The sequence below is a fragment of the Flavobacterium sp. GNP010 genome (assembly GCF_056428945.1).
Genome location: NZ_JBWJVK010000027.1, coordinates 1 through 46,271 on the forward strand (window position 1 = coordinate 1; position 46,271 = coordinate 46,271).

42 protein-coding genes and 1 pseudogene are annotated in these 46,271 nt (G+C 33.6%); 23 read left to right on the forward strand and 20 right to left on the reverse strand.

Annotated elements, in window-relative coordinates; all coding sequences use genetic code 11:
- The first annotated feature begins 265 nt into the window (after positions 1-265).
- The 5 genes from murQ (at position 266) to AC061C_RS11745 (ending at position 3,481) form a co-directional block, all read left to right on the forward strand.
- Positions 266-1,081 (forward strand): N-acetylmuramic acid 6-phosphate etherase, encoded by an 816-nt coding sequence (murQ, locus tag AC061C_RS11725; protein WP_478291326.1) that lies wholly within the window; start codon positions 266-268, stop codon positions 1,079-1,081.
- 275 nt (positions 1,082-1,356) lie between these two features.
- Positions 1,357-1,578, forward strand: coding sequence for a DUF6095 family protein (locus AC061C_RS11730; RefSeq protein ID WP_309756781.1), 222 nt, complete (start codon positions 1,357-1,359; stop codon positions 1,576-1,578).
- On the forward strand, positions 1,578-2,150 hold the full coding sequence (locus AC061C_RS11735; RefSeq protein ID WP_478291327.1) for a pentapeptide repeat-containing protein: 573 nt from the start codon (positions 1,578-1,580) through the stop codon (positions 2,148-2,150). Before AC061C_RS11730 ends, AC061C_RS11735 begins: the two co-directional genes overlap by 1 nt.
- Before the next feature lie 151 nt (positions 2,151-2,301).
- On the forward strand, positions 2,302-2,676 hold the full coding sequence (locus AC061C_RS11740) for a DNA topoisomerase IV (RefSeq protein WP_309756784.1): 375 nt from the start codon (positions 2,302-2,304) through the stop codon (positions 2,674-2,676).
- Positions 2,677-2,701: 25 nt separating this feature from the next.
- A complete protein-coding gene (locus AC061C_RS11745; protein WP_417943421.1) occupies positions 2,702-3,481 on the forward strand; it encodes a TerC family protein in 780 nt (259 codons plus the stop codon).
- A 48-nt stretch (positions 3,482-3,529) separates the two neighbouring features.
- On the opposite strand, the gene AC061C_RS11750 is transcribed toward AC061C_RS11745, so the two are convergent.
- The 8 genes from AC061C_RS11750 to ychF form a co-directional block, all read right to left on the reverse strand.
- Complete coding sequence (locus AC061C_RS11750) at positions 3,530-6,223, reverse strand: DNA gyrase/topoisomerase IV subunit A (RefSeq protein WP_478291328.1); 2,694 nt, start codon at positions 6,221-6,223, stop codon at positions 3,530-3,532.
- A 25-nt stretch (positions 6,224-6,248) separates the two neighbouring features.
- Entirely contained in the window at positions 6,249-7,907 is a 1,659-nt protein-coding gene (locus tag AC061C_RS11755) for a DUF262 domain-containing protein (RefSeq protein ID WP_478291329.1), read from the reverse strand.
- A gap of 8 nt (positions 7,908-7,915) precedes the next feature.
- A complete protein-coding gene (locus tag AC061C_RS11760; RefSeq protein ID WP_478291330.1) occupies positions 7,916-8,920 on the reverse strand; it encodes a hypothetical protein in 1,005 nt (334 codons plus the stop codon).
- On the reverse strand, positions 8,904-10,118 hold the full coding sequence (locus AC061C_RS11765) for an AAA family ATPase (protein ID WP_478291331.1): 1,215 nt from the start codon (positions 10,116-10,118) through the stop codon (positions 8,904-8,906). Before AC061C_RS11765 ends, AC061C_RS11760 begins: the two co-directional genes overlap by 17 nt.
- Before the next feature lie 92 nt (positions 10,119-10,210).
- Positions 10,211-10,612: a DUF1016 N-terminal domain-containing protein gene (locus tag AC061C_RS11770; RefSeq protein WP_478291332.1), complete on the reverse strand. Its 402-nt coding sequence runs from the start codon at positions 10,610-10,612 to the stop codon at positions 10,211-10,213.
- A 247-nt stretch (positions 10,613-10,859) separates the two neighbouring features.
- Positions 10,860-12,722 (reverse strand): DNA topoisomerase IV subunit B, encoded by a 1,863-nt coding sequence (locus AC061C_RS11775; protein ID WP_478291333.1) that lies wholly within the window; start codon positions 12,720-12,722, stop codon positions 10,860-10,862.
- Between the two features lie 174 nt (positions 12,723-12,896).
- Positions 12,897-13,418, reverse strand: coding sequence for an NADPH-dependent FMN reductase (locus AC061C_RS11780; RefSeq protein WP_478291334.1), 522 nt, complete (start codon positions 13,416-13,418; stop codon positions 12,897-12,899).
- 596 nt (positions 13,419-14,014) lie between these two features.
- Positions 14,015-15,109, reverse strand: a complete 1,095-nt coding sequence (gene ychF / locus AC061C_RS11785) for a redox-regulated ATPase YchF (RefSeq protein WP_309755885.1) — start codon at positions 15,107-15,109, stop codon at positions 14,015-14,017.
- 293 nt (positions 15,110-15,402) lie between these two features.
- Here ychF and AC061C_RS11790 point away from each other — a divergent pair, with 293 nt between their 5' ends.
- The 3 genes from AC061C_RS11790 to AC061C_RS11800 all read left to right on the forward strand — a co-directional run bounded on the left by AC061C_RS11790 (position 15,403) and on the right by AC061C_RS11800 (position 19,752).
- Positions 15,403-18,264 (forward strand): TonB-dependent receptor, encoded by a 2,862-nt coding sequence (locus AC061C_RS11790; RefSeq protein WP_478291335.1) that lies wholly within the window; start codon positions 15,403-15,405, stop codon positions 18,262-18,264.
- 94 nt (positions 18,265-18,358) lie between these two features.
- Entirely contained in the window at positions 18,359-19,099 is a 741-nt protein-coding gene (locus AC061C_RS11795; RefSeq protein WP_478291336.1) for a class I SAM-dependent DNA methyltransferase, read from the forward strand.
- A gap of 116 nt (positions 19,100-19,215) precedes the next feature.
- Positions 19,216-19,752 (forward strand): hypothetical protein, encoded by a 537-nt coding sequence (locus AC061C_RS11800; RefSeq protein ID WP_478291337.1) that lies wholly within the window; start codon positions 19,216-19,218, stop codon positions 19,750-19,752.
- Positions 19,753-19,834: 82 nt separating this feature from the next.
- On the opposite strand, the gene AC061C_RS11805 is transcribed toward AC061C_RS11800, so the two are convergent.
- A complete protein-coding gene (locus AC061C_RS11805) occupies positions 19,835-20,185 on the reverse strand; it encodes a 4Fe-4S dicluster domain-containing protein (protein WP_121925579.1) in 351 nt (116 codons plus the stop codon).
- Between the two features lie 135 nt (positions 20,186-20,320).
- Here AC061C_RS11805 and AC061C_RS11810 point away from each other — a divergent pair, with 135 nt between their 5' ends.
- From AC061C_RS11810 to AC061C_RS11835, 6 genes are all read left to right on the forward strand, one after another.
- Positions 20,321-21,379 (forward strand): acyl-CoA reductase, encoded by a 1,059-nt coding sequence (locus tag AC061C_RS11810; protein WP_478291338.1) that lies wholly within the window; start codon positions 20,321-20,323, stop codon positions 21,377-21,379.
- A gap of 92 nt (positions 21,380-21,471) precedes the next feature.
- A complete protein-coding gene (serC, locus tag AC061C_RS11815) occupies positions 21,472-22,542 on the forward strand; it encodes a 3-phosphoserine/phosphohydroxythreonine transaminase (protein WP_478291339.1) in 1,071 nt (356 codons plus the stop codon).
- Between the two features lie 187 nt (positions 22,543-22,729).
- Positions 22,730-23,680: a D-2-hydroxyacid dehydrogenase gene (locus tag AC061C_RS11820; protein ID WP_478291340.1), complete on the forward strand. Its 951-nt coding sequence runs from the start codon at positions 22,730-22,732 to the stop codon at positions 23,678-23,680.
- A gap of 94 nt (positions 23,681-23,774) precedes the next feature.
- Positions 23,775-24,338: a hypothetical protein gene (locus AC061C_RS11825; protein ID WP_478291341.1), complete on the forward strand. Its 564-nt coding sequence runs from the start codon at positions 23,775-23,777 to the stop codon at positions 24,336-24,338.
- Between the two features lie 108 nt (positions 24,339-24,446).
- A complete protein-coding gene (locus tag AC061C_RS11830; protein ID WP_478291342.1) occupies positions 24,447-24,884 on the forward strand; it encodes a DUF6146 family protein in 438 nt (145 codons plus the stop codon).
- A gap of 32 nt (positions 24,885-24,916) precedes the next feature.
- Complete coding sequence (locus AC061C_RS11835) at positions 24,917-25,219, forward strand: DUF6787 family protein (protein ID WP_478291343.1); 303 nt, start codon at positions 24,917-24,919, stop codon at positions 25,217-25,219.
- A 12-nt stretch (positions 25,220-25,231) separates the two neighbouring features.
- Here AC061C_RS11835 and AC061C_RS11840 read toward each other — a convergent pair whose 3' ends face one another.
- Together AC061C_RS11840 and msrA are read right to left on the reverse strand one after the other, a co-directional pair.
- Positions 25,232-25,531, reverse strand: coding sequence for a hypothetical protein (locus tag AC061C_RS11840; RefSeq protein WP_309755903.1), 300 nt, complete (start codon positions 25,529-25,531; stop codon positions 25,232-25,234).
- 46 nt (positions 25,532-25,577) lie between these two features.
- The gene (msrA, locus tag AC061C_RS11845; RefSeq protein ID WP_478291355.1) at positions 25,578-26,126 is read right to left on the reverse strand and encodes a peptide-methionine (S)-S-oxide reductase MsrA; all 549 of its coding nucleotides are present in this window, start codon (positions 26,124-26,126) and stop codon (positions 25,578-25,580) included.
- A gap of 244 nt (positions 26,127-26,370) precedes the next feature.
- On the opposite strand from msrA, the gene AC061C_RS11850 reads away from it, so the two are divergent.
- The 3 genes from AC061C_RS11850 (at position 26,371) to AC061C_RS11860 (ending at position 29,489) form a co-directional block, all read left to right on the forward strand.
- Positions 26,371-27,033: an ABC transporter ATP-binding protein gene (locus AC061C_RS11850; protein ID WP_478291344.1), complete on the forward strand. Its 663-nt coding sequence runs from the start codon at positions 26,371-26,373 to the stop codon at positions 27,031-27,033.
- A 137-nt stretch (positions 27,034-27,170) separates the two neighbouring features.
- Positions 27,171-27,935 carry a TIGR02757 family protein gene (locus AC061C_RS11855; protein ID WP_478291345.1) on the forward strand — a complete coding sequence of 255 codons (765 nt, stop codon included), beginning with the start codon at positions 27,171-27,173 and terminating at the stop codon, positions 27,933-27,935.
- Positions 27,936-28,136: 201 nt separating this feature from the next.
- Positions 28,137-29,489: a DEAD/DEAH box helicase gene (locus tag AC061C_RS11860; RefSeq protein WP_417943437.1), complete on the forward strand. Its 1,353-nt coding sequence runs from the start codon at positions 28,137-28,139 to the stop codon at positions 29,487-29,489.
- Positions 29,490-29,573: 84 nt separating this feature from the next.
- On the opposite strand, the gene AC061C_RS11865 is transcribed toward AC061C_RS11860, so the two are convergent.
- Positions 29,574-30,686, reverse strand: a complete 1,113-nt coding sequence (locus AC061C_RS11865; protein WP_417977348.1) for a lactonase family protein — start codon at positions 30,684-30,686, stop codon at positions 29,574-29,576.
- Between the two features lie 181 nt (positions 30,687-30,867).
- On the opposite strand from AC061C_RS11865, the gene AC061C_RS11870 reads away from it, so the two are divergent.
- The 4 genes from AC061C_RS11870 (at position 30,868) to AC061C_RS11885 (ending at position 35,209) form a co-directional block, all read left to right on the forward strand.
- Positions 30,868-32,796 (forward strand): BatA domain-containing protein, encoded by a 1,929-nt coding sequence (locus AC061C_RS11870; RefSeq protein ID WP_478291346.1) that lies wholly within the window; start codon positions 30,868-30,870, stop codon positions 32,794-32,796.
- Between the two features lie 30 nt (positions 32,797-32,826).
- Positions 32,827-34,080 carry a dihydroorotase gene (locus tag AC061C_RS11875; RefSeq protein WP_478291347.1) on the forward strand — a complete coding sequence of 418 codons (1,254 nt, stop codon included), beginning with the start codon at positions 32,827-32,829 and terminating at the stop codon, positions 34,078-34,080.
- Positions 34,081-34,083: 3 nt separating this feature from the next.
- The gene (locus AC061C_RS11880) at positions 34,084-34,422 is read left to right on the forward strand and encodes a hypothetical protein (protein ID WP_417943441.1); all 339 of its coding nucleotides are present in this window, start codon (positions 34,084-34,086) and stop codon (positions 34,420-34,422) included.
- Between the two features lie 139 nt (positions 34,423-34,561).
- Positions 34,562-35,209, forward strand: coding sequence for an alpha/beta hydrolase (locus AC061C_RS11885; protein ID WP_478291348.1), 648 nt, complete (start codon positions 34,562-34,564; stop codon positions 35,207-35,209).
- A 58-nt stretch (positions 35,210-35,267) separates the two neighbouring features.
- On the opposite strand, the gene AC061C_RS11890 is transcribed toward AC061C_RS11885, so the two are convergent.
- Positions 35,268-35,768 (reverse strand): hypothetical protein, encoded by a 501-nt coding sequence (locus AC061C_RS11890; RefSeq protein WP_417943443.1) that lies wholly within the window; start codon positions 35,766-35,768, stop codon positions 35,268-35,270.
- 11 nt (positions 35,769-35,779) lie between these two features.
- Positions 35,780-36,544 (reverse strand): MBL fold metallo-hydrolase, encoded by a 765-nt coding sequence (locus AC061C_RS11895; RefSeq protein WP_417977353.1) that lies wholly within the window; start codon positions 36,542-36,544, stop codon positions 35,780-35,782.
- Positions 36,545-36,638: 94 nt separating this feature from the next.
- On the opposite strand from AC061C_RS11895, the gene AC061C_RS11900 reads away from it, so the two are divergent.
- Positions 36,639-38,099: a TonB-dependent receptor gene (locus tag AC061C_RS11900; RefSeq protein WP_417943445.1), complete on the forward strand. Its 1,461-nt coding sequence runs from the start codon at positions 36,639-36,641 to the stop codon at positions 38,097-38,099.
- A gap of 394 nt (positions 38,100-38,493) precedes the next feature.
- Here the strand turns inward: AC061C_RS11900 and bcp are convergent, their stop codons facing one another.
- Positions 38,494-38,946, reverse strand: a complete 453-nt coding sequence (gene bcp, locus AC061C_RS11905) for a thioredoxin-dependent thiol peroxidase (protein ID WP_478291349.1) — start codon at positions 38,944-38,946, stop codon at positions 38,494-38,496.
- A gap of 237 nt (positions 38,947-39,183) precedes the next feature.
- Between bcp and AC061C_RS11910 the strand changes: the two genes are divergently transcribed.
- Positions 39,184-39,846, forward strand: coding sequence for an endonuclease III domain-containing protein (locus AC061C_RS11910; RefSeq protein WP_478291350.1), 663 nt, complete (start codon positions 39,184-39,186; stop codon positions 39,844-39,846).
- 225 nt (positions 39,847-40,071) lie between these two features.
- Here the strand turns inward: AC061C_RS11910 and AC061C_RS11915 are convergent, their stop codons facing one another.
- The 5 genes and pseudogenes from AC061C_RS11915 to AC061C_RS11935 form a co-directional block, all read right to left on the reverse strand.
- Entirely contained in the window at positions 40,072-40,656 is a 585-nt protein-coding gene (locus AC061C_RS11915) for an RNA polymerase sigma factor (RefSeq protein ID WP_478291351.1), read from the reverse strand.
- Positions 40,657-40,987: 331 nt separating this feature from the next.
- Entirely contained in the window at positions 40,988-41,743 is a 756-nt protein-coding gene (locus AC061C_RS11920) for a glycoside hydrolase family 16 protein (protein WP_478291352.1), read from the reverse strand.
- A 6-nt stretch (positions 41,744-41,749) separates the two neighbouring features.
- The gene (bglX, locus tag AC061C_RS11925) at positions 41,750-44,044 is read right to left on the reverse strand and encodes a beta-glucosidase BglX (RefSeq protein ID WP_478291353.1); all 2,295 of its coding nucleotides are present in this window, start codon (positions 44,042-44,044) and stop codon (positions 41,750-41,752) included.
- A gap of 72 nt (positions 44,045-44,116) precedes the next feature.
- A complete protein-coding gene (locus AC061C_RS11930) occupies positions 44,117-45,748 on the reverse strand; it encodes a glycoside hydrolase family 16 protein (protein WP_478291354.1) in 1,632 nt (543 codons plus the stop codon).
- Between the two features lie 86 nt (positions 45,749-45,834).
- Positions 45,835-46,271, reverse strand: a pseudogene (locus AC061C_RS11935) (Ig-like domain-containing protein); the annotation flags it as partial.

Sequence of the window (46,271 nt, forward strand, 5' to 3'; positions counted from 1 at the left end):
AAAATACGGGATTCTAAGGCTCTTTTTATTTTAGACTTTCGGATAGCAGTGATTTAACTTATAATATTTAAACAAATATAGTATTTTAGTTCACGTGACAACAATTTGAAATCCATTCGCTGAATTAGAAATTAAAACTGGAAAAATTACTCCAACTTTATGAAACTAAAGAAACCTGAAACTTCTAAAACCTGAAACTAAAAATAGAAAATTTAGAGATTGTGATAAAAAAGGTTAATTTTGGAGTTGTCCAATTATACTAAAAATGACCTTCACAAAAACCACCGAACAATCTTCAAAATACGAACATTTAGAAAAAATGTCGGTTCAAGAATTGTTGTCTAATATCAATCAGGAAGACAAAACCGTTCCGCTTGCTGTAGAAAAAGCGTTGCCACAAATAGAAATTTTAGTGACTGAAATCGTTGCTAAAATGAAACTAGGTGGTCGATTATTCTACATTGGAGCTGGAACTTCGGGCCGTATTGGAATCCTTGATGCTTCGGAATGTCCGCCTACGTTTGGCGTTCCTTTTGATTTAGTAATCGGGATTATTGCCGGTGGCGATACCGCTGTTCGCAAAGCAGTAGAAAATGCAGAAGACAACCCCACACAAGCCTGGATTGACTTGAAAGCTTTCGATATAAATGAAAATGACGTAGTTATTGGCATTGCAGCCTCAGGAACTACGCCTTATGTTATTGGTGGCTTGCAAGCTTGTAACGAAAATAACATTACTACGGGAAGCATTTCTTGTAATGCTGGAAGTCCGCTTTCTAAAACTTCAAAATTTCCTATAGAAGTAATTGTAGGACCAGAATTTGTAACTGGTAGTTCCCGCATGAAAGCAGGAACGGCGCAAAAGCTAGTCCTCAACATGATTAGCACTGCCACAATGATTCAACTAGGAAAAGTAAAAGGCAACAAAATGGTCGACATGCAACTCAGCAACAGCAAACTGGTAGATCGTGGGGTAAAAATGATAATGGAAGAAATTCAAGTGTCTTATGATGAAGCTAGTGAACTGTTACAAAAATACGGCAGCGTAAGAAAAGCTGTTGATTTTTACCAGTCTAAATAATGGTATTCCTTTTTTATTTTGGATTGGCATTGCTACCTATTCTATGGATCTTTTCACTCTATTTATTACGAAAATGGAAGTACATCAAGATCTTTTTATTATTAAATATTTTTTTAATAGCAGTATATTTCTTTTTGATTTTTCATTCTATTTTATACTTTTTTAAAACGGATCCTTTAGGACTAAAAACCATTTTTTTATTCTTATATTTAATGATTTTTCAAACATTGATGAATTTTATTTTCTCACTTTATTATCAATACAAACATAAATAAATGGCCACGAATAAAGAACTATTATCAAAAGGAATAAAATATCTTGCAGGCGCTTTACCCCTATTATTTTTGGGACCAGCGGTAATTTATAATGCCTTTATGAATAAAGAAAACAACTGGCATTACCTCGTTTTGGCAATTGGTATTCTTGCCTGTGGTGCTGCCATGTATTTGATGTATGCCGGTTTAAAATTTATTATGAAAAGTTTATTTAACGACTGATGGAAGATCTCATTCACATTCAAAAAACATTTGATAAAGTCATCTGGGTTGGAAAAAGAATTAACAATCGCGAATTTGAAGATTGTATATTTAAGAATTGCGATTTCTCGAGCAGTAATTTTTCGAACAATACTTTTATGGACTGCGAGTTTATCGATTGCAATTTATCCATGACTGATTTAACGGGAACTAGCCTAAAAACCGTTATTTTCAAAAACTGTAAATTACTTGGCATCCATTTCAATACGTGTACTGATTTCTTGTTTGCAGTACATTTTGAACAATGTGTTTTAGATTTCGCTTCGTTTGCGGATAAAAAAATACAGAAAACAAAGTTCAATTCCTGTTCTTTGAAAGAGGTTACTTTTAGCGGTGCTAATCTTACGAATTCAGTGTTTCAAGATTGTAATTTAGATAACGCAATTTTCAATGAAACGCAATTGGCAGGAGTTGATTTTACATCAGCTTACAATTATAAAATTGATCCGGAATTTAATCCGATGAAAAAAGCGAAGTTTTCGACAGCAGGAATTATTGGTCTTTTAGACAAGTATGATATTAAAATAGTCTAATCCTAGAAACAAATAAACAATATCTTAATGTATAAAAAAGCAATTTCAATACCAAATATAAATTAGCCCTGATAGCAGTGGAAATCCTTTTTTGAGGCTTTTTAGCCGAGGAAAAGATTGCAACGAATAGCAGGAAATAGCTCCAAAAAAAATGAAAAAAATAATTTTACTTCCCGCACTACTGCTCTTACTATCGTGTTACGATGCAGAACGCAACTGTAAGGACTTTAAAACCGGAAAATTCAAGTTTGATTACGAGGTCGAAGGTGTCAAAAAAACTACTCTTTTTGAGCGCAACGACAGCATCGAAATTGAAACTTTTGAAGGAAAGACAGATACTGCATCCATACGATGGGTAAATGATTGTGAATATGTTTTGCTTAAATTACACCCAAAAAATAGGGCGGAAGAAAAAGCTATTGGAATGAAAATCTTGACAACTACAAAAAATTCCTATACCTTTGAGTTTGGAATGGTTGGCTCTGATGCAAAACAAAGAGGCACCGTTACCAAAATAACCGATTAAATTGTATCACCTATAACGCTCTAACATGGAAGTATTTTTAAATCCTGATGCTTGGATAGCCCTTTTAACATTGACATTTCTTGAAATCGTACTGGGAATAGACAACATCATTTTCATATCAATTGCAACAGGAAAATTACCTGTAGAGCAACGAAAAAGAGCAACTAAAATAGGAATGTTCCTAGCTATGTTTATGAGAATAGCGCTTTTGTTTGGTATTAATTTATTGATACAAATGAAAGAGCCTTGGTTTCATATTGATTTGAGTTGGTTTTCTGCTGGAATAACAGGACAAAGTCTCATTTTATTAAGTGGTGGATTGTTCTTAATTTATAAGAGCACCAATGAGATTAGGGAAAAAGTAGATGAAAAAGGACACGAAGAAAAAGAATTAGGAAAAGCGGCAACAAAATCGTTCCAAAATGTAATTTTTCAAATTATCTTGATTGATTTGGTTTTTTCTTTCGATAGTATTTTGACAGCCGTTGGAATGACAAATGGAGTTGAAGGAGCTCTTTATATTATGATCACTGCTGTAGTTATTTCGGTATTAATCATGATGCAGTTTGCAGTACCAGTTGGAAATTTCGTCAACAAACATCCTTCTATTCAAATTCTGGGTTTATCTTTTTTGATATTAATAGGTATGATGTTGCTAACAGAAAGCGCTCATTTATCGAATGCTTTAATCTTTGGAAGCCACGTAACTCCTGTTCCAAAAGGTTATTTGTATTTTGCTATTAGCTTCTCCTTACTAGTAGAAGTGCTGAATATGAAAATGACAAAAAATAAAAAAGTAAAGTAATCAACTTTAAAATTCATAAAAAAGCTTCCGCATTTGGAAGCTTTTTTTTTATTCTAAAGTTAACGTTATTTGACCATCATCGTCTAACTGAATCGATGAATCATCTGCATTTGTCTCTCCTCTCACCTCTAAATCCTCTGGAATAACTTCTACAGGAATATCATAAGGCAAAGGCTCTAGTAGGTTTACTTGTTTTAACTTATCGGTTGTCAGTTGATTTCCCATAGCTTTGAATCCTTTTACTGCAATAAACGATTCTATATCTACCGTCATACTCTCTTTTTGAACTCCTTTTATTTTTGGGAAAATCAGTTCTGCGACAGGACGGTAATCTGTGGAAACGATTTCTAATTGTGAATTTGGATGTTCTGTGATAAAACTCTCCTCTTTATTTTCGGTTTCCACCAAAAAACGTTTGATATAATACCGCTCTTTTTCGCCATCATAATAAATGGCTGAAATTGGTTTTTTAGGAATCCATTTTTCTAAAATCACCATATCTTCGTCAAAATGTGTCGATAATTCGGGTGTAATTGCTTTTAATTTTCCAGTTTGCGAAATAATTAAAATTTTGTCACTTGGTCTAAATTCTCCAAGTAATTCGCCTCGCCCATCAACGTTTAATCGTTGAACAGTCTCGTCAAACCAAACTTTTCTTGGTAATAAAGTAGAAATCCCCTTCTCCTTCAGTTCTATTTTTTTGATGGGATATTTGGTTACTAAATTCCCCTTAGAAGCACGTCCTTTTATAGCCAAATTAGCAAAATCAATATCGAATTTTAGTTTTTTAACAGTTCCTACTTGGCGCAGTAAAATAGTAATTACTTCTGCTTCACCATTTGGATTACACGAAAAATATACGACTTGAGAACCTGCAGTTTCATTAGTTAAATCGTATGCTTTATCTCTGGTAACTCCTGAAACATTGAATCGTTTGATGTAAGAAGGCCCAGATTTTCCATCACGATAAATCATGTTGTAAATAGTGCGCTTATCGCTTTTATCAAAAATAGCAATGTGAATAATATCTTTACCCACGAATGTTTTCGCATCTACTTTGGTAATCATCATTTTTCCATCACGAAGAAAAACAATTACATCATCAATATCAGAACAATCCGTAACGTATTCGTCTTTTTTCAAGCTGGTTCCCACGAAACCTTCCTCTTTATTGACGTATAATTTAGTATTCCTTAAAACGACTTTCGTAGCTTCGATATCATCAAAAATTCGTAGCTCCGTTTGGCGTTCGCGTCCTTTTCCGTACTTCTCTTTTAATTTGGTAAAATAGGCAATCGCAAAATCAATCAGATGTTCTAGATTGTGTTTTACTTGCTCTATATCCCCTTCCAACGCTTCGATTTTATCCTGTGCTTTGTTACTGTCGAATTTGGAAATACGCATAATTCGAATGTCCAACAAACGCAGAATGTCTTCTTCGGTAACAGCGCGTTTTAAATGTTTTGTATGTGGTCTCAAACCATCATCAACGGCTTTAATTACCGTTTCTTTAGTCGTCATTTCTTCAATGTCACGATAGATTTTATTTTCTATAAAAATACGTTCCAAAGAAAGAAAATGCCATTGTTCCTCTAGTTCACTCAATTGAATTTCGAGTTCACTTTTCAACAATTCAACGGTTCTGTTCGTAGATATTTTCAACATTTCAGAAACCCCAATAAATAACGGTTTGTTGTCTTCAATCACACAACCCAATGGCGCTACCGAAGTTTCACAAGCCGTAAAAGCAAACAAGGCATCGATAGTCTTATCTGGAGACACACCGGGAAAAAGGTGAATTAATATCTCTACTTCAGCCGCCGTATTATCTTCAATTTTCTTGATTTTGATTTTACCTTTTTCATTCGCTTTCAAAATACTATCAATCAAAGTTGTCGTATTTGTAGAAAACGGAATTTGAGTAATCACCAAGGTGTTTTTATCGAGTTGACCAACTTTGGCACGTACGCGAATACGTCCGCCACGCAATCCATCATTGTAATTCGACACATCAGCAATACCTTGTGTCATAAAATCCGGATACAATGTAAAAGGTTTTCCCTTTAATATTTTTATCGAAGAGTCGATTAATTCATTGAAATTATGAGGCAATACTTTCGTGGAAAGACCTACCGCAATCCCTTCAGCTCCTTGTGCTAAAAGCAACGGAAACTTCACCGGAAGATTGTTCGGTTCCGCTCTTCGTCCATCATACGAAACGCCCCAATCGGTAATTTTTGGACTGTAAATAACTTCCAAAGCAAATTTAGACAAACGCGCTTCAATGTAACGAGAAGCTGCAGCACCATCTCCTGTTAGGATATTACCCCAGTTTCCTTGACAGTCAATCAGCAATTCTTTTTGACCAATTTGCACCATGGCATCACCAATACTCTGATCTCCGTGAGGATGATACTGCATGGTGTGCCCAACTACATTGGCCACTTTATTATAACGGCCGTCATCTAATTCTTTCAAAGAGTGCATGATACGACGTTGCACCGGTTTAAAACCGTCTTCAATCGCCGGAACGGCGCGCTCCAAAATTACATACGAAGCATAATCCAGAAACCAGTCCTTGTACATTCCCGTAACTTTGGTAATAGTATCGTTTCCGTCTTCTTGATTATCGTAAAAATGTTGGCTTCCAGAGGAAATTACATCGTCAAAACCCTCCTCAGCACTTGTAATCTCATCGTCTTGACCTTCTGGTACTATGTTATCGTCTTCTTCGTCTTTCATTTATTTTTATACTGTAAATCTTAGTTTAAAAATTAATTGGTTCGTTATAAAAAATGTCTAAACTATCTACAAACCTTTTTTCAGCTTTAACAATCTCTTCTCTTCTTAAATCAAGAATTGATTTTTCTGATTCATAGGTGCCATCATATAAACTAACCATTTCAATAGTAATAAATAGATTTTTTCTTTCTTTATTTAACAATGAAGAATAATTTTGTGGTCTTTTTAATTTCGTTAAAAGTCGAAACTGTCTAATCCCTTTTTCTTTAACAACTATTTCTTCAATAATTGGAACAAAATTCTCAGAAGGATTATCTCTTTGAGGCTTTGAAAACAAATAACCAAATTCAAAGTTTTCAATTTCTTCTGAATTAATTTTATTTACAGAAATTTCCTTAAATCCTTTAGAATAATTAATCATAAAAAGTGCAAGGGATTTTGCTCTCACGCTTCCCATACCAATTTTAGAAGGAAAATCTAATGTAGAAAAATTCACTTTCTCATTGTCGTAAAAAACAGGGTCAACATTATTATTTTCTAAAAATGATTCTATAAAACGCTCAAAAGCCTTTCTTTGATTACTCAATGAATAAATCGTAAAATAATTAGAATATGAGGTTATCCAAAACCATCTTTTCAACTTTAAAATTGTATTCCCTGTAAGACTTTCATCTTCAAATGAATTAAAAAATACAGTCAAAAAAATTAATTGTGCATTATATGGTATTAACTTACTGTTAAGTACTAATAAATCTTCATAAAGAAATTTTACAGCTTTTTTAATGCTTTGAAAAGTTTTAGTTGCAACTTTTGCAAAATCATCACGTTTAACTAATTCTTCAATTTTATAATCAAAATATATTTTGCCAAAAGAACTTTGAATACACTGAAAAATTACATCGCGTTTTATTTCTTCAAAATTATATTGCCTCAATTCATCTAATAATTTATCAATCTCGGTACCTAATCTAAAATCATCTTTCAATGTTAAAGCAGAAACTATCCAATCTTTAGATATAATCACTCCCTTTGCATTAACTCTCCAAAATATTTCAACAGCTTCTTCTATTGTTGCGTAGTTTATATCAACAGAAGCAATTTGATAATTTGTAAAGATCTGGCCTATTTCATCAGCTCTATCATAGTATAACTCAATTTTTTTTTCGTCGTTTATAGACTCGAAATTTTTTCTTGCATATTGTCTAAAGTCAATTGAATTCATAAAAACATATACAGGAACTTGATGTGGAAAAATTTTTATACTTGACCTTAAATATACAAACTGCTCATCTTCTAAATCATAATACAAATTGAAATTTCGTTTCCATTCAGCTTGATTTAAAACAATATTATCAATATTGTACTTTTTAGGATTAGTCAAACATCCAAATAAAGAAGATAAACGTTGATAGCCATCTAAAATATAAATCGGTTCTCTTGAAGAATTTATAACAATTTTATATGGTCCAATTTTTGATTCTTCCATCCAAGCAGAAGCATTCTCTAAAGGCTTCCAAAATAATATTGACCCAATCGGATAATTGTTTTTTATACTATCAAATAACTGTTTAATATCATCTTGAGTCCATAAAAAATCTCTTTGAAAAGAAGGTATTTGAAATGCTCCTTGTTCAAACTCTTCAAGATAATTTTTTAGAGACCTAACCCTAGTATCTATTTTCAATTTCGAACTCATAATAGTTTACTTATTTTACTTAAGATTTCTTTTAATTCGTTTGGATTATTTTGATCTTTTGTCCTTTCAATTAGACCTTCTTGAGTAACATTTTCAAATAATTTTGGTAAATCATTCTTGAAATCATCAAATTTATCTTTAACTCCATTTCTTAGACTATTCAGTTTACTTTCTCTTTCTTTTACATTTTCATTTTCAGTGATAAATAAACTATAAACATCTGGATTACTTCTTTCTAAAGCCTGTGCATTTACACCGAATCCATTTTCAATATCAATAAAATCCTTTTGAATCGGCGTTAATTTTCTTAAATAAACCTTAACAAATTCATCATTTGGATCAATCGATTCAAACACCTCATCTGGCAAATAATTTTCAATTTCTCTTTTTTCAAGGAAATGAAAAGGAACATTATTTTCTATCAAATAATCTTCTATATCAATCCTTTTAGGATTCGGAGTTTGTGGATATTCTAAATCGCTATCCAAAAGGACAAAACATTTCAAAAAATTATTATCTCCATCGAAATTTTTCTTAATTCTCTCTATAAAGTGCTTAATATTCCCACACCCACCTAAATTCCCATATTCTAACCAATTTTCGTCTCTAAACTTCTTTATTTTTTTCGAACTTCTTTTAAAATTGCTTAGTAAAGAGTCCACAAAACAGCCATCATTGTCACTGTTTTCAAGAATTATGAGAAATGGCAAATTAAAAAATTTGATAGCTTGTTCAGGTGTGAAACATTTATTATCAACATCACTATTTATAGAAACCGAATAAGTTATATCTGCATTTTCCGTTATATATCTATTATAATAACCATTTATAATTTCTTTCAGATCATCATAAATATCTTTAAAACACGGCATTTCAGAAACATTAGTTAAATCAACAAAAATTTCATACTTATGTTTATAACATAAATCCTGAATTAGTTTTCTTAATTCAGAAACATTCACTGTGCCTTCAAAAACGTCAGCTTTAATTTCTATCCACATTCCCTTTATCTATTTGAGCAGTCCTAATTCCAATTGTTTCTTCAAGAGTTTCGCTGAAAATTCCTTCTGGCCAAAAACTAACTTTACCGAGGCTATCAACCTTAATTTCTTTTAAAGTACTTTCATTTAACTCTTCGTCAAAATCGACATAATAAATACCCAAATCATTTTCATTTAAATATCCTTCAGCAACAAGTCTTCTCAATCTTAATATGAAATTTTGAGAATGTGTCTCAATTAAATACTTTTTATTCTTATCTTCTTTAATTGATTCTGCAAATAATTGAGCTAATTGAGAATGAGCAAAAGGATGTAAATTACTTTCAGGTTCTTCTATTATTATTAAAGTTTCTTCTTCACAAGGTTTATAAGCTCTTGTAATCAATGGTAAAGACTGACCTATACCCATACCCGTTTCTTTAATATTTATTTCTAACTTATCTTTTCTTAATTCAATATGATAAGGTTCACTATCTACATCTATGTATAATTCCCAACCCTCAAATTTTTCAGAAATCCATTCAGAAATTTTAGCAAAATACTTTTTATCTGTTGTTAGATAATCTCTAATTAAAAAATCATACAAATACCTCCCGTCTGGACTTGATTTACTTTGTAAGGTTGAACTCAACCTATAATCTAGTTCAGCTTTTGCTCTTATTGAAGCTATAAAATCAGTGTTGAATTTATGTGGCTGACTAAAAATAGTTCCACTCGAATCAGAATCTTTTTTAAAATAATTTGCTAAAAAAACTCCTAGAAATTCACAACTGTATTCTTCACAATCAATTTGATTTTCATAAAGATTCATTCCTATATTTCGGAACTCAATTTCTTCATTAAGTTTCCATGATTCCAAAACAGGTAAATTCTTATTTATATCTACAGCTATCTCAAATGACAAATGATCAACTAATTCTGTTATTTTACTATTTTGAAACAACTCAATTTCTAATGCTCTTCCAAATTTACCATAGACTAAATCTCGATATTCATTTCCAATTTGAATCTCATCATTTATTAATTTTATAGGTTGACTATCCTTAGTTTTCAAAGCCCCTTCAATTAAAGTCATTAACTTTAGCACAGCACTCTTCCCTGAATTGTTCTTACCAATCAAAATTGTAATTGGCTTCAACTCTAGTATTTGTTTTTCTTTAAAAAGCTTATAATTCTTAAACGATATTTTATTAATCATTTTATTTTTATTGGATTAATCAATTACAAATTTAACTAATTTAAAAATGCTTTTATTATTACAGAAACTAAATGAATACTTTTGTTTACATTTTAAAAATTCGTCATCAGTAATGACGAATTTGAATTCTCAAAATCCCTAAACATTGTCTCTGAATTATGAATTTGCAAAATCCTAGACACTGTCTCGGAAATTGAGTAAGCTAAATAAAACTTCCTCATGTTTTCTAAATTATCAATCGAAAACCCTTTTCCAAACTCAATTGTCAACTGCTCCGAAAGTCCTTTCAATAATTGTTTTCCGTATTGAGCTCGTTCTTTTCCGCTTTGCTCTTCTTCGACAATCATTCTTCCTATTTCAAAATAAGTATACACCATTGTTGAATTTACGGTACGCAAAACCTGTTGACGGGCATTTTGCAATAACGCGACTACTTGAGAAAATAAAATTTTATTTTGAGAATTATTTGAAACAGTATTTTCTTCGTCTTTCATTACATATATTCTATTGAATAGTAATCATCTCAAATTTTGCGCTAAAAATGCTAAAAAGAATATTTTTCTTTACAAACATGCACTTCCTTTGTAACCTCAATTCCATTTTTATCCATCTCTTTCTTTATAACTACATCACATTCTTTATGATCATTACTCCTTATAATAAAAAAGGTAGTTGAAAAACTAATCACAAATAGTAAAGCGATAAGTAATAGTGTCTTTTTTGTAGGCATCTTATAACTATTTAAACTTTCTCGATTACATCTAATTCGACTTTCAAATTCTTGATGATAAATTCCTGTCTGTCTGGAGTATTTTTACCCATATAAAAAGAAAGCAATTGCTCAATCGAAGTGTTTTTGTCCATCATAATTGGATCCAAACGAATGGTTTCTCCAATAAAATTCTTAAACTCATCTGGAGAAATTTCCCCTAATCCCTTGAATCGGGTAATTTCTGGTTTTGGTTTTAATTTTTCTATTGCGTCTTTACGCTCTTCATCCGAATAGCAATAAATGGTTTCTTTCTTGTTTCGCACCCTGAAAAGTGGTGTTTGCAAAATATATAAATGTCCTTCTTTTATTAACTCAGGAAAAAACTGAAGAAAAAACGTAATCAATAACAGTCGAATGTGCATTCCATCGACATCGGCATCGGTTGCAATTACGATGTTGTTGTAACGTAATTTTTCCAATCCGTCTTCTATATCTAAAGCGGCTTGTAATAAGTTGAATTCTTCATTTTCATACACAATTTTCTTGCTCATTCCATACGAATTCAAAGGCTTACCACGCAAACTAAAAACCGCTTGTGTATTTACATCGCGCGATTTTGTAATGGAACCAGAAGCCGAATCTCCCTCTGTGATAAAAAGCGTACTTTCTAAATTCCTAGGATTTTTAGTGTCCGGAAGATGCGCACGACAATCTCTTAATTTCTTGTTGTGTAAATTCGCTTTTTTAGCGCGATCAGTTGCTAATTTTCGAATACCAGAAAGCTCTTTACGTTCTCTTTCAGCTTGAAGAATTTTTCGCAACAGCGCCTCTGCTGTTTGAGGATTCTTGTGCAAATAATTGTCTAATTTCGTTTTCACAAAATCATTTACAAAAGTACGTACCGAAGGCATTCCAGGTTCTGAACCCATATCTGTCGACCCTAATTTGGTTTTGGTTTGCGACTCAAAAACAGGTTCCATTACTTTGATACTAATCGCCGTAACAATCGATTTTCGGACATCAGATGCTTCGAAACTTTTATTGTAAAACTCCCGAATGGTTTTTACAATCGCTTCTCTATATGCTGCTAAATGCGTTCCACCTTGAGTGGTATTTTGTCCGTTGACAAAGGAGTGATACTCCTCAGAATATTGGGTTTTGCTGTGTGTTAAGGCAATCTCAATATCTCCTTCTTTTAAGTGAATGATCGGATATTCTAAATCCTCAACATTAATCGTAGCTTCTAATAAATCTTTAAGTCCGTTTTCAGAATAGTATTTTTCGCCATTAAAAATGATGGTTAAACCATTGTTTAGATAACAATAATTTTGGATCATCTTTACTACATATTCCATGCGGAATTTGTAATTCTTGAAAATGGTTTCGTCGGGAGTAAAAATAACTTTGGTACCTTTTCGTTTGGTAGTGTCTATAATGTCTTCTTCGAGAACCAAATTTCCTGCGGAGAATTCAGCCGCTTTTTGTTTTTCATCTCGAACAGACTCTACTCGGAAATAATTAGATAGCGCATTGACTGCTTTAGTTCCTACTCCGTTTAGACCTACTGATTTCTGGAAAGCTTTTGAATCATATTTTCCTCCAGTATTCATTTTTGACACGACGTCAACCACTTTTCCTAATGGAATTCCACGACCATAATCCCGAACAGTAACCGTTTTGTCCTTAATTGTCACCTCAATAGTTTTTCCAGCACCCATTGCAAATTCATCGATACAGTTATCGAGAACTTCTTTGACCAAAATATAAATACCATCATCTGCTGAAGAACCATCTCCCAGTTTTCCGATGTACATTCCGGGACGCATGCGAATGTGTTCTTTCCAGTCTAGTGACCGAATATTATCTTCGGTATATTGATTTTGTTCGGACATTTTAGAATTTGTGGATTTTAACTTCGTTCAGTTCGGGCTTTACTATGCGCAAAGCTCTCGAGTGTGCTAATGTAGTGTAATTCGATAAAATTTAAAATAGGAAGCCACCAAAGTTATCAAGAATCATATTGACATTTTCTATTGAAAGATTGAAACAGTAAAGGATTGAAAAAATTAAAAAGTCTTAACGATTTCTTTCAACTGATTATCCAATTCAGTGTTCGAAATTACACCTTTTTCTGTATCAAAATTAGCCTCGAAACTTGGTAATGAAAAAGTAGCTTTTACATTCCCTCCATAAAAAGGAAAAGCTTTTTTAGCGATTTCTAAAACGTTCGCACCACCTCTTGCGCCTGGTGAAGTTGCCATCAATAACATTGGCTTTTCCTGAAAAACCTTAGCATTTATTCTAGAGCACCAGTCAAAAATATTCTTGAAAGCTGCTGAATAATTTCCGTTATTTTCTGCCATTGAAACTACTAAAATACCTGCTGTAGCAATTTTATCTAGAAATGCTTTTGCTAACTCGTGTTGACCAATTTCTTTTTCGATATCAACCGTAAATATCGGCATTTGGAAATCATTTAAATCCAACACCTCAACCTCGGCATTTTCAAATAAATGGGCTGCGTAAGTTGCTAATTTTTTATTGATGGAATTTTTACTGGGGCTTGCGCCAAAGGCTATAATTTTCATAACGATTAGTTTTTCTAAAAGTAGTGAAAATAAAATAGCAACAACATAATTAGCCACAGATTCCCAGATCAGAAAAACTGTGTAAAAACTAAAATCTAATATCGTATTTTAATACAGCACTAAATTTATTTGCCACAGATTTCACAGATTAGCGCAGATTAATTCGTTATGTAATTTTAAAAATCTTTTAATCCTTGCAATCTGTGGCAAAAACTCTTTTTACTATTTGCGACACAATATCTTTAGTACTACTTAAAAATAAAAAACGAAATTTTATTGGTTGCAAAAATAGTTAAAACTATGTACTTTAGTGCATTTCCCTTTCAGGTTCTAAAAATATTTACCGCAAATTCGCAAATTATTTTTTACGTTGCAAGTCTTTAAATTTGCGAATTTGCGGTGGATTTTACATTTTAACCTCGCAGACTTTCAGTCTGCCAAACAAAATCTATGGACTTTAAGTCCATAGTGGTTTAGTTTTGCTAGATCGATTTCTACCCCAGATTGCAACGGAAAGCTAGATTAGGTACACAAAAAAAGTCGAAAGCTATTGCTAACTTTCGACTTTAAGACTTTCGGCTTTAGGACTATTTTACTTAGACATTAAATCTAAAGTGCATTACATCACCATCCTTAACGATATATTCTTTCCCTTCTACTTTGAATTTTCCGGCTTCCTTACATTTGGCTTCAGAACCGTACTGAACGAAATCCTCGTACGCAATAACTTCGGCACGGATGAATCCTTTTTCGAAATCAGTATGAATTACTCCTGCAGCTTGAGGCGCAGTAGAACCTACATTGATGGTCCAAGCTCTAACCTCTTTGACACCAGCGGTAAAATAAGTTTGTTGCTTCAATAATTTATAAGCTGCACGTATTAAAACCGAAGCTCCAGGCTCAGTCAGTCCCATATCTTCAAGGAAAACCTGACGCTCTTCATAGCTTTCTAATTCTGTTATATCAGCCTCAGCACCTACAGAAAGTACAATTACCTCAGCATCCTCATCTTTTACTAATTCGCGAACTTGATCTACATATTTATTTCCGTTTACTGCTGAATTTTCATCTACATTACAAACATATAATACTGGTTTTGCTGTAATCAACTGAAAACCTTCCATCAAAACTTCCTCGTCATTGTTTTGAGGCGTAATTGTTCTAACTGATTTTGCTTGCAATAACGTTTCTCTAATTCTGTTCAACAATGTTTCTTCAACAATTGCTTCTTTATTACCAGTTTTAGCAGCACGTTTTACTTTTTCCAAACGTTTTTCAACATTTTCTAAATCTTTCAACTGCAACTCGATATCGATGGTTTCTTTATCACGAATAGGATTTACATTTCCATCAACGTGAACGATGTTATCGTTATCAAAACAACGTAAAACGTGAATAATCGCATTACATTCTCTAATGTTTCCTAGAAACTGATTTCCTAAACCTTCTCCTTTACTAGCTCCTTTTACCAATCCTGCAATATCTACAATATCTACAGTAGCCATTTGTACGCGCTCTGGCTTTACTAATTCTTCCAATTTTTCTATTCTTGAATCTGGAACATTTACCACTCCTATATTAGGTTCGATGGTGCAAAAAGGAAAATTGGCACTTTGCGCTTTGGCATTAGATAAACAATTGAATAATGTTGATTTTCCAACATTAGGTAATCCTACAATTCCTGCTTTCATATGTAGTTGCTATTTATTTTAATGAAATAATATCTCTTAAACTTCATGTTGTAATCCTAAAGAATAAGAATATATAAATTTTTGTTCTAGTATTCGTTACCAAAAACATCTTACTATTTGTTCTAAAAATCTGCAAATATACCATTTTAATACTGTTTTGAAATGTAAAAACGATAGTTTAAAACAGGCTGAAATATTTTTTATAAAAAATTATACGAAGCGCCAATATTGTGTTAAAAAACAATTATATTGCAATCTATTACAAAACAAACAAAAACCAAACTCAACTTATTATGAAAAAAATTGCATTATTATTAATTTTACTCAACGCTTCGTTTCTTTTTGCACAAAAAGATGTCTCGGGTGTTGTAAAAGACAATACCGGTAACCCTTTACCAGGTGTAAACATTATTGAAAAAGGAACTCAAAACGGAGTTTCTACTGATTCTGATGGATCGTACAAGATTAAAGTGAAGGAAGGCGCTACTTTAGTTTTCAGTTACGTAGGCTTTTCTAAGCTAGAAAAAGTTGTTACTGCTGCAGTGATGAATGTTAGTTTATCTGAAGAAGGTGGACAAAACCTAGACGAGGTAGTTGTTACTGGATCAAGAACAGCACCAAGAAGTAACACAACCACTCCATTACCTATTGATGTAATATCATCAAAAGACTTGACCTCAACCGGACAAGCAACTTTTGACAAAGCTTTACAGTACAAAATACCGTCTTTTAACACGGTACAAACACCAGTAAATGATGCTACATCATTGCTAGACCCATACGAAATAAGAAACATGGGACCTAGTAGAACCTTGATCTTAATAAATGGAAAGCGTAAAAACCTTAGTTCATTGCTATATGTTCAAACGTCTCCCGGACGTGGAGAAACAGGCTCTGATATCTCAGCAATACCAACAGACGCGATTGAGAGAGTTGAAATTCTTCGTGATGGAGCATCCGCTCAATACGGATCTGATGCAATTGCCGGTGTCATGAATATAATCCTTAAAAAGAGTACAAACGGTGGATCTGTGACTGCAAGAAGCGGTATAACTTCTGAAGGAGATGGAGAAATGCTTGGTGTAAGTTTTAATAATGGATCTACAGTTGGAAGCAAAGGATTCGTAAATTATACCGTTGAATTTTCTAAAGTCAATTTAGCGAACAGACCAGGAAAAGTAGATGCTGAAGGAGATTTTAACGACTTTGTTAAAATAAACCCTGCAACATACGATGGTTACGTAAATGATGATAATACACTTGGCGGGACCGATTTGTCAAATATGACAACCGCGCAAAAAGAAGCCTATTTCACGAACAGTTATGTAGGAACGGCAGATTACAACGCAAAATTGGCAGCAATCAACCAAGGAAATATTAATGGAAGAAACGCAGTAAATAATTTTTTAAATGAAAAACCAGACGCAGGAAATGTAAATGGATCGCCACAAACTGCAGCTGCTAAATTTTTAGTAAATGGTGCTTTTGAGTTGTCTGATACTACACAATTATATTATAATGCAGCTTATGTTTATAAAAAAGTAAATTCCTTTGCAAACTATAGAACTCCATATTGGAGACCTGTTACGGATTTTTTTACTAGTGCTTCTATCCCCGACTGGAGAAAATCAACAACTTCACCATACTTGCAGGACTTCTTTGGCAATGGAACTGCGTCATCATATAAAGGGTATGTGCCAACTTTTGTAGGTGATCTAAATGACTATAACGCTACATTGGGTTATAAAGCCGTTAAAAATGAATGGAATACAGATGCTAGTATAACTGTTGGTGGAAACTCTCAAACATATTCTGTAGAAAATTCACAAAACAGATCATCAATTTTAGATGCAAATGGTAACAACGTTTATAAAGAAAATAGCCCAATATTTTTTAAACCGGGTGGAACTTCGTTCAATCACATTGTAGGTAATTTAGATATTTCAAAAGTGCTATCTGAAAAAGTTAGTATTGGTTTTGGTTCTGAATTCAGAACAGAAACCTTTGAGGTTATTGAGGGCGATAAAGCGTCTTGGGATGGAATTGGTGCAGATTCTTTTGCAGGAAATAGACCGGAAAATTCAGGAAAATGGAATCGTTATAATTTAGGTGCTTACTTTGATGTTGCATTTGATGTAACTGAAGATTTTTTATTGAACGGAACAGTTCGTTATGAGGATTATAGCGATTTTGGCGGAGCAACTGTTTGGAAATTAAGCTCTAGATATAAGTTTTTAGATGATAAGGTTACATTAAGAGGATCTGTGTCTACAGGATTTAGAGCACCTACATTACACCAAATTTACACACAAAAGGCACAATACTCTTTCGTAGCTGGTCAAGGAATTCAAGTAAGTGGAATTGTTAATAACGTATCTCCGCAAGCACGTCTATTAGGTGTTGATCAACTAGATGCTGAAAAATCAACTAACATAACTGTTGGTATTGGAGCGAAACCTTCAAAAAATTTCAACTTCACTGTAGATTACTATAACATTAAAGTAGAAGACAGAATTGTATTAGGAGACAGGCAAGATACCCAATTCGGAAATGTTGCTTATTTTTCAAATTCATTTGATTCTCGTACATCAGGTTTAGATGTAGTTGCTAATTATAGTAATATTTTGTTAGGAGAAGGAAAACTAGGATTTAATTTATCTGGTAATGTTACCTTACAAAATGAAAGAATCTCTGATGTAAGAAACAATTCATTCGGAGCAACTTTAGACGCATTGATGTTTACATCAAGACCTGATACCAAATGGATTTTGGGAGCTAATTATGAAATTGGTAAATTTGGTTTCTCTTTAAACAATACTTATTTTGGAAAAACAACTTTCAAACAAGATGGTTTGAATTCTAATTTAAGAACTGAGTTTACTCCAAAAGTTGTTACTGACTTAGGAATTACTTTCTCTGCAACAGAGAAATTAACTTTAGCATTGAATGTAAACAACTTATTGAATGTACTTCCTGAATGGAATTTCAAAGCAGAAAATGCAGCTGGGACAGCTATTTTAAACGACCCTGCTCAAGTAAAAAATCAATCTAACTTAATTACTTTTAACCAACGTTATTCTCAAATGACGTATGATGGATACCACTTTAGTCAATTAGGAACTATGTTTAATTTATCTTTAAACTATAAATTCTAATAGCGTTATAAAATGAATTTAAAAGGACTGTTTCACGACAGTCCTTTTTTTTTGGATAATTTTTATTAATTGTAGGTACCAATACACCAGTATCATGGCAAATCTATATGACGAAAAAATGGCGCCAATTTTTGATGCTATGTACCAAACCTTTATTAATTATGATGAAGAATACCAATTCTATAACCATCTAATTACGGAGTTTAATTGTAAAACTGTATTAGAAATTGGTAGTGGCACTGGAAATCTCGCCAAAAGATTCCTTGAAAATAATCAAGAATATATTGGATTAGATTTAAGTGAAAACATGATAGCTCTTGCCCAAAAGAGAAATAAAAACGGAATTTTCATGCGGGGCGACATGAGAGAATTTAAACTAGATACTAAAGTGGATTGCGCACTCATTACGGGACGCTCCACCAGTTATTTAATAACAAATGATGATGTACAAGCTGCCTTTCGATCTATTTCTAAAAACCTAAACAAAGGAGGAATACTCATTTTTGATTTTATTGATGCCAATAGATTTATTCCTTTCACCAAAGAAAACGAAATCATTATTCAAGAAGCAGAGCATGAAAAGGTTAAATATTTTCGAAATAGTAACTGGAAAACAACCTTGGCAGAGAACTTTATGTTGGAATGGACCGCACAATATTACACATTGAAAAACAATAAAAAAGAAATCATTGCAGATGATTTTTCTACAGTGCGCGTTTTTACTCTAAATGAAATACAATTATTTTTATTTTTAAATGGTTTCGAAATTATCCAGACTATTGACCGAAAAACCTATGCCTACGACACCTATGTTATTGTAGCTAAACAGATATAAAAACATAGTACTACTTCTCCTTGTGGTAATTATATAATTTTAGACCATAATTCCATAACAAGCTAAAGCTAATGAAGGTGTACATTTGAAATATATTAATCTTATAATTATCTATTATGAAAACTATAATTCTCGGAATGGTTGCTTTTTTATTTTCAATAAATAGTCAAGCTCAAATTAAAAACGTAAAGTCTGAAGTAAAAACTACAGTTACGACTGTGAAAAATTCTGACGGACAAAATAAATCAATAAAAACACAAGAAATAAAAGAAGTTCAAAAAATTGAATTAAAAGATGCTGGATCGAATGCTTTAAACAAAGAAATTAAGGCAACACCAGTTGAAGTTACGGCAATTACTAGTGTTACCACTAATGGAGTTACAAATATTGTAGATGTTGATAGATCTGCTTATTACGATTTTAATGGAGTGAAATACCAAGTAAAGTCAGCTGAGAGTGGTTATAATTTGTACCTACCTAACGCCGAAAAGGCTGCTGTTTTAAGAAAAACATCCAACAACAACTATATTTATAATTCTAATACTAAAACCTCCTACGGATACTTTGATGGAAATGGTAATTTAGTACTCGAATCTTATGATGCAAAAACAGATACTATAACAATAGAAACTTTTAACATCATCAAAAAATAAACAGATTCATATTAAAAAAAATCCTGTTCAACTACTTTATAGCTGAACAGGATTTTTTTTGTTTTAAAATTAAATCTTACAATTATTCGTTGTGTAAAAAAGCCTGTCTATTTAGTAAAGTTTCTTCACTTTCTACATGATTATCATCTGGTATACAGCAATCTACTGGACACACAGCAGCACATTGTGGTTCATCATGAAAACCTTTACACTCGGTACATTTTCCTGGTACGATGTAATAAACTTCGTCAGAAATTGGAGTTTGAGCTTCATCAGAGTCAACTTCAGTACCATCAGGTAAAATTATTTTGCCTTTCAGTTTGGTTCCATCTTTGTATCTCCAATCATCAGCTCCTTCATATATTGCTGTGTTTGGACACTCTGGTTCACAAGCACCACAATTGATACATTCATCTGTTATTATTATTGCCATTTTGTTGTAGTATTTGATATTGAAACTAAAAAAAACCGAACTCAGTAACTTTTGACTTTAAGACTTTTGACTTTCGGCTTATTAAAGCTTATTTTTGTACAAAATTACAATCAAAACTATTGATAAGCAAACATTATGACATTAGAAACAAAAAAAAGTGTTTTTGTTGAATTAGGTAGATTCTTAAGTCAATTTTCAGAAGATAAAACCATCAAAAATCCAAGTGTTTTGCATAATGAGACGTTTTTTGATGATTTTACTGCATTAATAAAATTATCACAATCACATAATGGTTGGTATACTCCTGAAAACGTCTATTTCTCCATACAATCTTGGGCAGAAGCACTGACAGAAGAAAGCTTAAATCAATGGCTTTCAAGCTATACAATTCCAATTCAAGAGTCTAAAAAAGTCGCTTTAATTCTTGCTGGCAATATTCCGTTAGTGGGTTTTCACGATTTCCTTTCGGTTTTGATAACTGGAAATAGTGTGTTGGTAAAAACATCCTCAAACGACCAACATTTATTACCTTTTTTAGCAAAGTACCTTATTGCTATTGAACCTGAATTAGCTAAGAATATTACTTTTGTAGCTGGAAAATTAGAAAATTTTGATGCAGTTATAGCTACTGGAAGTAATAATACAGCGCGTTATTTTGAATATTATTTTAAAAACAAACCAGCGATTATTCGCAAAAGCAGAAACTCTATTGCGATTTTAAATGGTAACGAAACTGCCGAGCAATTGACCGATCTGGGAGAAGATATATTTCGCTATTTTGGACTGGGCTGTCGTAATGTTTCGAAAATTTTTGTTCCAAAAGGATATTCTTTTACTTCCTTTTTTGAAGCGATATTTATATACCAAGATATCATACATTACGAAAAATACGCTAACAATTACGATTACAATAAAGCCGTTTTCTTGATGAGCAATTTCAAGTTATTAGATAATGGTTTTTTAACGATAAAGGAAGACAACAGTCATGCGTCTCCTATTTCAAGTGTTTTTTATGAGTTTTATGATGATATCAATGCTTTAAAAACAAGACTACAATCCGAAAACGAGCATATTCAGTGCATTGTAAGTGATGGCATTATAGAGAACAGCATTGGTTTTGGAGAAACACAAAAACCTAAATTGTGGAGTTACGCAGATAACATCGATACAATTGAGTTTTTGTTAACAATTTAGTAGAAAAAACTGCGATTATTTCGAATTAATTAACGCCTTTTAAATTACTATTCCCGAAATTTGCTCTTTAATTTTTGGATTCAAACTACACCATGAAAAAACACAACTACAGCGCAGGACCTTGTATTTTACCACAAGAAGTTTTCGAAAAATCAGCACAAGCAATTTTAAATTTTAACGATTCTGGCTTATCACTTTTAGAAATGTCGCACCGCAGCAAGGACTTTGTTGCCGTAATGGAAGAAGCACGAACAATTGTTCTTGAACTTCTAGGACTTGAAGGGAAAGGTTATCAAGCCTTATTCCTATCTGGAGGAGCAAGTTTAGAATTTATTATGGCACCCTATAACCTAATGAAAGAAGGTGGTAAAGCTGCCTATCTTGATACAGGAACTTGGGCAGCCGCGGCAATAAAAGAAGCAAAACTTTTTGGAGAAACCATCGTCGTTGCTTCGTCAGCAGCTGAAAACTATAATCATATTCCAAAAGGATATGCAATACCTACAGATGCTGATTATTTTCATTGCACGAGCAACAATACCATTTTTGGTACTCAAATGAAAGAGTTTCCTGCAACAAACATACCTGTTGTATGCGATATGAGTTCTGATATATTTTCAAGAGTTTTGGATTTTTCAAAATTTGATTTGATATACGCTGGAGCCCAAAAAAATATGGGACCAGCAGGAACCACTCTAATTGTTGTAAAAGAAGTAATACTAGGCAAAACCGGTAGGATGATCCCAAGTATGTTGGATTACACCAAACATATTAAGGCCGAAAGTATGTACAACACACCTCCTGTTTTTCCGGTTTACGCATCATTATTGACCTTGCAGTGGTTGAAAAATCTAGGTGGAGTTGCCGCTATTGAAAAAATAAACAATGCAAAAGCAGCGTTACTTTATACCGAAATAGATAGAAATCCTTTATTTAAAGGCGCTGCAGCTGTTGAAGATCGTTCTAATATGAATGCTACTTTTTTATTAAATGATGAAGCACATGCCGCAACATTTGATGCAATGTGGAAAGCCGCAGGAATATCTGGATTACCAGGTCACCGTTCTGTGGGCGGTTATAGGGCGTCTATGTACAACGCATTACCGCTAGAAAGTGTTCAGGTTTTAGTATATGTGATGCAAGAACTAGAACGTACCGTTTAGTTGTGAATACACTTTTTTAAAAAAAATAACTTCAGAATCCTGAGTCGCTAGCCCCGATTGAAATGAAAATCCTTTTATGTTTTTTCTTTAAAAACATAAAAGATTGAAGTGGAAAGCGGGAAATAGCTCTTGAAAAAAATAAAAATAATAGAAGGATCTTTTTGGTTCTTCAAAATGATATAAAAAAATGAAAGTATTAGCCAACGATGGAATTTCAAAAAGTGGAATTCTAGCTTTAGAAAAAGGTGGATTTGAAGTGATCACTACAAAAGTTGCTCAGGAACAAGTTGCTAATTTTGTGAATGAAAATAGCGTTTCTGTGGTTTTAGTTCGTAGTGCAACCAAAGTGCGTCAAGATATTATTGATGCTTGCCCAGGATTAAAAATCATAGGTCGTGGCGGTGTTGGAATGGATAATATTGATGTGGATTATGCAAAAAGCAAAGGCATTCACGTAATAAACACTCCTGCTTCTTCATCAGAATCTGTTGCAGAATTGGTATTTGCTCATTTATTCTCCGGTGTTCGGTTCTTGCATGATTCTAACAGAAATATGCCTTTAGAAGGCGATACTAATTTTGAAGGCTTGAAAAAGGCCTATGCAAATGGGATCGAGTTAAGAGGCAAAACCCTTGGTATAGTAGGAATTGGTCGTATTGGTCAAGCTACCGCTAAAATGGCTCTAGGTTTAGGCATGAAAGTAATTGCTGCGGATAGTTTTATTCCGCAAGTTGATGTAACAGTTTCGTTTTTTGACGGACAGTCTATTACAACCACTATCGTTTCTCAATCTTTAGAATCGCTATTCAAGGAAGCGGATTTCATTACCTTACATGTTCCTGCTCAAGACGGTTACATTATTGGTGAGAAAGAGCTAGCGATAATGAAAGACGGAGTAGGTATTGTAAACTGTGCTCGTGGCGGTGTTATTGACGAAGTAGCCTTAGTAAAAGCACTCGATAGCGGAAAAGTATTATTTGCAGGATTAGATGTTTTCGAAAACGAACCAGCTCCAGAAATGGCTATTTTGATGAATCATAAAATCTCATTAACGCCCCATATTGGTGCTGCAACTGGAGAAGCTCAAGATAGAATTGGCACTGAACTAGCCCAACAAATTATTAGTATTTTGGGCTAAGGCTTTAAAGAAATAAAATGTAGTAAAGGGATTTATTTTTAAGGAATAAATCCCTTTTTTTATTAGATTTGGTATCTAAACAAAACCAAGACCTATGTTAGAACAATTAGCACAATTAGCGCAACAGTTTGGAGTCGAGTCGGTTGTTAAAAACAACGCCATTCCAAACGAACAAAATGAAGCAGTTATAGAAGAAGCTGGAAGCTCCGTTTTTTCTGGTTTACAGAAAATTGCAGCAGAAGGCGGTGTAGAACAATTGGCTTCTTTGTTTCAAGGAGATAATGCTCAAAACGCTTCAAATCCTGTAGTTCAAAAGCTTACTGAACAACTTACAGGCAGTCTTGGAGAAAAATTTGGTATTAATGCAGATGCAGCATCGGGTGTTGCAGGAAGTTTGATTCCTAAAATCTTGGGTTCCTTAGTAAATAAAGCAAAAGACCCTAATGATAGTAGTTTTCAAATCTCGGATATCATTGCAGCTATATCTGGTGGAGGAGCACAAGGATCTGGCATTATGGATGCTATTTCAAAATATGGTGGACAGTTTGGTTTGGATCAAAATGCCGACGGTAAAGTTGATATCAGCGATGCAATGTCAGCGGTTACAAATAAAGGAGGCGGATTAGGAAGTATTCTTGGAAAACTTTTTGGCAAATAAAAACACTCCGATTATATAAAAATCACCTACCACTATAGGTGATTTTTTATGTTAAAACGCTTTTAGTAAGCCGTTTAAATCTGTAACTTTATATCCAAATTTTTGATTATGAAAAATAGCCTTTATCTCCTAACCATTATTGTTGTTGTTACTTTTTTTAGTTGTAATACGCCAAAATCTGCTATTCCAAGTATTGATAAATCTATCGCTACAAAAGGTGATACAGTACGAATTGCAAACGATGCTCTAGAGTATGAGGTAATTATTATTGATGCAGGATTTAATTCTTGGCTAGTTTCAAGAGCTTTCCCTAGAAACTATCATTCGCAATCTTTTTTGGAAAACAAAAATAGATTTTATATAACCGAATGGAATAATCGCGTTATGCAACCACAGCGTTTCGATCCTAATTTATATGAAATGACAATCAATTATGACCCAACTGTTGATTATGGATATGAAGTAAATTATTTGATTTATAATTATATGATTTATTTTCAAAACACATTTAATCAAAAACTTTTTGGTTTTGTCCCGATCAGATAATGTTACTATATTTGTAATCATTATAAATAAAAATGAACAAACTAAAACAGCGTTGGGGCATTGAAACTAATTTTCAACTCACCATCATCTTTATCGTTTTTGCGCTTACCGGGTCGGCATCGGCATGGTTGTCAAAACCGTTTTGTATTTGGCTCGGCATTACAAAAGGCGATCTAGGCTATTTGTTTATACCCGTTCGATTGCTTCTAATTTTTCCCATTTATCAACTACTTTTGGTTCTGATAGGTTTTCTATTTGGGCAATTTAAATTCTTTTGGGCTTTTGAAAAAAAAATGTTGAAACGATTCGGATTTGGATTTCTTTTCAAATCATAAAAAACGCCTCGATCAAGAGGCGTTTTTGTTTTTTATGAGGTAGTTGTAAATCCACGTTAGAGTAAAAGTTGGAATAAAATCTGAAAAGGGTAAAATCTCTTCTAGAAAAGTTACTACTCCGCCTATTTTCCCCAGTGTTCCTTTATACATCCAAGTCATCAAGTAACCGGCTAAAGGAGCCCAAATAACATCTGAAAACTCACCAAGAAACGGAACGGTAAATGAAAGCATTCCAATCATGTCAAACAGAATGCCTAAAAAAAGGTTTCTTGATTTATTATTTACTTCACCAACGGATATTTGTTCTGCCATAGTATTTAGATTATTAGTTCAAATCTACGTGCAAATCTAATGCCAATTATTTTTTGAGTTTATCTTGATATACTTTTTTAAGTTTGTCAATTTTTGGCGTTATGACAAAACTGCAATACCCTTGTGTTTTATTCTGATTGTAATAGTTTTGATGATATTCTTCGGCTGTATAAAATATGCTTGCTGCCGAAATCTTAGTTACAATAGGTTTGCCAAATGTATTCTCACTAGTCATCAGAGTAATATAATCCTCAGAGATTTGTTTTTGAACAGCGTTATGAAAGAAAATTTCACTTCTGTACTGCGTACCAACATCTGCTCCTTGACGGTTTAAAGTAGTGGGATCATGTGTTGCAAAAAATATCTCCAAAAGTTCTCCAAAAGTAATTTTTCTAGGATCAAAAGTAATTTCGATAGCTTCGGCATGACCCGTATCACCATTACAAATTTCTTTGTATGTTGGATTTAATGTTTTTCCTCCAATATACCCTGAAACTACTTTAGTAACTCCATCCAATTCTAAAAAAACTGCTTCTGTACACCAAAAACATCCCCCTGCAAAGGTGGCAACTTCCAATTCATTTTGTAATTCCATAGTTATTATTTCTTTACTTTTTGGCAACATACCATGATTTGCTTTTGCAAAAAATGAAAAAGGCAATAGCGCCAAAAAAACTCCAATTATTTTTTTCATACCGTATTAAATAAATTCAAATTTATTCAATAAATCAGTGTGGCAAGATCCTCTTAACTAAAGTTTATAGTTTGTCAAAGCAAAATAATAGGAGTTCCATTTTATAATCATTAAAATCTTTGTTTCTTTGTGAAAATAGTCCCAAATGATACAGGCCAAAAACTTACATAAATATTACGATCAACTTCATGTTTTGAAAGGAGTTGATTTACACATTCAAAAAGGAGAAATTGTCTCCATCGTGGGTGCCTCCGGAGCCGGAAAAACTACGCTATTGCAAATATTAGGAACCTTAGACAAACCCACTGTTGAAAGCGGAATTGAGTTGCGCATCAACAATGAGGATATTTTGACCATGAATGACAAGACCTTGTCTAAATTTAGAAATCTAAATTTGGGTTTTATATTTCAATTTCATCAGTTGCTCCCCGAATTTACCGCTCTCGAAAACGTGTGTATCCCCGCTTTTATCGCAAACAAATCTAAGGAAGAAACAGAAGTAGAAGCAAAAAAATTATTGACTTATCTTGGTCTTTCGCACCGTATGAATCACAAACCCAATGAACTTTCTGGAGGTGAGCAACAGCGCGTAGCCGTGGCACGAGCACTGATTAACAAGCCAGCAATCATTTTTGCAGATGAACCATCAGGAAATCTGGATACTGCATCGGCCGAAAATTTGCATCAGCTCTTTTTCAAATTACGAGATGAGCTCGGACAAACTTTTGTCATAGTAACCCACAACGAGGAACTAGCCAATATGGCCGACCGAAAGCTAGTCATGGTAGATGGTTTAATTAGTAATTAGGAGCTATTTCCAGCTATCCACTCTATCTTTTTATTTTTGAAAATAAAAATAAAAAGGATGCCGTTCCTATCTGGGCTACAACCTAAATAAACAGAAAAATCGTTTTAAACTACATAGGTACCAAAGTCCTTTCCTGTATGAATCCATCAGATCTTAAAGATTTTCTTGACGAAAAAGTCCTGCAATACAACACACTCGATTTCATAGAAAGTGATCCCGTACAAATTCCGCATTTATTTACACAAAAAGAAGATGTTGAAATTGCTGGTTTTCTGAGTGCAACTATTGCCTGGGGAAATCGCAAAATGATCATCAAAAACTCTCATAAAATGATGCATTTAATGGGAAATGCACCGTATGATTTTGTTATGTCGCATTCTGATGCGGATCTGCAACGCTTGGACACTTTTGTTCACCGAACTTTTAACGGAATCGATTTTGCTACTTTTATTAGGAGTTTAAAAAATATTTACGAAAATCATCATGGCTTAGAATCTGTATTTGCCCAAAATAAAGAATCTGCAACTATGCAAAAAAGCATCACCGAATTTAAAAAGATATTTTTTGAAATTTCCCATGAATATCGGACTCAAAAACACGTTTCAGACCCACTAAATAATTCTGCTGCCAAACGTATCAACATGTATTTAAGATGGATGGTTCGTCAAGATACCACTGGTGTCGATTTAGGAATTTGGAAAAGCATCTCTCCTGCTGCCTTGTCTTGCCCCTTAGATGTACATTCTGGAAATGTAGCTCGGAAACTAGGATTGCTAACAAGAAAACAAAATGATGGTAAAGCATTAACCGAATTGGACTTAAAACTTCGGCAGTTCGAATCTTCGGATCCTGTAAAATATGATTTTGCTTTATTTGGATTAGGTGTTTTTGAAGGTTTTTAAAAACTAATTCTGATACAAAAATAAGAAGTGCTGTTGTAGTAAATTGACACCGATTATAGCCTGTTTTTTAATCTTTCAATCTAATTGTAATAAGCAGTTCCTCATTAAATACAGTAGCTCAGACTCTTTCGAAAACAACAATCCCAGCAACGAATGCCAGTATACTCATAAAAAACGTATCTTTGCACAAAATTTAAGCAAATGAGTACTTTCGAACAATTCAATCTCCCTAAATCTGTCCAAAAAGCAATTGACGATTTAGGATTTACTTCTCCAACTCCGATCCAAGAAAAAACTTTTTCTGTGATAATGTCAGGAAGGGATATGATGGGAATTGCACAAACTGGAACTGGAAAAACATTTGCCTACCTTTTGCCTTTATTGAAATTATACAAATTTACTCTAGGACACACGCCTAAAATAGTAATTCTAGTTCCTACACGTGAACTTGTAGTGCAAGTTGTAGAGGAAGTAGAAAAATTGACAAAATACATGTCAGTTCGAACTATTGGGATTTTTGGTGGTGTTAATATCAACACGCAAAAAACTACTGTTTATCAAGGATGTGACATACTGGTGGGAACTCCGGGAAGAATCATGGATTTAACATTAGACAATGTAATTCGTTTTGAGGACATGCAAAAATTAGTAATTGATGAGTTTGATGAAATGCTGAATTTAGGGTTTAGAACCCAATTAACCGCTATCTTGGCTATGATGCCAAAAAAGCGTCAAAACATTCTTTTTTCAGCAACAATGACAGATGAAGTAGATGCTATTTTGAATGATTATTTTGATTATCCCGAAGAAGTTACCCTTTCGGCTTCTGGAACACCATTAGAAAACATCAAGCAAATCACCTATAATGTTCCCAATTTCAATACCAAAGTTAATCTTTTAAAACACTTATTAGAATCGAACGAAGACATGAGTCGCGTTTTGGTTTTTGTTAATAACAAGAAGATTTCAGATATGCTTCACGAGCGCATCGAAGAGGATTTTGATGGTCAATTTGGTGTCATTCACTCCAATAAATCACAAAATTATCGTTTGAGTACGATGGCATCCTTCCAAGAAGGAAATCTTCGTGGTTTGATTACTACAGATATTATGGCGAGAGGTTTGGATATTTCTAATATCACTCATGTCGTGAATTTTGAAATGCCAGAAATGCCAGAATTATACATGCACCGTATTGGTAGAACGGGCCGTGCTGATGCCACTGGAACGGCAATCAGTCTTATTGCTCCTCGTGAAGAAGAGTTCAAAGTAGAAGTAGAAGTGCTTATGAATATGGAATTATCGATTGAGTCTTTTCCAGAAACAGTGGAAGTTTCATCAAAACTAATCGAACCTGAAAAAGACAGACAACCTATTAAGTTTTTGATGAAAAAACAAAAACTAGAGGGAGATGGTGCTTTTCAAGAAAAAAGTAAAAAGAATAAAAAAGTCAATTTGGGTGGGCCTGGAGTTACCAAGAAAAAAACGCATGGCTCCGTAAATCGAAATATGCTTAAAACACGAGACAAAAAGAGAAAAGACAAAAATAAATAAGACTTTCAAAACTTGAAAATCTCAAATAACAAAAGGGCTAAAATGATATTCATTTTAGCCCTTTTATAGTAAATCCTACAACAATTACTTTTTTGTAAAAACCAAACAAACAGGTGCACACAAAGCAATTTTTTTACCAGTAGCAATGAGTGCTCCGGTAGTTTTATTTCTTTTAAAAATTACTACTTCATTCGTGAATTGATTTGCTACTAAAAGAAAATTTCCTGTTGGGTCAATCGCAAAATTTCTAGGTCCTTTTCCTAAAGTACTGGTTTGACCTTGCAGGTATAATTTTCCGTTATTTAGAATTTTAAAAATCGTGATGTTATTTGCCTCGCCTCTATTGGTGGCATATAAAAATTTACCGTCAGGCGAAATATGAATATCTGCAGCACTAAAAGTTCCTTTGAACTCTTTTGATAAAACAGTAGTTTCCTCTACTTTTTTCAACAATCCATTTGCATTTCTAAATACCGATAACGCTCCATCTAGTTCATGCAATAGATAAACAAATTTTCCGTCTTTGCTAAACGTTAAATGTCTGGGTCCACTCCCTGATTGTACTGAAATACTATCTTTTAATTTTAAAACTGTATTCGCTTCATCAGGAAAATAGGCATACACATACATTTTATCATTCCCTAAATCAGTAGCGAAAACAAACTTTTTATCAGGAGAAAAATGAACCATGTGTACATGCGGACTTTCTTGTCTTTGGGTATTATTTCCTTTACCATAATGCTGCACGACTTGCTTTGCCTCAGCCAAACTTCCATCTTTGTTTTTTTCGAAAACTGAAATGCTTCCCCCAGAGTAATTTGCGACAATGACATTTTTATGGTCATTGATGATGTAACACGGATCAGCACCTTTTGAATTTTGCTTGTTTATTTGATCTAATTTTCCGGTAATTGAATTGAAACCAAAAGAACTAACGGTACTTGCTGCTCCAAACTCATTAACAGAATACACAAAAGTATTGTCTTTAGAGACCGTTAAAAAACTTGGATTCACCACATTTTCGGTAGAATTTTTAAAACTAAAATCTCCCGTTTTAGTATTAAAATCATAGGTGTAAATTCCTTTATTTTCACATTTTTGCGTGTAAGTACCAATGAGTAAATTGTAGTTACTTTTTTGTGCACAAACGTTCGAAAAAATGAAAATTAATAAAACTATTGCAAAGTGATTTTTCATGTTTATAAATAGTATTTACAGCTAAAATAGACATAATATTGATTGTACCTGTAAATTGTTCATTCCTCAGAAAAATTATAACAACATCACCTAAAACTGTCAACAAATTTGTATTTTTGACTGTCAAAATTCAATGAACTTCATTGAAAAAATAATCTAGTGAAGTAAACTCAACCTCAGAATGCATTTTAAACATCCCGAAATTTTATACTTTCTGTTCTTATTGATTGTTCCAATTTTGGTTCACTTATTTCAATTACGCCGTTTCAAAAAAGAATACTTTACCAATGTTCGTTTTTTAAAAGCGCTTTCTATTCAAACCAGAAAGAGCTCACAAATAAAGAAATGGTTGCTCCTCACCTGCCGTTTACTCCTATTATTGTTTATTATTTTAGCCTTTGCACAGCCTTGTTTTGAGTCCAAAGACAGTAAAAATGCCAATAACGAATTGTATATTGTATTGGATAATTCCTTTAGTATGCAAGCAAAAGGAAAAAAAGGCGAATTGCTAAAAAGAGCCGTTCAAGAATTATTGGAAGAAACACCAGAGAATTTAAATTTTTCATTGTTGACCAATTCAGAAAATTACTGGAACACAGATATAAAATCGGTTCGCTCTGCTTTACAAAATTTAAAATACAGCGCCACTCCTTTTCAATTAGATAATATAATCGCCAAAATAAAAGCTCATAAATCGGCTTTTAAGAAAGATATTGTTGTTATTACTGATGCGGTTGGTCTTAATCAAAAACAACTAAAAAATAGTGATGCGATTACGGCTCCTTTATTTGTTATTCCTAAAGCAGAGCAGAAGAACAATGTATCAATAGACAGTGTTTTCATTAATAAAACACTTGAGGATTTTTATGAAATTACTGTTCAAATATCTGGTTATGGTGATGATTTTAAACCGATTCCTATTTCATTATTCAATGAAAATAAACTCATTGCCAAAACAATAGCAACTTTAGACACCAAAAAGAAAAACCTCAATTTTACAATTCCGAAACAATCCTTTCATGGTTATTTTTCGATAGTTGATGCTGGTTTGAGCTATGACAATACCTTGTATTTTAGTATTTCAAAAACGAAGAAAACCAATATTATAAGTATTGGAGAACCTGCGAAAAGCAATTTCCTTTCCCGAATTTACACCAATGAAGAATTCAATTTTACTAACTATAATTTAAGTGCTTTAGATTACAATAAATTAGAAGAACAGGATGCGATTGTTGTAAATGAACTGGATGAAATTCCGCAAGCTTTGGCAACCACTTTAAAATCATTTGTAGAAAAAGGTGGGGATTTAATTATTATTCCGTCAGAAAAGAGCTCCGTTCCTAACTTGAACACTTTCTTGTTTAATTTTGGAAACATCACCTTCAATACTTTAGAAAACAGAGAAAAACTAATTACCAAAATCAACTTTAATCATCCCATATTCGATAATGTGTTTGAAAATAAAGTAACTAATTTTCAATATCCAAAAACAAATAAATCCTTTACAGTATCAAGCTCTAGCCCTGCTGCTTTGTCGTATCAGGACCAAAGTGTTTTTTTGACTTCAATTGTGAATTCAGTTGCTACCGTTTCCGTTTTTGCAGCGCCTATTAATAGCGAGAATTCAAATTTCCAGCAATCACCTCTTATTGTGCCTACTTTTTATAAAATGGCAACAAACAATCAAAATACGGGAATAAATGCCATAACAATAGGAGACAACAGCCCGCATATAGCAGAAGCTTCATTAGATAAAGATGCCATTTTAACGATTAAAGGTGCAGACGAACAGTTTATTCCCATCCAACAAATTTTGAATAACAAAGTCAAAATGAACTTTCAAGACAACCCAATACAAGCCGGAAATTTTAGGGTTTATAACAAGAAAGAATGGATTGAAAACATCAGTTTTAATTACGATAGGACCGAAAGTGATTTGGCTGAAGCCAATGAAAATGTAGTGTCAGATTACAAAACAATTGAATCAATTGCATCACTCTTTGATACTTTACAAACTGACCGGACGGACAATCAAATTTGGAAATGGTTTGTTATCTTTGCACTGTCATTTTTACTAATCGAAATGGCAATTATAAGGTTTGTCAAGTAACAATGAAGACTCAATAATTAAAAAATCAACATGAACTTAATCATCAGAAACGCCAAAATTATCGATTCGAAAAGTCCTTTTCACAATAAGACCGTAGATATTTTAATTGTTGATGGGTTAATACAGAAAATTGGCACTTCCTTACCAAATTTAGAACATACAGACGAAATACAATTGGATAATTTACACGTATCACAAGGCTGGTTTGATAGCAGCGTTTCGCTTGGAGAACCAGGTTTTGAAGATCGAGAGACTATTGCAAACGGACTTCAGGTTGCTGCCAAAAGTGGTTTTACAGCAATAGCATTACAGCCTAATTCGTTCCCAGTAATTGACAATCAATCTCAAGTAAATTTTGTTTTGAATAAAGCACTTGGATTTGCGACCCAACTCTACCCTATTGGTGCATTAACGAAGGAGAGTGCTGGAAAAGATATGGCAGAGTTGTTTGATATGAAAAAAGCAGGAGCAATAGCTTTTGGAGATTATAACAAAAGTTTAGACAATGCAAATTTGCTGAAAATCGCTTTGCAATACGTTCAAGATTTTGATGGATTAATACTCGCTTTTTCACAAGATGAAAATATAAAAGGAAACGGTGTGGCAAATGAAGGAATCGTTTCAACTAGATTAGGATTGAAGGGCATACCAAATCTTGCCGAAGAATTACAAATTGCAAGAAATTTATTTCTGTTGGAATATACTGGAGGAAAATTACACTTTCCGACCATTTCAACCAAAAAATCAGTACAGCTAATCAAAGAGGCTAAAGCCAATGGTCTACGCGTTTCATGCAGTGTTGCCGTACATCATTTGGTTTTTACAGATGAAAAACTAGAAGGTTTTGACAGTCGTTATAAAGTTTCGCCTCCATTAAGAGCTGAAATAGATAGAAAAGCATTGTTGAAGGGAATAGAAGATGGTACTATTGATATGATTACATCCGACCATAATCCGATAGATATTGAGCACAAAAAAATGGAATTTGATGGTGCTAAAAATGGAACAATTGGCATGGAAAGCGCCTTTGGTGCTTTGATGACCGTTTTACCATTAGAAACTGTAATAGATAAATTGACTGCTGGGAAAACAACATTCGGTATTGCAATAGAACCAATTAATGAAGGCTCAAAAGCAAATATTACCTTATTTAATCCGGAACCAAAAAGTACTTTTACGAAAACATCTATTTTATCCAAATCAAAAAACTCAGCGTTCTTGGAATCAGAAATGAAAGGAAAAGTACATGGAATTATCAATCAAGGAAAATTAATTTTAGCATAAAAAATGAATAATAATCATAATAATAATTCTGAGTCGGGAAAAACTGCCGCTATTACAAGCTATATTTTAGGAATTGGCGTGTTTATAGCGATGTCCATAAACTCAGAGGACAAAAATGCGTTTGCGTCGTTTCACATTCGTCAAGGGCTTGGACTTACACTAACTTTTATATCCTTGGGATTAATTATCAGCAATTTTGACAGCTTAATGATTTCGGCTCCCATGTGGATTTTCGTTTTTGTTTTATGGTCTTATGGCATTACTAGCGCAATAAAGGGCGAAACAAAACCGGTTCCTTTATTGGGTTCCTACTACCAAAAATGGCTTTCAAACATATCCTAATTGATAGAAGATTGCTACATACCGATTTTTGATTGCAAAATTAGAAAACCAAAACTGAGACTTTTTTTTTGAATGCAGCATTTTTTAAAATAGAAAACTGCGACTAAAAACTTATTACTACGAACTGATCACACTACCTATGAATTTATCTTTAGAATACAAAATACAAGAACCTAAAATTAAATTAGATAAAAACCCGCTTTTACTTTTATTACACGGTTACGGTAGTAATGAAGCCGATTTATTTTCATTTGCAACAGAACTTCCAGAAGAATACTTCATAATCTCAGCTCGCGCGCCTTATGATATGCAATACGGAAGTTATGCTTGGTACGCCATCAACTTTGATGCAGATGAAAATAAATTTTCAGATCATGAACAAGCTAAAGTTTCTCGCGATTTAATTGCTAGATTTATTGATGAGTTGATTGAAGCATACCCAATTGATGCAAATCATATTTCACTAATTGGCTTTAGCCAAGGCGCAATATTAAGTTACGCTGTAGCACTATCTTATCCAGAAAAGGTTCACAAAGTAGTGGCAATGAGTGGCTATTTGAATCTAGAAATCATAGCCGAAGATTACCTAAAAAACGACTTTAGTAAACTAAAAATATTTGCTTCACACGGTACGGTTGATCAAGTTATTCCTGTTGATTGGGCTAGAAGAACTCCAGCAATTGTGGAGAAATTAGGAATCAATACCACCTATAAAGAATATCCTGTAGGCCACGGAGTAGCTCCTCAGAACTTTTATGACTTTAAAAATTGGCTTCAGGAAAAATAGTTTTCAGTAATCAATCGCAGTTTTCAAGATACAATTTCTGAAAACTGCGATTGTTTATTTATTTCTGATACAACAAGGATTGATTTACTTCGAATGAAATACTATCATCTGTATTGACAAAATATTTCAATAAAACTTCTCCCCAAACTTCACCATCGCTAAAATCAGCAATTATCCATCTGTGGTTTAAGATTCGTACTTTATTGATAATGAATTTATTCATTCCGATTTGGTCTTGACCAGTGTAGGGATTCCCTTTTGGATTGGAATTGTAATCCAATAATTTTTCAGTAACAACTGGGATTAATTTTTCGTATTGAATTATTTTCTCTGAACTTCCAGAATCAAAATAATTTTGTGCATTCTCATTTTTTGCCAATGAAAAATAATTGGCATCCACCAACTGATTGGATACTAAAGCGATGCTGTCTCTTAATTTTTTTGTTGTTTTTGCATACCTATTTTGCTCGAAATCAACTTGCTTACTCAAAAACATATAAGTAAAAATAGAAGAAAGAACGGCTAAAATAGTAAGGTAAAGTAAAAGAGATTGTTTCATTTTAAATAGAATTATAATGTGATTTCTAAATTATCATACGCTAGAAAAACATTTTCTGGAAGTTCTTTTTGAACCTCTTCATGGTATCCTAGAATATGACTAATGTGTGTTAAATATGTTTTTCTGGGTTTGACCAAAGTTACAAAATCTAATGCTTCTTTCAAATTGAAATGCGTATCGTGCGGTTCTTCACGTAAGGCATTTATAACCAATACGTCTAGGTTTTTAAGCTTATTTATTTCGGTTTTTTCGATAGTTTTTACATCTGTCAAATAAGCAAAATCATCAATTCTATACCCAAAAACTTGAAGATTACCGTGCATTGCATTGATAGGAATAATTATTTTACCACCAATAGAAAAGGATTCATTATTTACTACTTCATGAGTAGCTACAGAAGGTGCGCCGGGATACTTATTTACAGTTTCAAAAACGTATTCAAAGCGACTTTTCAAGTTATCAATCACTCTTTGATGGGCGTAGATAGGAATTTCCCCTTGTTTAAAGTTAAACGGTCGAATATCATCGATACCCGCAGTATGATCTGCATGTTCGTGCGTAAACAAAATAGCATCCACTTTTTGGCAATTTGAAGCAAGCATTTGCTGTCTAAAATCGGGTCCACAATCAATGATTAAAGATTGATTTTCCCATGAAATCCAAACGGAAACTCGTAATCTTTTATCTTTAGAATTACTACTCAAACAGACGGGATGGTTGCTCCCAATAACTGGAATCCCTTGTGATGTACCAGTTCCTAAAAAATATACCTTCAATGTTATCGTTTTTATTTACAAAAATAGGGTTAATTATCTTTCATTAGAAACGTATTTCACTAACTTTGCTAATTATTAGCCATATTAAAAGAAAATGGATACAGAAATAAAATTAAAAGGTGACAAAGTCATCGAACAAATCCCTTCGATTAAAGACAAAGCACTGCGTATCAATTTAAATGAAAATATTTACGGGACTTTTGCAGAAATTGGGGCTGGTCAAGAAACTGTAAGACATTTTTTTAGATCTGGTGGTTCCTCGGGGACTATTGCGAAAGCAATGTCAGCGTATGATAAAGACTTTAGTGATGCGGTTTATGGAGTTGAAGAAGACGGTCGTTATGTAACAGAAAGCCGACTCAAAAAGATGCTCTCTCATGAAGTAAATTTGATTGAGAAAAGATTGAGTCGAGAAAAACATCCCAATAAAATGTTTTTTAGTTATGCCAATACAGTTGCAACTATCGATTTTGCAAAACAATTTAAAGGTCACGGGTGGGTTGGAATTAGTTACCAAATCGAGCCTGATGAAGATTATAACGAAATTATTATTCACATCCGATTCAAAGAAACAGATGTCCGCTTGCAACAAGAAACACTTGGTATTCTTGGTGTAAATTTAATTTACGGAGCCTATTACAAATACAATGATCCCAAACGCTTGCTGCGTTATTTATACGACCATTTAGACAAAGATCAATTAGAAATAGATACTATAAATTTTTCAGGACCTCGTTTTGCTGATGTAGACAATCGTTTGATGAGTTTACAATTAGTGAAAAACGGAATGACTGATGCAGTAATGTTTAATCCCGATGGAAAAAACATTCTTCCTGCAGCTATTTTATACAAGAAAAACATCCTTGCTTTTAGAGGAAGTTTTCGTCCCGTTACAAAAGTTAACATGGACATGTACGAGAAATCTTTAAAAATGTTCTTGAACGAAAACAAAGTTGAAAAAGAAAACACGTTAGTTGTATTCGAAATTACGCTGTCTAACCTTCGTTCTGATGGAGAAATTGATGAACGCGATTTCATGGATCGGGCTGAATTATTGTGTTCTCTAGGACAAACGGTAATGATTTCAAATTTCCAGGAATATTACAAAGTAGTAGAATATTTTTCTAATTATACCAAGGCCAGAATGGGATTAGCGATGGGTGTAAATAACCTTGTCGATATTTTTGATGAGAAATATTACCGTCATTTAAGCGGTGGAATTTTGGAAGCTTTTGGTAAATTATTTTACCGCGATATGAAAGTTTTCTTGTATCCAATGATTGGAGAAAATGGCGAAATCATCAATTCTGATAATTTAAAAGTACATCCTAGAATGAAAGAATTGTATAAGTTCTTTAAATTTAACGGAAAAGTGGTTGATATAAATGACTACGACCCTTCTATTTTAGAGGTGTTTTCTCGTGAAGTCCTTAATATGATTAACCACGGAAAACCAGGTTGGGAAATCATGCTTCCATCTGGAATTGCAGAAATTATAAAGGAACACCAACTTTTTGGTTACGATCCCAATAAAGTTTTAAAAGAAATTAACTAATAGGTTCCCTAACTATTTACATACTAAATCCTTGATTGAACATACAATCAAGGATTTTTTTTATTTTTAAATTTGATACATTTCTGAAAATACACCATTTAAAAATGTGAATTTAATATCAAAGCTTGAAAAATTTGATCACAACTCCTTCAAATTATTTCTTAAAACGCCCATATCCAACTTCAAGGAAATACTCAAATGCATAGAAAACATTCCTGAAAGCGAAATTACCAACAAACAAAATTATTGACACAATTGGATTGAGTGAACGTTTAGAAGAAAATGATCATCTCGTTGCGAAAGCTAAAACTTTAATGCACTAAATAATATGTTTGAATCAAAAAGCCACGTTTAAAATCAATTTAGACGTGGCTTTTTTTTGATAGAAGAGAATTTACTTTAGAATTTGCGCAGCATGCGCCTTTGTTTTAACATCTGAAATGACCTCTTCAATACTTCCGTTTTCATCAATTACAAACGTGGTTCTGTAAATGCCATCATATTCTTTTCCCATAAATTTTTTTGGTCCCCAAACGCCAAAAGCTTCAATAACGGACTTATCCTCATCAGCGAGTAGCGGAAAAGGAAATTCGTATTTGTCTTTGAACTTGGCTTGAGCCTTTGCAGCATCTGCACTTACACCTAAAAGTTCGTAATTATTGGCCTGAAAACGATCAAAATTATCTCTTAAATCACACGCTTCGGCAGTACATCCCGGCGTATTCGCTTTTGGATAAAAGAAAACCACTAATTTTTTACCGGCGTAATCTGCTAATTGATGTAATTTTCCATCTTGATCTAATGCTGAAAAAGCGGGAGCCTTATCTCCTTTTTTTAATGTTGTCATAGGTTTTTATTAAAATGTTTTACAAGATATTTGTCTGTTTTTATGAAACGCTCTGCCCCAGATGGAAATGAAAAGCCCGGACTGAAAAAGCTTTTTTTTCTTGATTATAAAGAGCGACCAGCAGGAAGCTCCTTTATAAACTTAGAAAAAAGGCATTTGAAGGAGGACTTGTAATGCACAGCTGGATTAGGCGCAAACTAAAATTTGTACTATTTTTACAATCATAAATTTACAAAAATGAATAAGCAAGAGCGTGTAACGTTTGTTATAAATACGTTAAAAGAGTTTTACCCTTCAATTCCTGTTCCGCTAGATCACAAGGATCCTTATACTTTGTTGATTGCTGTTTTACTTTCGGCCCAATGCACGGATGTTCGAGTGAACCAAATTACGCCTTTACTTTTTGCTAAGGCAGATAATCCTTATGATATGATAAAAATGTCTGTGGAGGAAATAAAGGAAATCATTCGCCCTTGTGGCTTATCGCCAATGAAGTCTAAAGGAATTCATGGCTTATCGCATATTTTAATTGATAAACATGATGGCCAAGTACCTCAAAGTTTTGAATCTCTAGAAGAATTACCAGCAGTAGGACATAAAACTGCCAGTGTAGTGATGTCTCAAGCCTTTGGCGTTCCCGCTTTTCCTGTTGATACGCACATTCATAGATTAATGTACCGCTGGAATTTGACTAATGGAAAAAATGTGGTACAAACAGAGAAAGATGCTAAACGCATTTTTCCAGAGGAACTGTGGAATGACTTACACTTGCAAATTATTTGGTACGGAAGGGAATATTCTCCAGCTCGTGGTTGGGATTTAGATCAAGATATTATCACTAAAACGGTAGGCCGAAAAACTGTCATCAACAACTACTTGAAGAAACAGATGAACAAATAAAAAACTCCCAATAAAATGAGAGTTTAGCATACTAGTTAGCGATTATTTCGAAACTTTTATTGTCTATTTTTATTATGCTTAGCGCTTTGGAATAGCTTAATAAGAAAGAAATTGTTTCTTTTGTAGGTTTCCTGTCTTTAGAAAACACTATTTTTTTAGAGTAAATTTTTGCCATAGAGTTATAAATTTTCTTTTTATAACAACGCAGCAAGCTCAAAGATATTGTTAATTGGTCAAAACAATTTGATGCTTGTCTATAACTTTTCGCAAATTCATCAAAGCATAACGCATTCTACCTAAAGCGGTGTTGATGCTGACTCCTGTAGATTCTGAAATTTCCTTAAAACTCATATCTTGGTACATTCGCATCACTAAAACTTCTTTTTGATCTGCAGGAAGACCTTCGATTAGCTTTTTTAAATCTACTTGTACTTGTTCCGAAATTATTTTATTTTCGATTGTTTGACTATCATCTGACATTATAGAAAAAATAGAAAACTCTTCGGTTTCCCTAAACATGGGCATTTTTTTTGTTTTCCTGAAATGATCGATAACTAGATTATGCGAGATTCGCATGACCCATGGTAAAAACTTACCTTCTTCATTATAGGAATTGGATTTTAAAGTTTTAATTACTTTAATGAATGTGTCTTGGAAAATATCGTTAGTAATATCTCTATCTGGAATTTTTGAGTAAATAAAACCATAAATTTTTGATTCGTGCCTTTTGATTAATTTAGCTAAGGCATCCTCGTTACCTGCAACATAATCTTTCACCAATGACGCATCTGGAAGTTGTATATTAACCATAATTATACTTTTTAGTTTTAAAAATAAATAAGAGATGTCTCTAAAAAGTAGTTTTCAATTATAGGCTATTTTTTTTAGGGTTTATTAAGTTTCAAATTTAACTAATTAATGTTTGAATACACAAGTAAAATTAGTAAAAATTAACATAAGAATACTTAAATATGTTAAAATTTTTGTTTTTAGCTTATAATAACAGCCCAAATTCTATACCAATGCATTAAATAGAACAAATCCTTATGAATTATTCATAAAAAACATCAAAAAGTCTGACTATTAAAATCTAAAATCAGACTTTTTGATGTTTAAAGTGCTTGAATTTGTCTTTGAATTTTTATTGATACACTTTAATGTAATCGATAATAAAATTTTGAGGAAGTATTGTATCATCAACTTCTGGGCCTCCAAAATTTCCTCCAATTGCCATATTTACAATAATATAAAAAGGCTGGTTGTATGGCCAGATTGCATCTGTTTTATTCTCAGGCTGAAAGGTATAAACTAACGTATCATCTACAAAGAATTCAATTTTTTCTTTGGTCCATTCCATCGCGTACACATGAAAACCATCCTCGATGTTGTCAAATCTGGTTTTCTTCGTATTAATAGTGTTTCCGTGACTGTCTTGAGTGTGCAAAGAGGTAAAAACCATGTTTGGTTCTTTTCCTACATATTCAAGAATGTCTATTTCACCACATTTAGGCCAACCAACCTCACTGATATTGGAACCCAACATCCAAAAAGCTGGCCATACACCTTGACCAACTGGCAGCTTTGCTCTGGCCTCAAAACGACCGTATTGAAATTCTTTTTTACCTTTGGTAGTAATACGTGTAGAAGTATACGTATCCCCTTCCTTTTTAGCTGTAATGGTCAATTGATTTTTAGCTATGTTGTGATTTTGCTTGGTGTACAATTGACGTTCATTGTTGCCCCAACCACAGTTAGGACAGCCATTTCCGAGTTCAAAATTCCAACTTTTTTCATTTAATGTTGCCCCTTTAAAATTTTCCTCCCAAACCAGTTTGCGCTTGCTTTGCTGTGCATAAGAGAAATTGATTACAAGCAATACCAGTATTATTTTTTTCATTTTCTTTTAATTAGTAAATTCGAAATTACCTTCTAATTTTGTTATTGAACTTCCGCCTACAAATACTTTAAAATCTCCTGGTTCAGCTTCCCATTTTCTATTGGCAGTAAAGTACTCAATGGTTTTTTCGTCGATTGTAAAAACTACTTTCTTAGTCTCATTAGGTTGTAAATCCGTTATTTCAAAGCCTTTCAATTCCTTCACAGGTCGGGTAACACTTCCTATTAAATCTCTAATATACAATTGTACTACCTCTTTTCCCGCAACACTTCCTGTATTTTTTATAGTAACAGAAACCTCAATTTTACCACTTTTAACAAATGAATTCGATGATAGTTGCAAGTTTGAATATTCAAATTTAGAATAACTCAGACCGTGACCAAAAGGGTATAATGGAGTGTTTTTTTCATCGATATAATGCGACCAAAATACGCTTTCTGGTTCATTCATAATTGGTCTTCCTGTATTTTTATAATTGTAGTATAGAGGAAGTTGTCCCACATTTCTAGGGAAAGTCATTGGCAATTTCCCACTTGGGTTGTAGTCACCGTACAAAACTTGAGCAATTGCATTGCCACTTTGCGTACCTAAATGCCACCCTTCGACAATTGCGGGAATATTTTCAGCAGCCCAAGGAATAGCTAAAGGACGACCGTTATTCAAAACTAAAACTATATTTGGATTAACTTTATAAATGGCTTCCAATAATTCTTGCTGAACACCTGGCAAACCAATATCCGACCTGCTTCTCCCTTCGCCAGACTGTAAACCATGTTCTCCTAAAACCATCACCACGACATCCGCTTGTTCTGCGACCGCTATAGCTTCTGCAAATTCGCTTTTATCTGTGGTATTAATTTTTGTTTCCCAAATAAATTGGGTTCTACCCACCGCTACATCAGCACCTTTTGCATAGCTAAGCTGATTGCCCGTATACTTTTGCATCCCTTCTAGAACCGAAATTGCTGTATTATCATCTGCAGCGATTCTCCAACTTCCTAAGGGACTTGTTTTATCATTTGCCAAAGCACCAATTAGTGCTATTTTTTGTCCTGTTTTTTTAAGTGGAAGCAAATCCTTGTCGTTTTTAAGGAGAACAATCGATTTTTTTGCCATGTCTAAAACTACTTCTTGAAATTCTGGTTTACCAACAGTTGTTAGTTCTCGATTTTCATCACAATATTTGTATGGATCATCAAACAAGCCGAGTTCAAACTTTACTTTCAGAATACGTCTAGCAGCATCATCAACTAGACTCTCTTTTACTTTTCCTTCCTTTACTAAAGCCACTAAATGATCTACGTATGCACTAGATTCCATATCCATATCGCTACCCGCATTAATCGCTATTTCAGCAGCATGTTTATTGTCTTTGGCAAATCCGTGAGCCATCATTTCGCTTATAGAACCCCAATCAGAGACTACAAAACCATCAAAATTCCAATCCCGTTTTAATACTTCCCTTTGCAAATAAGCGTTCCCAGTTGCTGGAATACCATTCAACTCATTGAAAGAATTCATAAACGTCCGAACACCTGCATCAGCAGCTGCTTTGAATGGTGGGAAAATGGTATTTTGCAATTCTGATTCGCTAATATCAACCGTATTGTAATCTCTTCCAGATTCTGCGAAAGCATATCCAGCAAAATGTTTAGCACATGCTAGAATGGTATTAGTTGCTGCTAAATCCTCACCTTGAAAACCTTGTACACGCGCTACAGCAATTTTACTTCCTAAAAAAGGATCCTCGCCAGCGCCTTCCATGACACGACCCCAACGTGCATCTCGAGCCACATCTACCATAGGTGCAAAAGTCCAATTCAATCCTACCGCTGCAGCTTCTTCTGCGGCTATTGCTGCCGATTTTTTGATGGCAACTAAATCCCAACTTGCTGCTTCTGCTAACGGAATAGGACTAATAGTTTTGTATCCATGAATTACATCAAAACCAAAAAGTAATGGGATACCGAGTCGGGTTTGCTCTACCGCGATTTTCTGTAATGCTTTAACGTCTTTAACACCTTTTACGTTTAACATAGATCCTACTAAGCCTTTTTTTAGGTCTTCGTATTTTTTAGCAGCTTGGCCTTCTTTTGGAGTAGGTCCTGTTATATCCCAAAATCCATTATACTGATTGAGTTGACCTACTTTTTCTTCTAAAGTCATCAATCTCAGAACAGAATCTACCCTTTTGTCTAACAAATTATTTTTTGAGAGAGAAATAGATGGTTGAATGGTTTTTTTACTACATGCAACTAAAACAAATAGACTGCCTAATATTACTAGAAATGATTGCTTCATTTGTATTTTTTATTAAAGCAAAAGGCAGGACTAAAAACCTACCTTTTACTAATGATACTTTTTCAAATGTATTTATTGATATACTCTTACATAATCAATTTCCATAGACGATTGACTAAAGGCAGGATCAATAGCTCCACCAAAAGTTCCTCCCATCGCAACATTTAAGATTAAGAAAAAATCTTTGTTAAATGGTAATGTACTCGTATTAGCTACAGTATGGAAAAGCACATCGTCCACATAAATTTTTACTGAAGCGGGAGTCCAGATAGTTTTGTAAATGTGAAATTGAGATGCAACATTCGCCACAGTTGTAGAACCACTATTTCCATTACCACCAGAATTACCTGGATAGTGTAACGTACCGTAAATAGTAGTAGGTTGGCTTCCTTTGAATTCCATGATATCAATTTCACCGCAGCTTGGCCAAGCATTAGTCGCGTAATTTTCGCCTAACATCCATATGGCGGGCCAAGTTCCTGCTCCGGTTGTTAATTTAGCTCTAACCTCTACTTTACCGTAGGTGAATTCAAATTTATTTTCAGATTTTAATCGTGCTGATGTATAACTTGAACCTACTTTTTTTGCAGTAATTTTTAAATTTCCACCGGCAACAATTACGTTATCAGCAGCGCTTGTGTAGGACTGAGACTCAGCATTACCCCAGCCACCAGCACCTAAATCATAACCCCATTTTGTAGTATCTGGAGCGCCATCTGTATTAAATTCATCAGAAAATTTTAAAGTAGTATAATCTGTTGGAGATGCAGCAGCTCCTGGAGCTGTTGTCGTAAAAATATGATACCAAGCCAAAAATGGATTTCCTGGCTGTACTACTCTAACTCTCATACGATTATCTGTTATAGCTAAAATTTCATAAGAACTTCCGCCAACGAAATACCCCATAAAGCCCCCATCAGAAAAGTTCATGACAGTTCCTCTAGTTTGGGTTGCAGCATCAGGATTTTTAGATACAAAAGAATCCGATTTACTTAAAGTTACTGTTTTTGTACCACCTGTATTTAAGTCGTAGCAAGCATCGTCTCCGCCTTTGATAGCGCCATTGTAATAAGTTTGACCTTTGTTATCTAATAAAAATTTCATTGTTTGACCATCTAACGAAAAGGTCATAACACTGTTGTACAAACAAGTAGTCGATTTTTCATTAGGCTTAGCTCCGTAAAAAGATGGGTAATAATTTTGTTTTCCAAAAGTAGGATCTGCCCAAGCCACATTAGGACCTACACCTAAATGATCTGGTTCACTTTGTGACCAATACCATTTTTTGCTAGAACCACCTGTTAAAAATTGAACAGCTTTTTCATCTTTGAAACTACTAAATACGGTCACTTCTATAGTAGTGGTTGTAGAAACACCTCCCAGACCTGATGCAATTACTGTAACGGTATAGGTAACAGTTCCAGGTGTTGCAAAACTCTTTTCTAAAATACCACTTGCTGAATTATCGGATAAACCATCACTATAAATATATTTATAGGAAATAGCGTTTTGAGCCGTACTGTTAAATTTTACTTTTCCTGAGCCATCTCCATTAGGAAAAGCAACTGATTTTCCAACTATTTCGGCGGTAACTGTTAATGCAGTTGGCGAATCCAATTCTCCAAAACCTAAATTGTCCTCTTGGCAATTGACCATTAAAAGAAGGACGAAAATGGATACTATGTTTTTTATAATTTTTTTCATTTTTTCTATTTTTTTAAGTGCAGTTGAAGCACATACATCATATCAACTTCTAAATACTTTATAATTAACAGATTATATCTATCGTATTAATTGTGAAAGTACACATTATCAACATAAACAGTGTTATTACCAGATGGTGCTCCTACGTAGATTAACTGTGCAATATGAGCTCGCGTCGTTAATCCTGTAAAATCACTCAAGGGGATATCTAAACTAACCCAAGATCCTTTAGCAGGAGCTGTAATTGTTACTTCATGTTCTTTGTCATCACCACCACCAAAGGCTCCATTAGCGCCAAAATCGACTAATTTTACTTTGAAAACGGTAAAATCAGCGGACCAAACATCTGTATGAAAATGTGTCATTGCTGTTGCATCGATAGGAGTTGTTGTTGCTTCAATACCAACAAAATCAAGTGCACTGTATTTTTTTGTTGCATTCCCATTAATCGTTAGGTCTGTTAAAGTAGCACTTGACCATGATGTTCTCCAAGTATTAACAGGGACATTGGTATATGCATCGC

What these genes read in the sequence shown, in the direction of transcription:
- AC061C_RS11840 (WP_309755903.1), bottom strand. Translation starts at nt 25,531, where the DNA reads ATGGCAGAACAAATATCCGTTGGTGAAGTAAATAATAAATCAAGAAAC.
- bcp (WP_478291349.1), bottom strand. Translation starts at nt 38,946, where the DNA reads ATGACAACATTAAAAAAAGGAGATAAGGCTCCCGCTTTTTCAGCATTA.
- AC061C_RS11740 (WP_309756784.1), top strand. Translation starts at nt 2,302, where the DNA reads ATGAAAAAAATAATTTTACTTCCCGCACTACTGCTCTTACTATCGTGT.
- AC061C_RS11930 (WP_478291354.1), bottom strand. Translation starts at nt 45,748, where the DNA reads ATGAAAAAAATTATAAAAAACATAGTATCCATTTTCGTCCTTCTTTTA.
- AC061C_RS11900 (WP_417943445.1), top strand. Translation starts at nt 36,639, where the DNA reads ATGGATACAGAAATAAAATTAAAAGGTGACAAAGTCATCGAACAAATC.
- ychF (WP_309755885.1), bottom strand. Translation starts at nt 15,109, where the DNA reads ATGAAAGCAGGAATTGTAGGATTACCTAATGTTGGAAAATCAACATTA.
- AC061C_RS11920 (WP_478291352.1), bottom strand. Translation starts at nt 41,743, where the DNA reads ATGAAAAAAATAATACTGGTATTGCTTGTAATCAATTTCTCTTATGCA.
- bglX (WP_478291353.1), bottom strand. Translation starts at nt 44,044, where the DNA reads ATGAAGCAATCATTTCTAGTAATATTAGGCAGTCTATTTGTTTTAGTT.
- AC061C_RS11770 (WP_478291332.1), bottom strand. Translation starts at nt 10,612, where the DNA reads ATGAAAGACGAAGAAAATACTGTTTCAAATAATTCTCAAAATAAAATT.
- AC061C_RS11870 (WP_478291346.1), top strand. Translation starts at nt 30,868, where the DNA reads ATGCATTTTAAACATCCCGAAATTTTATACTTTCTGTTCTTATTGATT.
- msrA (WP_478291355.1), bottom strand. Translation starts at nt 26,126, where the DNA reads ATGGAATTACAAAATGAATTGGAAGTTGCCACCTTTGCAGGGGGATGT.
- AC061C_RS11810 (WP_478291338.1), top strand. Translation starts at nt 20,321, where the DNA reads ATGACATTAGAAACAAAAAAAAGTGTTTTTGTTGAATTAGGTAGATTC.
- AC061C_RS11730 (WP_309756781.1), top strand. Translation starts at nt 1,357, where the DNA reads ATGGCCACGAATAAAGAACTATTATCAAAAGGAATAAAATATCTTGCA.
- AC061C_RS11875 (WP_478291347.1), top strand. Translation starts at nt 32,827, where the DNA reads ATGAACTTAATCATCAGAAACGCCAAAATTATCGATTCGAAAAGTCCT.
- AC061C_RS11775 (WP_478291333.1), bottom strand. Translation starts at nt 12,722, where the DNA reads ATGTCCGAACAAAATCAATATACCGAAGATAATATTCGGTCACTAGAC.
- murQ (WP_478291326.1), top strand. Translation starts at nt 266, where the DNA reads ATGACCTTCACAAAAACCACCGAACAATCTTCAAAATACGAACATTTA.
- AC061C_RS11800 (WP_478291337.1), top strand. Translation starts at nt 19,216, where the DNA reads ATGAAAACTATAATTCTCGGAATGGTTGCTTTTTTATTTTCAATAAAT.
- AC061C_RS11795 (WP_478291336.1), top strand. Translation starts at nt 18,359, where the DNA reads ATGGCAAATCTATATGACGAAAAAATGGCGCCAATTTTTGATGCTATG.
- AC061C_RS11805 (WP_121925579.1), bottom strand. Translation starts at nt 20,185, where the DNA reads ATGGCAATAATAATAACAGATGAATGTATCAATTGTGGTGCTTGTGAA.
- AC061C_RS11910 (WP_478291350.1), top strand. Translation starts at nt 39,184, where the DNA reads ATGAATAAGCAAGAGCGTGTAACGTTTGTTATAAATACGTTAAAAGAG.
- AC061C_RS11830 (WP_478291342.1), top strand. Translation starts at nt 24,447, where the DNA reads ATGAAAAATAGCCTTTATCTCCTAACCATTATTGTTGTTGTTACTTTT.
- AC061C_RS11765 (WP_478291331.1), bottom strand. Translation starts at nt 10,118, where the DNA reads ATGATTAATAAAATATCGTTTAAGAATTATAAGCTTTTTAAAGAAAAA.
- AC061C_RS11825 (WP_478291341.1), top strand. Translation starts at nt 23,775, where the DNA reads ATGTTAGAACAATTAGCACAATTAGCGCAACAGTTTGGAGTCGAGTCG.
- AC061C_RS11820 (WP_478291340.1), top strand. Translation starts at nt 22,730, where the DNA reads ATGAAAGTATTAGCCAACGATGGAATTTCAAAAAGTGGAATTCTAGCT.
- AC061C_RS11865 (WP_417977348.1), bottom strand. Translation starts at nt 30,686, where the DNA reads ATGAAAAATCACTTTGCAATAGTTTTATTAATTTTCATTTTTTCGAAC.
- AC061C_RS11780 (WP_478291334.1), bottom strand. Translation starts at nt 13,418, where the DNA reads ATGAAAATTATAGCCTTTGGCGCAAGCCCCAGTAAAAATTCCATCAAT.
- AC061C_RS11750 (WP_478291328.1), bottom strand. Translation starts at nt 6,223, where the DNA reads ATGAAAGACGAAGAAGACGATAACATAGTACCAGAAGGTCAAGACGAT.
- serC (WP_478291339.1), top strand. Translation starts at nt 21,472, where the DNA reads ATGAAAAAACACAACTACAGCGCAGGACCTTGTATTTTACCACAAGAA.
- AC061C_RS11850 (WP_478291344.1), top strand. Translation starts at nt 26,371, where the DNA reads ATGATACAGGCCAAAAACTTACATAAATATTACGATCAACTTCATGTT.
- AC061C_RS11835 (WP_478291343.1), top strand. Translation starts at nt 24,917, where the DNA reads ATGAACAAACTAAAACAGCGTTGGGGCATTGAAACTAATTTTCAACTC.
- AC061C_RS11915 (WP_478291351.1), bottom strand. Translation starts at nt 40,656, where the DNA reads ATGGTTAATATACAACTTCCAGATGCGTCATTGGTGAAAGATTATGTT.
- AC061C_RS11760 (WP_478291330.1), bottom strand. Translation starts at nt 8,920, where the DNA reads ATGTGGATAGAAATTAAAGCTGACGTTTTTGAAGGCACAGTGAATGTT.
- AC061C_RS11790 (WP_478291335.1), top strand. Translation starts at nt 15,403, where the DNA reads ATGAAAAAAATTGCATTATTATTAATTTTACTCAACGCTTCGTTTCTT.
- AC061C_RS11890 (WP_417943443.1), bottom strand. Translation starts at nt 35,768, where the DNA reads ATGAAACAATCTCTTTTACTTTACCTTACTATTTTAGCCGTTCTTTCT.
- AC061C_RS11855 (WP_478291345.1), top strand. Translation starts at nt 27,171, where the DNA reads ATGAATCCATCAGATCTTAAAGATTTTCTTGACGAAAAAGTCCTGCAA.
- AC061C_RS11885 (WP_478291348.1), top strand. Translation starts at nt 34,562, where the DNA reads ATGAATTTATCTTTAGAATACAAAATACAAGAACCTAAAATTAAATTA.
- AC061C_RS11880 (WP_417943441.1), top strand. Translation starts at nt 34,084, where the DNA reads ATGAATAATAATCATAATAATAATTCTGAGTCGGGAAAAACTGCCGCT.
- AC061C_RS11745 (WP_417943421.1), top strand. Translation starts at nt 2,702, where the DNA reads ATGGAAGTATTTTTAAATCCTGATGCTTGGATAGCCCTTTTAACATTG.
- AC061C_RS11735 (WP_478291327.1), top strand. Translation starts at nt 1,578, where the DNA reads ATGGAAGATCTCATTCACATTCAAAAAACATTTGATAAAGTCATCTGG.
- AC061C_RS11860 (WP_417943437.1), top strand. Translation starts at nt 28,137, where the DNA reads ATGAGTACTTTCGAACAATTCAATCTCCCTAAATCTGTCCAAAAAGCA.